Annotated in this window: 36 protein-coding genes and 3 pseudogenes; 16 read left to right on the forward strand and 23 right to left on the reverse strand. The window is 65.2% G+C overall.

The window, feature by feature from the left end; genetic code table 11:
* Positions 1-123: 123 nt before the first annotated feature.
* Positions 124-1,092 carry a Fe2+-enterobactin ABC transporter substrate-binding protein gene (gene fepB, locus GSQ95_RS15080; RefSeq protein WP_158895878.1) on the forward strand — a complete coding sequence of 323 codons (969 nt, stop codon included), beginning with the start codon at positions 124-126 and terminating at the stop codon, positions 1,090-1,092.
* A gap of 172 nt (positions 1,093-1,264) precedes the next feature.
* Here the strand turns inward: fepB and entS are convergent, their stop codons facing one another.
* Positions 1,265-2,494: an enterobactin transporter EntS gene (entS, locus tag GSQ95_RS15085; RefSeq protein ID WP_158895876.1), complete on the reverse strand. Its 1,230-nt coding sequence runs from the start codon at positions 2,492-2,494 to the stop codon at positions 1,265-1,267.
* Between the two features lie 126 nt (positions 2,495-2,620).
* On the opposite strand from entS, the gene fepD reads away from it, so the two are divergent.
* The 3 genes from fepD to GSQ95_RS15100 are packed head-to-tail and all read left to right on the forward strand — an operon-like array spanning position 2,621 to position 5,405.
* Positions 2,621-3,616 (forward strand): Fe(3+)-siderophore ABC transporter permease, encoded by a 996-nt coding sequence (gene fepD / locus GSQ95_RS15090; RefSeq protein ID WP_158895874.1) that lies wholly within the window; start codon positions 2,621-2,623, stop codon positions 3,614-3,616.
* Positions 3,613-4,611: an iron-enterobactin ABC transporter permease gene (gene fepG / locus GSQ95_RS15095; protein WP_158895872.1), complete on the forward strand. Its 999-nt coding sequence runs from the start codon at positions 3,613-3,615 to the stop codon at positions 4,609-4,611. The genes fepD and fepG overlap by 4 nt, the downstream gene beginning before the upstream one ends.
* Positions 4,608-5,405, forward strand: coding sequence for an ATP-binding cassette domain-containing protein (locus tag GSQ95_RS15100; RefSeq protein ID WP_042133240.1), 798 nt, complete (start codon positions 4,608-4,610; stop codon positions 5,403-5,405). The genes fepG and GSQ95_RS15100 overlap by 4 nt, the downstream gene beginning before the upstream one ends.
* Here the strand turns inward: GSQ95_RS15100 and GSQ95_RS15105 are convergent.
* From GSQ95_RS15105 to GSQ95_RS15165, 13 genes are all read right to left on the reverse strand, one after another.
* Positions 5,402-6,532: a M20 family metallopeptidase gene (locus GSQ95_RS15105; RefSeq protein WP_158895870.1), complete on the reverse strand. Its 1,131-nt coding sequence runs from the start codon at positions 6,530-6,532 to the stop codon at positions 5,402-5,404. The genes GSQ95_RS15100 and GSQ95_RS15105 overlap by 4 nt on opposite strands.
* Before the next feature lie 28 nt (positions 6,533-6,560).
* A complete protein-coding gene (locus tag GSQ95_RS15110) occupies positions 6,561-7,316 on the reverse strand; it encodes a glutamine amidotransferase (RefSeq protein ID WP_158895868.1) in 756 nt (251 codons plus the stop codon).
* 21 nt (positions 7,317-7,337) lie between these two features.
* The gene (locus tag GSQ95_RS15115; RefSeq protein WP_158895866.1) at positions 7,338-8,423 is read right to left on the reverse strand and encodes a phosphotriesterase; all 1,086 of its coding nucleotides are present in this window, start codon (positions 8,421-8,423) and stop codon (positions 7,338-7,340) included.
* Complete coding sequence (locus GSQ95_RS15120) at positions 8,420-9,439, reverse strand: ABC transporter permease (protein ID WP_158895864.1); 1,020 nt, start codon at positions 9,437-9,439, stop codon at positions 8,420-8,422. Before GSQ95_RS15120 ends, GSQ95_RS15115 begins: the two co-directional genes overlap by 4 nt.
* 13 nt (positions 9,440-9,452) lie before the next feature.
* A complete protein-coding gene (locus GSQ95_RS15125) occupies positions 9,453-10,229 on the reverse strand; it encodes an ATP-binding cassette domain-containing protein (protein WP_158895862.1) in 777 nt (258 codons plus the stop codon).
* Between the two features lie 12 nt (positions 10,230-10,241).
* Positions 10,242-11,183: a substrate-binding domain-containing protein gene (locus tag GSQ95_RS15130; protein WP_158895861.1), complete on the reverse strand. Its 942-nt coding sequence runs from the start codon at positions 11,181-11,183 to the stop codon at positions 10,242-10,244.
* 243 nt (positions 11,184-11,426) lie between these two features.
* Entirely contained in the window at positions 11,427-12,443 is a 1,017-nt protein-coding gene (locus GSQ95_RS15135) for a LacI family DNA-binding transcriptional regulator (protein ID WP_158895859.1), read from the reverse strand.
* Between the two features lie 113 nt (positions 12,444-12,556).
* On the reverse strand, positions 12,557-16,495 hold the full coding sequence (locus tag GSQ95_RS15140; RefSeq protein ID WP_158895857.1) for an enterobactin synthase subunit F: 3,939 nt from the start codon (positions 16,493-16,495) through the stop codon (positions 12,557-12,559).
* An 11-nt stretch (positions 16,496-16,506) separates the two neighbouring features.
* Positions 16,507-16,713, reverse strand: a complete 207-nt coding sequence (locus tag GSQ95_RS15145; protein ID WP_158895855.1) for an MbtH family NRPS accessory protein — start codon at positions 16,711-16,713, stop codon at positions 16,507-16,509.
* Between the two features lie 22 nt (positions 16,714-16,735).
* The gene (fes, locus tag GSQ95_RS15150) at positions 16,736-17,986 is read right to left on the reverse strand and encodes an enterochelin esterase (RefSeq protein ID WP_158895853.1); all 1,251 of its coding nucleotides are present in this window, start codon (positions 17,984-17,986) and stop codon (positions 16,736-16,738) included.
* An 83-nt stretch (positions 17,987-18,069) separates the two neighbouring features.
* Complete coding sequence (locus tag GSQ95_RS15155; protein WP_158895851.1) at positions 18,070-20,259, reverse strand: TonB-dependent siderophore receptor; 2,190 nt, start codon at positions 20,257-20,259, stop codon at positions 18,070-18,072.
* Between the two features lie 288 nt (positions 20,260-20,547).
* The gene (locus GSQ95_RS15160) at positions 20,548-20,811 is read right to left on the reverse strand and encodes a hypothetical protein (RefSeq protein ID WP_158895849.1); all 264 of its coding nucleotides are present in this window, start codon (positions 20,809-20,811) and stop codon (positions 20,548-20,550) included.
* Between the two features lie 313 nt (positions 20,812-21,124).
* Entirely contained in the window at positions 21,125-21,406 is a 282-nt protein-coding gene (locus tag GSQ95_RS15165) for a hypothetical protein (protein ID WP_158895847.1), read from the reverse strand.
* 315 nt (positions 21,407-21,721) lie between these two features.
* On the opposite strand from GSQ95_RS15165, the gene GSQ95_RS15170 reads away from it, so the two are divergent.
* A complete protein-coding gene (locus GSQ95_RS15170; RefSeq protein WP_256664595.1) occupies positions 21,722-22,018 on the forward strand; it encodes a hypothetical protein in 297 nt (98 codons plus the stop codon).
* A gap of 88 nt (positions 22,019-22,106) precedes the next feature.
* Here GSQ95_RS15170 and GSQ95_RS15175 read toward each other — a convergent pair whose 3' ends face one another.
* The 3 genes from GSQ95_RS15175 to GSQ95_RS15185 all read right to left on the reverse strand — a co-directional run bounded on the left by GSQ95_RS15175 (position 22,107) and on the right by GSQ95_RS15185 (position 26,191).
* Positions 22,107-25,181, reverse strand: a complete 3,075-nt coding sequence (locus GSQ95_RS15175; RefSeq protein ID WP_256664596.1) for an autotransporter domain-containing protein — start codon at positions 25,179-25,181, stop codon at positions 22,107-22,109.
* A 185-nt stretch (positions 25,182-25,366) separates the two neighbouring features.
* Positions 25,367-25,897, reverse strand: coding sequence for a GNAT family N-acetyltransferase (locus GSQ95_RS15180; protein WP_178118478.1), 531 nt, complete (start codon positions 25,895-25,897; stop codon positions 25,367-25,369).
* A gap of 51 nt (positions 25,898-25,948) precedes the next feature.
* Positions 25,949-26,191: a DUF1654 domain-containing protein gene (locus tag GSQ95_RS15185; RefSeq protein ID WP_252977162.1), complete on the reverse strand. Its 243-nt coding sequence runs from the start codon at positions 26,189-26,191 to the stop codon at positions 25,949-25,951.
* Positions 26,192-26,615: 424 nt separating this feature from the next.
* On the opposite strand from GSQ95_RS15185, the gene GSQ95_RS15190 reads away from it, so the two are divergent.
* Both GSQ95_RS15190 and GSQ95_RS15195 read left to right on the forward strand, forming a co-directional pair.
* Positions 26,616-28,532: a methyl-accepting chemotaxis protein gene (locus tag GSQ95_RS15190; protein WP_158896557.1), complete on the forward strand. Its 1,917-nt coding sequence runs from the start codon at positions 26,616-26,618 to the stop codon at positions 28,530-28,532.
* Positions 28,533-28,717: 185 nt separating this feature from the next.
* Positions 28,718-30,709 carry a bifunctional diguanylate cyclase/phosphodiesterase gene (locus tag GSQ95_RS15195; protein ID WP_158896556.1) on the forward strand — a complete coding sequence of 664 codons (1,992 nt, stop codon included), beginning with the start codon at positions 28,718-28,720 and terminating at the stop codon, positions 30,707-30,709.
* 63 nt (positions 30,710-30,772) lie between these two features.
* On the opposite strand, the gene GSQ95_RS15200 is transcribed toward GSQ95_RS15195, so the two are convergent.
* The 3 genes from GSQ95_RS15200 to GSQ95_RS15210 all read right to left on the reverse strand — a co-directional run bounded on the left by GSQ95_RS15200 (position 30,773) and on the right by GSQ95_RS15210 (position 32,318).
* Positions 30,773-31,222, reverse strand: a complete 450-nt coding sequence (locus GSQ95_RS15200) for a hypothetical protein (RefSeq protein ID WP_178118477.1) — start codon at positions 31,220-31,222, stop codon at positions 30,773-30,775.
* Positions 31,223-31,259: 37 nt separating this feature from the next.
* Positions 31,260-31,742 carry a hypothetical protein gene (locus GSQ95_RS15205; RefSeq protein ID WP_158896555.1) on the reverse strand — a complete coding sequence of 161 codons (483 nt, stop codon included), beginning with the start codon at positions 31,740-31,742 and terminating at the stop codon, positions 31,260-31,262.
* A gap of 183 nt (positions 31,743-31,925) precedes the next feature.
* Positions 31,926-32,318, reverse strand: coding sequence for a RidA family protein (locus tag GSQ95_RS15210; RefSeq protein WP_158896554.1), 393 nt, complete (start codon positions 32,316-32,318; stop codon positions 31,926-31,928).
* A 354-nt stretch (positions 32,319-32,672) separates the two neighbouring features.
* Here GSQ95_RS15210 and GSQ95_RS15215 point away from each other — a divergent pair, with 354 nt between their 5' ends.
* The gene (locus tag GSQ95_RS15215) at positions 32,673-34,298 is read left to right on the forward strand and encodes a methyl-accepting chemotaxis protein (RefSeq protein WP_158896553.1); all 1,626 of its coding nucleotides are present in this window, start codon (positions 32,673-32,675) and stop codon (positions 34,296-34,298) included.
* Positions 34,299-34,858: 560 nt separating this feature from the next.
* Here the strand turns inward: GSQ95_RS15215 and GSQ95_RS15220 are convergent.
* Positions 34,859-35,068 (reverse strand): hypothetical protein, encoded by a 210-nt coding sequence (locus GSQ95_RS15220; RefSeq protein WP_158896552.1) that lies wholly within the window; start codon positions 35,066-35,068, stop codon positions 34,859-34,861.
* 206 nt (positions 35,069-35,274) lie between these two features.
* The gene (locus GSQ95_RS15225) at positions 35,275-36,198 is read right to left on the reverse strand and encodes a LysR family transcriptional regulator (RefSeq protein ID WP_158896551.1); all 924 of its coding nucleotides are present in this window, start codon (positions 36,196-36,198) and stop codon (positions 35,275-35,277) included.
* Positions 36,199-36,620: 422 nt separating this feature from the next.
* On the opposite strand from GSQ95_RS15225, the gene GSQ95_RS15230 reads away from it, so the two are divergent.
* The 6 genes and pseudogenes from GSQ95_RS15230 (at position 36,621) to GSQ95_RS15255 (ending at position 43,612) form a co-directional block, all read left to right on the forward strand.
* On the forward strand, positions 36,621-37,982 hold the full coding sequence (locus GSQ95_RS15230) for a dicarboxylate/amino acid:cation symporter (protein ID WP_158896550.1): 1,362 nt from the start codon (positions 36,621-36,623) through the stop codon (positions 37,980-37,982).
* A gap of 171 nt (positions 37,983-38,153) precedes the next feature.
* Positions 38,154-39,560: pseudogene (gene leuC / locus GSQ95_RS15235) on the forward strand (3-isopropylmalate dehydratase large subunit); the annotation flags it as partial.
* A gap of 16 nt (positions 39,561-39,576) precedes the next feature.
* The gene (leuD, locus tag GSQ95_RS15240) at positions 39,577-40,245 is read left to right on the forward strand and encodes a 3-isopropylmalate dehydratase small subunit (protein ID WP_158896549.1); all 669 of its coding nucleotides are present in this window, start codon (positions 39,577-39,579) and stop codon (positions 40,243-40,245) included.
* Between the two features lie 821 nt (positions 40,246-41,066).
* On the forward strand, positions 41,067-41,450 hold the full coding sequence (locus GSQ95_RS15245) for a hypothetical protein (protein WP_158896548.1): 384 nt from the start codon (positions 41,067-41,069) through the stop codon (positions 41,448-41,450).
* 73 nt (positions 41,451-41,523) lie between these two features.
* Entirely contained in the window at positions 41,524-43,137 is a 1,614-nt protein-coding gene (locus tag GSQ95_RS15250) for a methyl-accepting chemotaxis protein (RefSeq protein ID WP_158896547.1), read from the forward strand.
* Positions 43,138-43,333: 196 nt separating this feature from the next.
* Complete coding sequence (locus GSQ95_RS15255) at positions 43,334-43,612, forward strand: hypothetical protein (RefSeq protein WP_158896546.1); 279 nt, start codon at positions 43,334-43,336, stop codon at positions 43,610-43,612.
* 156 nt (positions 43,613-43,768) lie between these two features.
* On the opposite strand, the gene GSQ95_RS15260 is transcribed toward GSQ95_RS15255, so the two are convergent.
* Positions 43,769-45,076: a DUF4214 domain-containing protein gene (locus GSQ95_RS15260; RefSeq protein ID WP_256664597.1), complete on the reverse strand. Its 1,308-nt coding sequence runs from the start codon at positions 45,074-45,076 to the stop codon at positions 43,769-43,771.
* A gap of 1,302 nt (positions 45,077-46,378) precedes the next feature.
* On the opposite strand from GSQ95_RS15260, the pseudogene GSQ95_RS15265 reads away from it, so the two are divergent.
* Positions 46,379-46,507: pseudogene (locus tag GSQ95_RS15265) on the forward strand (DEAD/DEAH box helicase); the annotation flags it as partial.
* Positions 46,498-46,832, forward strand: a pseudogene (locus GSQ95_RS15270) (DNA topoisomerase); the annotation flags it as partial. The pseudogenes GSQ95_RS15265 and GSQ95_RS15270, both read left to right, overlap by 10 nt.

The raw sequence follows: 46,832 nt of genomic DNA on the forward strand, positions 1-46,832 counted from the left end.
GCCGCCTGGAGGGTATCTCCTGCCCTTCCCCGCCGATGTATTGGTGGTTTGAGCGGAACGACTTGCTGCCAGGTAGCGCTTCTTTGAAAATGAGAGTGATTATCTTACAACCGGAAGGCGTTCATGTTCAGCTTGTCGTCAGTGTTTCGCATTCTCACCACCCTGGTCCTCGCGACCCTGGCGCTGGGCGGTACCGCCCGGGCGGCGGACTGGCCCCGGCAGATCAGCGCCGACGGCAGCCAGGTCACCCTGCCCGCCAAGCCGCAACGCATCGTCTCCACCAGCGTCACCCTAACCGGCTCCCTGCTCGCCATCGGCGCGCCGGTGGTGGCCAGCGGCGCCACCTCGCCCAACAACAGATTCGCCGATGACCAGGGCTTCCTGCGGCAGTGGGGCGCGGTCGCCAAGCAGCGCGACGTGAAACGGCTATACATCGGCGAAGCCAATGCCGAAGCCGTGGCCGCCGAGGCACCGGACCTGATCCTGGTCAGCGCCGCCGGCAACGACTCGGCGCTGCGCCTGGTCGAGCAACTCAAGGCCATCGCCCCGGTGCTGGTGGTGGGTTACGACAATCGCAGCTGGCAACAGGTGGTGGAGCTGCTCGGTCAGGCCACCGGCCGCGAAGACGCCGCCAGCCAGGTGGTCGCCGACTTCGACCGGCGCGTCGCCGAGCTGAAGTCGCGCCTGCAGCTGCCGCCGCAACCGGTGTCGGCCTTCGTCTACAACCCGGCGACGCGCCAGGCCAATCTCTGGACCGCCGCCTCCTCCCAGGGCCAGTTGCTGGAAAGCCTGGGCTTCGAACTGGCGGCGCTGCCGGCGGGGCTGGAAACCGGCCATAGCCAGGGGCAGCGCCATGACATCCTCCAGCTCGCCGGGGAGAACGTCGCCACCGGTCTCACGGGCCAGACCTTCCTGCTGTTCGCCGCGGATGCCAAGGAAGCCGAGGCGGTACGTGGCAATCCGCTGCTGGCGCACCTGCCGGCGGTCAAGGACAACCGCGTGGAAGCCCTGGGCGCCGAGACCTTCCGTCTCGACCCCTATAGCGCCAACCTGCTGCTGGATCGCCTGGAGCAGCGCTACGCCAAGCCTTGAATAGGGCAGGCGTGGACATGGCGGTCCGCCGATGCGGTCGCTCCTATAGTCGTGTCTGAACCTGTAGGAGCGGCCCATGTCCGCGACCTGTCTTCTCCACTGCTGATCACCATGAGCCCCAGCGGAAAACGCTGCGCGGTTTTCCACGCTACGCAGGGGAAGCTTGCGCGGCTCAGGCGCCCAGGCTTTCCGCCCTACGCAGACCTCGGGCCAGCGTCCAGCAGAGGGCGGCCACACCAGTGGCGACCAGACCGAAGACGAACGCCGCCTGCGCCGGCAGCATCAGGCTGGCCAGGCCGCCGAACAGCGCCGCGCCTATGGCCTCGCCGCCGATGTTCTGCGCCGTCCACAGCGCATTGATGCGCCCCAGCAGGCGATCCGGGGTCAGGCGCTGGATCAGCGCGTACTGCACCAGGGCATTGAGCGCGCCCAGGTAGCCGAACAGCACCAGGCACAGCGCGGACAGCCAGAAGCCGGGTAGCAGGGCGAACACCGCCACCGCCAGAAAGGTCGCCACCGCGGTCATCAGCAGGGTACGCCCCGGGCGTGGCGCCTGGTTCAGTCGACCACTGGTGAGGGCGCCGATGGCCGCCCCCAGGGGCGCGGCGGCATAGAGCCAGCCCAGGTGTCCGGTATCCAGCCCCCAACTCGCGCCCAGCGCCGGATAGAGCACCCGCACCGCATTGGCCATGGTCACCAGGGCGCCGACCAGGGCGACTGCGCCCAGCAGGCGGTTCTCGAACAGGAAGGCGATGCCGCCGCCCAGGGCCTCCCAGGGCGTCTCGCGCGGCTGCTCTGGCGGCGGCAACGGCGGCAGGCGCAACAGCACCAGCAGGGTGATCAGGGTGCCGCAGGCGGTCAGGCCATAGTTCCAGGCCACGCCGCTCTGGGCGATCAGCAGGGTGCCCAGCGGCGGCGCGACGATGGCCGCCACCCGCACGCTGAGCATGTTCAGGGCACCGGCCTGCACCATGGATTCACGACCGACGAGGATCGGCGTGACCGCCAGCAGCGCGGTGACGCCGAGGGCGCCAAAGAAGCCGTCCCACAGCGCCAGCAGGTAGATGGCGGTCAGCGACGGCTCGGGCAGGCTGGCGTTGACCGCCAGGCCGATGAAGCCCAGGCCGCAGATGGAGCGTGCCGCCAGGATCAGGCGGCGCCGCTCCAGGCGGTCGGCCAGTACCCCACCGGTGAGCACGCCGACGAACATGCCGATGCCGGCCATGCTCAGCGCCAGGCCCACCTTGAGCGGCGACTCGGTCAGGGCCTGGACCTGGATGGGAATCGCCACGGCCAGCAGGCCCAGGGACAGCACGGACACCAGGCGGGCGATGAACAGGGTGCGAAAGGCGGCGTGGGACCTGAGTAGGCCGAAGTCGAGCAGGAAGGACGTCTTGGACATGAATCACCGGAAAAACACAGGGGACGCTATCGAGCCGCCGGGGCAAGGCTGTTAGCATGTAATACAGACTATCATGTGTTAATACGCCTTGTTCTCATCCACTCCCCTTCCCGTCGGTCGCCGCGGATGACCGGGCGCCGCCTCTTCATCCTCGGCTGCGTCGCGTTCCTGCTGCTGCTGGTGATGGCTGCCAGCCTGGCGCTCGGCGCCACCGCCATCCCGCTGGCCGACGCCTGGCAGGCACTGGGCCAGGGCTGCAGCGAGCCGACCTGTCTGATCGTGCGCGAGGCGCGGCTGCCGCGGACCCTCGCCGGCCTGCTCGCCGGGGCGGCACTGGGCGTGGCCGGCACCCTGATGCAGGCGCTGACGCGCAATCCCCTGGCCGACCCGGGCATCCTCGGCGTTAACGCCGGTGCAAGTTTCGCCGTGGTGCTGGGCATCGCCCTGTTCGGTGCCAGCGGTCCCGAGCAGTACCTGGGCTTCGCCTTCGGCGGCGCCCTGCTGGCTAGCCTGGTGGTACTGCTGGCCGGTATCGCCGGTGGCGGCGGCTTCAATCCCATGCGCTTGGTGCTGGTCGGGGTGGCCCTGGGCGCCATGCTCGAAGGCGTCAGCTCGGGCATCGCCCTGCTCGATCCCCAGGTCTACGATCAGCTGAGATTCTGGCAATTCGGCTCCCTGGACGTGCGCCAGCTCGAGCTGCTGCGCAGCGCCAGCCTGCCGGTGCTGGGTGGCGTGGCTATCGCCCTGCTGCTGGCTCCGGCGCTCAATGCCCTGAGCCTGGGCAGCGATCTGGCCGTGGCCCTCGGCACCCGGGTCCGTCAGACCCAGTTGCTCGGCCTGCTGGCCATCACCCTGCTCTGCGGGGCCGCCGCAGCGGCGGTCGGTCCCATCGCCTTCGTCGGCCTGATGGTGCCGCACCTGGGTCGCTGGGCCATCGGCGAAGACCATCGCTGGCTGCTGCCTTTTGTCCTGCTGTTCACTCCCAGCCTGCTGCTGACGGCCGATATCGTCGGACGCCTGCTGGTCACCAACGAGCTGCGCGTCTCGGTGGTAACCGCCTTCCTCGGCGCGCCGCTGCTGATCTGGCTAGCGCGCCGTCAGCGCCAGGGGGGGCGGGCATGAATCGTCCCGGTCGCCTGCGCCTGCCCGGCGTGCTGTTCGCCCTGCTCGGCGGCGCGCTGTTGCTGGCGCTGTTCGCCCTGGGCGGCGGCAGCCTGGCCCTGAGTCCCGCCCAGGTGCTGGCCGCGCTGCTCGGCGAGGCACCGCGCGGCATCGAACTGGTGGTCACCCAGTGGCGCCTGCCGCGGGTGGCCCTGGCGCTGCTGATCGGCGCCGCCCTGGGCCTCAGCGGCGCGCTGTTCCAGTCGCTGCTGCGCAATCCCCTCGGCAGCCCGGACATCATGGGCTTCAACACCGGCGCCTACAGCGGGGTGCTGGTCGCTCTGGTGCTGTTCCAGGCCAGCATCCTCTGGAGCACCACCGCCGCCCTCATCGGCGGCCTGCTCAGCGCGGCGCTGGTCTATGCCCTCACCTGGCGTAGCAGCGGCGTGGATACCTTGAGACTTATCATCGTCGGCATCGGCGTGCGCGCCCTGCTGATGGCGCTCAACACCTGGCTGATCGTCCACGCCTCCCTGGAGGCCGCCTTCAGCGCCGGCCTATGGAGTGCCGGTTCGCTCAACGGTATCACCTGGGCCAAGGCCTGGCCGGCGGTGGTCTTCATCCTGTTGGCGGGTGCCGCCAGCCTGGCGCTGAGTCGCCGGCTGTTCCTGCTGGAGATGGGTGACGACACCGCCTGCGCCCTGGGCGTGCCGGTGGAACGCACGCGGCTGTCGCTGCTGGGCCTGGGCGTGGTGCTCACCGCCGCCGGCACCGCGGTGGCCGGACCGATCTCCTTCATCGCCCTGGCCGCGCCCCAGATCGCCCGCCGCCTGACCGGCACCCAGCGCCTGGCGCTGCCCGCCGCCGCCCTCACCGGCGCGGTGCTGCTGCTGGGCGCGGATCTGCTCGCCCAGCGCCTGTTCCTGCCCTATGTCCTGCCGGTCGGCCTGGTCACGGTGAGCCTGGGTGGGCTCTACCTGATCGGCCTGCTCATCTGGGAGTCCCGACGCTCATGAACGACGCCCCCGCTTCGCGCCTGCACGCCGAGCGCCTGACCCTGGGCTACGGCCGCAAGCTGATCGCCGAGGATCTGTCGCTGACCATCCCCGATGGCGAGCTGACGGTCATCATCGGTCCCAATGGCTGCGGCAAGTCGACCCTGCTGCGCACCCTCAGCCGGCTGCTGGCGCCCAGCCAGGGCCAGGTCTGGCTGGACGGCCAGGCGATCCAGAGCTATCGCACCAAGGAGGTGGCCCGTCGCCTGGGCCTGCTGCCGCAGAGCTCCCAGGCGCCGGGCGACATCTCGGTGCGCGACCTGGTGGCTCGCGGGCGCTATCCGCACCAGACGCTGTTCGGTGGCGTGCGCGCCGACGACGAGCGCGCGGTGACCCACGCCATGCAGGCCACCGGTGTCTTCGAGCTGGCCGATCGGGCGGTGGACACCCTCTCCGGCGGCCAGCGCCAGCGGGTATGGATCGCCATGGCCCTGGCCCAGGAAACCCCGCTGCTGCTGCTCGACGAGCCCACCACCTGGCTCGACATCACTCACCAGATCGACCTGCTGGAATTGCTGGAAGACCTCAATCGCCAGCAGGGCCACACCCTGGTGATGGTGCTGCACGACCTCAACCACGCCTGTCGCTACGCCACCCACCTGGTGGCCATGCGCGACGGCAAGGTACTGGCCACCGGCCGCCCGCGCGACGTGGTCACCCCCGCGCTGATCAAGGCGGTCTACGACCTGGACTGCCTGATCATCGACGATCCGGTGGCCGGTACCCCCATGGTGGTGCCCCTGGCGCGGCGCTAGCGTCCGGCGAGCATCCAGTCCCGGAGCAACTGCCCGTAGAGCTCGGTGCCCTCCTCCAGGCGTTGCACCTCGCAGTATTCGTCCACCTTGTGCGCCATGCTCGGCTCGCCCGGCCCCAGGATCAGGGTGGGCGGATCGTTCAGCGCGGGCAGCAGCACGGCGGCATCGGTGAAATAAGGCACCACGCTGGAGGGCAGCGTCTCGCCATGCAGGGCGGCGCAGCGCTCGAACACCTGCCGCACCCAGGCGTCGCTCCTGTCGGCGCAGACGCCGGGCAGATCCACCAAGACCTCCAGCTCCAGATCGCTGCCCAGATGCTCGGCCAGGCGCCGCTGGATGTCGGCATGCTCCAGGTTCGGGGCGGTCCGCAGATCGAGGGTGAAGGCGGCGCGATCCGGCACCGAGTTGATGTTCAGCCCACCACTGACGGTTCCCACATTGAGCGTGGGTTGGCGCATGAGCGGATGCGGCGGGCCGACGGCGAAGGTGCGCGCCTGGCCAATGGCCTCGGCCAGGCAGTAGATGGCGTTTTCCCCCTCCTCGGGCGTGGCACCGTGGGCCGTGCGGCCATGGGCGGTACAGCGGAGCCAGAAGGCGCCCTTGTGCCCCAGCACCGGCCGGTTGGCGGTGGGTTCGCCCACCAGCAGCGCGCCCAGCTCGCCAAGCAGGTGCGGCGCGTCCCGGCACAGCGCCCGGGCGCCGTCACAGCCGGTTTCCTCACCGCCGGTGAGCAGCAGCCGGACACCAGGCCCCTGGGCGATGGCGTCGCGATTGCGCTGGCAGGCGACGATGAAGGCGGCGATTCCCGCCTTCATGTCGCTGGCGCCGCGGCCATAGAGGCGTCCTTCGGCCACCTCGCCGGCGAAAGGCCCGTGGCGCCAGGTGCCATTGCCCAAGGGCACCACGTCCAGGTGCCCGGTAAAGCCCAGCGGCTTACCGGTCCCGCGCCCCGGTAGCCAGGCCACCAGATTGCAACGTCGTTCGCCGAAATACTGCAACTCGCAGTGGAAACCCGCCTCGCGGAGCATCGTGACCAGGAACTGCGCGCAGGCTTCTTCATCGCCCGGCGGATTGAGCGTTGGAAACCCCAGCAGCGCTCGGGTCAGGGCCAAAGGATCGTCGAGCATTGGTGATCTCCAGTCGGACTACGGGTGATCAGGCGCGCCGCGAGAGCCAGTCCAGGCAGTTGAGCCAGAAGCGCCGATAGGCATCGCCGGCCAGGAAGTCGTCGGGCATCCAGTGCATCGACATGTCGCTGGTCCAGACCAGGGTACGCCCCTGGCCGACTTCCCGGGTCACCAGCAGTGGATGACCGCTACCCGCGACGCTCGCCACGAGCTGGGCGTCCGGATGCAATTCCACCTCGTTGTAGCCCAGCAGATAGGACCAGTCCCGGGGCAGGCCACGCAGTAACTCATGCTCGCCGTGCACGTCTGGCGTGAAGCCCTCGGGCACCTCGATGCGGTCGTCATAGGGCAGGCAACGCACCGGCAGCACCTCTTCCACCGCCGTGCCGCGATAACGGGCCCCCCCGTTGATGCCCTGGAAGCTGTAGTAGCCACCGACCATCATGAGGGCGCCGCCCTGCAGCACGTACTCGCGCAGCGCCGTCAGGCGATTCGGCGTGCGGCGGCTGCGTAGCCAGGTATCCGGATGCAGCAACAAGCTGTTGGCACCGATATCCGACAGGATGATCACCTGGTAGTCGCGCAGGGCCTCCAGCGTCGCCGGAAACTCGGTTTGCGCCTGGTCGGCGCACATCTGGGTGACGGAATAGTCGCTGTCGGCCAGTGCGGTCAGCAGGCGCTGGGCGCCATTGTGGGCGGTGACGGAGGCGAACTGGTCGAAGCCTTTGATATGGGTCGCGGTGCTGACCCAGGATTCGCCAGCGAGCAGAACGGACTGTTTCATAGGTTCTCCAGTTGCGGGACTTTAGGCCGATCGAACGCGCTGGAAGACGCGGCGCGGGTTGTCGATCAGCAGGGTTTCCAGTTGCGCCCCCGTGACGCCGTGGCGGCGCAGACGCGGGACGAAGTGCTTGAGCAGGTAGCCATAGCCATGGCCGCCATAGCGGGTGAGCATGGTCTTGAGAAAGACGTCCTGGGACAGCAGCAGGCGTTCTCCGTAGCCGGCCTCCAGCAGAGCGACGAGGGCGCGGGCGTTGTCTTCGTCAGACGGCGACTGGGCGGCCTCGTCGGCGAAGTAGTAGCCCATGCCGATCATGTCGTATTCGAGGAAAGCGCCCCGCTCCGCGAGTCCGTGCTGGTAGTCGAGGTCGCGATGACTGGGATTCATGTGGCAGAGCACCACGTGGTGCAGGTCGGCGCCCTCGGCGGCGGCGATGTCCAGCACCCGGTGGCCCAAACGTTCCCAACCGGGCAGATGGACCGCCAGGGGCACCCCGGTGAGGCCGCTGGCCCGGGCGGCGGCGCGCAAAGATTTTTCCTCGCTGGCGGTAAAGGCGGCCGATACCCCGATCTCGCCGATCAGGCCGGCGATGACCTCCGGCTTTTCCGCCGCTCCGCCCACATCGTGGACGATCTGGGCGGTGAGTTCCTCCACCGAGCGCTTCCTGACATAGGCCGGGTGCGAGGGCTCCAGGTAGAAACCGGCGCCCATGATGATGTTGAGACCCGTGAGCCGCGCGATGCGCTGCAGCGCCTGGGGATCGCGACCGATGCCGAGGTTGGTGGGATCGACCACCGTCTCCCCGCCCAGGGCGCGATATTTCAGCAGCTCGGCGCAGGCCAGCTCCACGTCGAACAGCTGGCAGTTGTCGCGGCTGACCAGCGGATTCATATGCAGCTCGCCGAGCAGTTCGATGCTCACCGGCTGCTCGGCCAGGTGTCGCTCGCCGCAGCAACGGGGTGGCACCCACTTGCCGGAGGCGTCGAGCAGGATGTGCTCGTGCATCAGGGTCACGCCCAACCGGTCCACCGGCAGCGGGCCAAGCACCGTCATGGCATGGCCGCTGTCGACCCCGACCGGAAGCGGCTCAGGATGGCGAAACAGACTCATCCGCCTACCCTCCCCAGCGGGCGGCCGGTCTTGAGGATACGGGTGTTGAGCCAGATGGCCAGCAGCACGATGGCCCCTGTGGCGATCTGGGTATAGAAGGGCGACACATGGGCGAGGATCAGGCCGTTCTTGATCACCGCCATGGTCAGCACGCCCAGCAGGGTGCCGAGGATGGTGCCGAAGCCGCCGAACAGACTGGTGCTGCCCAGCACCACCGCCGCGATGACCTCCAGTTCGAAGCCTTCTCCCTGGTTGGAGGAGCCACTGCCCAGTCGTGCCGTCACGATCATACCGGCCAGCGCCGCCGCCATGCCGCTCAGGACGTAGACGCGCAGGAGCACGCCGCGGGTATTCACCCCTGCCCGGCGGACGCTTTCGGCATTGGCACCTATCCCCGTGAGATAGCGACCGAAACGCATCCTGCCCAGCAGCAGCATGCCGCCGAGCGCCGCGAAGAGCGCGAGCCATACCGCCAGCGGCAGTCCCAGCGCCCAGCCGCGACCGAGCGCGAGAAAGGCGCTGAGCTCACGGGGGACCGGAATGGAGTAGCCCTGGGTGATGAGCAGTGCCAGGCCGCGAATGATGGTCAGGGTCGCCAGGGTCACGATGAACGCCGGGATTCCCGCGTAGGCGATGAAGTACCCGTTCAGCGCGCCGATCAGCGCCCCCACCAGCAGACCGCCGGCCAGCACCACTGGCCAGGGCAGCTGCCAGGTGTTGAGGCCGAGGGCGGCCAGGGCGCCAACCAGGGCCAGGGTGGAACCGACCGACAGGTCGATGCCACCGGTGGTCACCACCAGGGTCATGGCCACGGCGACGATCAGCAGCGGCGCGTTCTGGCGAATGACGTTGAGCAGGTTGCCGCTGCTGAGGAAGTTGTCGGTCACCAGCGCGAACAGCAGGCAGCAGAGGGCGAAGAACAGCGCGATGCTGGCCACGCCGGGATAGTCGTGCAGCAGGCGGCGCAGCGGTGACTGCACCACCACGCGCTGTCGGGTCAGGTCGAGGGTATTCATGAAATCCTCCGATTCAGGCGCAGGCGGAACGGGCGGTGAACTTGTGGCCGACGATCAGCTCGACGATCTCGCCCAGACTGGTGTCGGCCACCCGGCGCTCGGCCAGGTTCTGGCCCTCGTACATCACCATGATGCGGTCGCAGACCAGGAAGAGATCCTGCAGCCGGTGGGTGATGAGGATGACGCTCACCCCCTGGCGGCTGATGGTGCGGATCAGCTCCAGCACGGCCTCGACCTCGGCCACCGCCAGGGCGGCGGTCGGCTCGTCCATGATCAGTACCCGTGGCTCGAAGGCCGCGGCACGGGCTATGGCCACGGCCTGGCGCTGGCCGCCGGAGAGGTGGCGCACCTGAGCGCGGGTATCGGGCAGACTGATGCCCAGCCCCTCGAGGATGCGGCGCGCATCGGCGTGCATCTTGCGCTCGTCCAGCAGCGGCAGCCCGAGCAGCCGGCGGCGGGGCTCCCGCCCCATGAAGAGGTTGCCGGCCACGTCCACGGTGTCGCACAGGGAGAGATCCTGATAGACCATCTGGATCCGACAGCGCTGGGCATCCGCCGGGCCCTGGAACACCTCTTCGCGGCCGTCGATGCGGATGCAGCCACTGGTGGGCAGCACCGCGCCGGAGAGAATCTTGGTCAGGGTCGATTTGCCGGCGCCGTTGTCGCCGACCAGCCCCAGGACCTCGCCGGGCTGCAGGGCGAGGTAGACGCCGCGCAGGGACTGGATGGAGCCATAGCTCTTGGTGATGCCGGTCATGCTGACCCGGGGAACCGTCGTCGCAGTATCCATGCAGGGTCTCCGCTACTTGAAATCGGCGCGATAGGCATTCAGGTTTTCCCGGGTGACCAGGGTCACCGGGATATCCTGCTGCTTGGTGACCTGCTGGCCGGCGAGCAGCGCCAGCGCCGCCTCCACCGCCGCCTTGCCCATGCCGCGGGTGTTCTGCTGCACCACCACTGCCACGGAGCCGTCATCCAGGCCCTGGACGGCCTGGGGCGACAGGTCCCAGCCAAAGATCCGGGTGCGCTCGCCGCTGCCCTGGGCGACGCTGGCCGCCACGGTGCCGATCAACGCCGGCTCGCCGGTGGCATAGACGATCTGCAGATCCGGATTGGCGGTGAGCAGATTTTCCGCGGCGCTCTGCGCGGTGTCCTGCACGTTGTTGCCATCCACGGTGCCGACGATCTTCGCCTTGGGCGCACGCTGGGCCAGCCCCTCGCGGAAGCCGTCCAGGCGCAGGTTCTGCACGTAGGAACCCAGGGCTCCCACCACCCCGACCTTGGCCTCGCCACCCAGCTCTCGGGTGATGTAGTTGCCGGTGTATTCCCCCAGCTGGCGAGCCGCGGCGCGGTTGTCGACGCCGACCTGCACCTGGTTGTCGCCATTGAGCACGGCGTCGATGGCCACCACCGGAATACCGGCCTGGACCGCCGCCGAGACCGCCGGATTGATGCCGTTGACATCGATGGCACAGACCAGGATGGCGTCCACCTTGTCCTGGATATAGGCCTCGATGGCGTCGTTCTGGGCGGAAGGGTTGTCGTTGGCGTTGAACACCACCAGCTCCGCGCCCGCCGCCTTGGCGGCGGTCTGGGCACCCAGGGTGATCTGAGTGAAATAGAGCGCCTGCTGATTCACCTGGACCAGTGCCAGCCGCTTGGCCGGTGCCGCCTGGGCACTACCGGCCAGGACCAATCCGAACACCATCAGCATGGAAGCGAACGTCTTGCCGAATCGAAGCATCTCCATCCTCCTCTACCCTGCCAGCGGATGTGGCAGTGGCTAGTAAACCGGTTTACTAAATTAGCCAAAAAATAGAACCCGGAAGGTTCTGCTGGGGAAGTAACAGCACAAGGCGTGCCAGCAGCGGCTGGAGGACTATCTTCCACTGCCAATTCAAACGGTTACTCAAACCCCCTGCGCAGAGCCTCTGGCCGGACAGCCACGGTAGTGCTCCACGACTGGGCAGAATGGAACCGTCAAGTGCTACCTTGGGGCAGGCGCTGGGGCAACCGAGCCGCGTTCCACCAGGGTCACGGCCACCCGCTGCTCCCCGACTACCGGCTGCCCGGCAAGCACCGCCAGCAGGGCTTCGATTCCCTGGCGACCCAGGTCCCGTGCCGACTGGCGTACGGTACTGAGCGGCGGCGTGAGCAATTCCGCGTAGGGCGCGTCGTCGAAGCCGACCAGGGACAGGGCAGCGGGAACCGCCAGGTCGCGTTCGCGCAGGGTATCGAGCACCCCCACCGCGATGAAGTCGCTGGCGGCGAAGATCGCCTGCGGCGGCTCCGGCAGATCCAGCAGGGTCGCGGCCGCCTGACGCCCGAAGTCGCGGCTGTACTCCCCCAGCAGCAGATAATCGGGACGCAAGGGTATTCCAGCCGCGGCCAGGGCCCGCTCATAGCCCTCGCGTCGCTCCCTCACGCTCATCACCGCTGCCGGTCCGGAGACATGGGCGATGCGCCGATGCCCCTGGCGGATCAGATGCTCGGTGGCCAGTCGGCCGCCGGCGACATTGTCGGCGAAGACCTTGGGCATCGAGGTACCCGGGACATCCTCGTCCAGCAACACGATCTCCCGGTAGGCGCCCAGTTGCGCCGCCAGCGTCCCGTCATCCGCGCGGTTGGTGATGAACAGCAGACCGTCGACGCGGCGCGATCCCTTCCAGTGGACGTACTGGATCTCCCGCGCCGGATCGTTGCGCGTCAGGCAGAGCACCAGGTTGTAGCCATGGGCGAAGGCCGTGGCCTCGGCGGCGTCGGCCAGCTCGGCGAAAAAGGGGTTGGCGATGTCCGGCAGGACCAGCCCGATGGTCTCGCTGCCGCCCTTGCTCAGGCGTTGGGCCAGGCTGTTGCGCCGAAAGCCCAGGGCCTCGATGGCCCCTTCGATACGCTGCGCCGTGGCGGGTGGCAGGCTCAGGCTGTGATTCAGGTAGCGCGAAACGGCAGACTTGGACAAGCCTGCCTGCCGGGCGACATCCTGAATGGTCACGCTTTTTGCCATGGGTCCACCTGCAACGAGAGAAGAAGCGGTCTGGCCGATCATCTCTCCTGCCCCGCCCAGGTTTCACACCTTGCCTGAGCGGGGAGTCGCCGTCGAGCTGAACCCTCGAGGCGTCACAACGCCTTCAACGCCCGATTCAGCACCGGGCCGATCTGCGCCAGCTGGGCCGGGGCGATGATGTCGACGTGGGCACAGTCCACCTCGTGGGCCTGCAGGCGGGTGATCCAGGGCGCCCAGGTGGCCTTGACGTCCATTCCCGCCGGCAGGGTGCGGCGGGCAACGAACATCAGCGCCTCGCCGTCGAAACGCGTGCTGCGCGCCGTGGCCAGCAGCCGTACCGAATCGGCGTAGTTACCCTCGATGGTGGCGAACAGCGCCGCCCCCTCCCCCAGCGCCGGATCGGCCAGACCCTGCTGGGCGGCGAGGAAGGCCTCGCGCTCGCGATTGACCTCGGCCAGCACCTCAGGATCCAGCTCGCGCTGGCCTTCGCGCTCCTGCCAGTTCTGGGTTTCCGGTGGATAGGTGTCGAGCAGGCCGAGGAAGGCGACCTCTTCCCCTGCCGCCTGCAACCGCGCCGCCAGGCCCTGGGCCAGGGTGCCGCCCAGGGAATAGCCGAGCAGATGATAGGGGCCGTGCGGCTGTACCTCGCGCAGGGTGCGCAGATGGCGCTGGAGGACGGCTTCCAGATCGGCGCCCTGGGCCAGGGGCCCGTCCGGGCGCGGCGACTGGATACCGAGCAGCGACCAGCGCGGATCCAGGTGGCGCGCCAGTACGCTGAATTGCCAGGCGAAGCCCGAGGCCGGATGGAAGCAGAACAGCGTCGGGCCGTCGCCCGGACGCAGCGGCAGCAGGGTCTCGAAGCCGGCTCGCGCCGCGCTGGCCGCGTCCTGCTCCAGCTGCCGCGCCAGGCGGGCGACACTGGAGGCCACCATGATCTGGCCGATGGATACCGGCCGCCCCAGGCGCCGGCGCAGGTTGGCCGCCAGGGTCATGGCCAGCAGCGAATGGCCACCCAGGGCAAAGAAGTCATCGTCCGCACCGACGATGGCGCAACCGAGCACCTCGGAAAAGGCCGCCGCCAGGTCGCTTTCCAGCCCCGGCGCCAGGGGACGGCTCGCGGTCCTGGCTGCGCCCTGGGGCGCCGGCAGGGCCTTGCGATCCAGCTTGCCGGTAGCGCCCAGGGGCAAGGCCTCCAGCTCGACCAGCGCCACCGGCGCCAGATGCGGCGGCAGGCTTTCGCCTAGCCGCGCGCGCAGGCGCTCCAGGTCCAGCACAGCACCCGGCTGGGCGATCAGATAACCCACCAGCTGGCGGGCATCGCCGCCGGTGGTAACGACCGCCTCGCCCAGCACCCGGGCGTGGGTGACCGCCTGGGCCACGCCGGGCAGCGCCAGCAGGGCATGATCGATTTCCGCCAGTTCGATGCGCTGACCCCGGATCTTCACCTGATCGTCGCTGCGGCCCAGGTATTCGACGACGCCCTCCGGCAGCCAGCGCGCCACGTCGCCGGTGCGATACAGCCGCTCGCCCTGCCCGTCCGACGCCGCGATGAAACGCGCCGCGGTCAGCTCGGGGCGACCCAGATAGCCGTCGGCCAGTTGCACCCCGCTCAGATAGAGTTCCCCCGCCACACCCGGCGGTACCGGCCGCAGGCGTTCGTCGAGGATGTGCAGCCCGGTGTTCCACACCGGCTTGCCGATGGGCACGCTGCTGCCGGTGACGGCCGCCAGGGCGGCGCCGTGAGCCGGATGAAAGGAAACGTCCACCGCGGCTTCGGTGGGGCCATAGAGATTGTGCAGGGGCGCGCCGACGCGGCGCTCCCAGGTGCGGGCCAGCTCGGTGGGCAGCGCCTCGCCGCTGCAGAACACCTGGCGCAGGCTGGCGCAGCGGGCCACCGCAGCCGGCTCGTCCAGGCTGGCGACGAAGGCCGCCAGCATCGAGGGCACGAAGTGCACCGTGGTCACCCGCTCACGGGCGAACAGCTCCTGCAGCGCCAGGGGATCGCGATGGGCCTCGGGCGGCGCCAGGTACAGCCGGGCGCCCACCAGCAGCGGCCAGAAGAATTCCCAGACCGACACATCGAAGCTGCTCGGCGTCTTCTGCAAGACGGTGTCGCCGGCGCCGATGGGATAGCTGTCCTGCATCCACAGCAGGCGATTGACGATGGCGGCATGGCCGACCACCACGCCCTTGGGGCGGCCGGTGGAGCCGGAGGTATAGAGCAGGTAGGCCGGATCGCCGGGACGCGGTCCGGCGAACACCGGCTCGTGGTCCAACTCCTCCAGCGGCGCATCGAGAATCAGCACCCGATCTTCGCCCAGCCCCGGGAAGCGCCCGCGCTGGCTGGCATCGGTCACTAGCACCCGGGGTCGCGCGTCGTCGAGCATCAGCTGCAGGCGCTCGTCGGGATAGCCGCTGTCCAGCGGCAGGTAGGCGGCGCCCAGCTCGAGCGTCGCCAGCAGCGCCAGGGACAGGAACACCGAACGCGGCAGGGCTACCGCGACGATATCGCCGCGACCGACCCCGGCCTGGCTCAGCCGCTGAGCCAGGGCCAGCACCTGCTGGCGGGTTTCCCGATAGCTGAAGGCGAGCTGCAGATCGGCCAGTGCCGGCGCAGCAGGGGTGCGCGCCGCCTGGTCGGCCAGCAGGGTTGCCAGGGTAGCCTCGGGCAGCGATTTTCTGGTGGCGTTGATCGCGGCCAGCCAATTCCGGTCCACTGGCGCCAGCAGGTCTGCAGCGCCCAGGGCCAGACCGGGCTGCTCGGCGAATTGCCCGGCCAGCAGGCCGAACCGCTCCACGTGCCCCTGCAACAGATCGGCGGCGTAGCGCTCTGCATTGCCCAGCAGCTTGATATCCAGGGCGCCGCTGGCCTCAAGGTAGAGGGCGATCTCCAGGTCGCGCACCGGCCCCGAGGCCAGTTCGTGGGTGATGCCCGGCACCCCGGCGAAATCCAGGGCGAAATCGAACAGCTTGAGGTTGATGACCGGTCCGGTCAGCGGCTCGGCATCGCCCGGACGGCCAAGATCGCGGGCGATCTGCTCGGCGTCGTAGCGCTGGTGACGGCGCACCTTCTTCAGCTCGGTGGCCAGTGCGGCGGCGAGTTGCGGCAGCGTCTGGGTCGCGTCGGTGCGCACGCCCAGCGGTAGGACGTTGAGCGTCGCGCCTCCGGACTTGAGCGCCACCGAACCCATGCGTCTCATGAAGATGAAGCCGGCGCTGAAGGCCGGCTGGCCACTGAGGCGCGCGAACCAGGTGGCGGCCAGGGCCACGGCCAGATCGGCCGGCGTCACCCCTTGAGCCCTGCCCTGCTCGGCGAGCCTGGTGAAGACCGCGGCGGGCACCTGGGCGCGGGCTTCCACCACCCGCGGCGTGGGCACCTGCCCCGCCAGACCACCCGGCGCCAGGGACGCCGCCGGCGGCAAGGCCGCGCCACGCTCGCGCCAGAAGGCTTCGTCGCGCTCGCGCACGGCCGACTGCTTATAGTCCTGATATTCGCGCACCACCTCGGCAAAGGACACGAAAGGCGAAGGCTCACTCGTCTCGCCGCGCATCGCGGCGCTGTACAGGGCCGCTACCCGCTTGGCCAGGGCGGCGAAGCCATAGCCATCGATCAGCAAATGGTGATAGCGCTGGTACCAGAACAGATGATCGTCGCCCAACTGGTAGATCCGGTTGAGCCACAGCGGACCGCCACTGGTGGCCCGCAGGTCACCGTCGAGATCGGTGCGGATGGCCGCGCGCGCTACGCCTTCCGGATCGGCTGCTCCACGCAGGTCCAGCCACTCGGGCATGGGCATGGCCATGTCGCTGTCAATCCACTGCACCAGCTCGCCCTCGCGCTCGGCGAACCTCAGCCGCAGGCTGTCCAGTTCGCCCAGGCCCTGAACGATGGCCGCCATCAGCGCCTGGGTGTCGATCGGCCCGCGCAGCTCGACCAGATGGGCCACGGCGAAGGCGTTGGCATGGGGCGACAGCTGATCGGCCAGCCAGATGCCGGGCTGGGCAGCGACCAGCGGCAGCTCGGGAAAGCGAGAACGGGGCGTGGAAGACACAGGAACTCCAGTCAGGAAGGCAGGGAGGCAACCGGGCGGATATCGCGCCAGTGGCTGGCGAGCCAGTCGTCGCAGGCGACGCGCGGCGCCGGGCCGAACACGGGTGCCCAACCAATGGGCACGTCCATGGCCTGCGGCCAGAGGCTGCACTGGCCCCGGGCATTGCGCAGGATCAGCAGCACCTGGGCGGGATCGTCGAAGGGATTGGGGGCGTCCATCGGAGCTCCTGAATAACGGGGATTAGCGAGGGGCGTCGGCGAGCAGGGGTTGCCAAAGGCGGACCAGACCGTCGAGCAGGCCACCGCGCCACCAGAGGGCATCATGGCCCCCGTGGATCTCGCGATAGTCGAGGTCGTGACCCTGCTCGCGCAGGCGTGGGACCAGGGCGCGGGAGGCTTCGAGGATGGCCGGCTCGCGCAACCCGGCCTCGATGAACAGCCGCAAGGGGAGCGTGCGCCCCTGACCGCTCGCCAGTGCCTCGAACAGCCGTCCCGGCGCGCCGCGCTGCGGCCACCAGAAGGATCCGGACTGGCTCAGGGCGCAACCGAAGCGCTCCGGCCAGTGCAGCGCGGCATAGAGCGCCGCCAGTCCGCCGAAGCTTTGCCCGGCGACGACCGTCGAGGACGGTGACTGCGCATGGGGCGCCCAGTCGCGCACCTGCGGCAGCAGCTCTTCCTGCAGCGCCAGCCAGAACTCCGGATTGCAGGGCAACTCGCTGCCACGCAGGGCGCGGTCGCTGTTGTCGATCAGCAGATAGACTGCCTCCGGCAGTTGCCCGGCAGCGGTTAGCTGCTGCAGCGGCGCGCCCACCGGCATCGCCTGCGCCCAGAACTGCCCATCCAGCAGGATGGCCAGCGGCCGTTCCAAAGGGGTGGTATTACCGGTGGCGAAGACCCATACCGGGCGACTGTTGTCGAGCCGCGCACTCGTCCACTGGTACTGCTGCAGACTCGGCCAGGCCGCTGGCGCCAGGCTGCGGTCGGCATCGAAGGCCGCCCAGGCCGGCTGGGCCGGCGCCTCCGGCAGGTGCACGCCCGACACCGCCAGCCCGCGCCCACCCTGCCAGGCACGCCGGGGATTGAGCCGATCGGCCTGGGCCAGGGGAAAGACGCTGCGCCACCAGAGGCGGATGCCCTGGAGATCGGGCTGGGCCTCGCCCTCGAAGGGCGCCGGCTCCGCGCTGGGGATCAGGCAGTAGCTGCCGCGCCAGCTGCCCTCCAGCTCGGTCTCCCAGGCCCAGACATCGCTGCCTGGCAGGCGCCGCAGGCTCTGCGGCAGGCCCGGTTGATGATGGTCGGTGACCCCGGTGATATTGAGCCAGACCCGCCGGGTACGGGAGCGCTCGGCCACCCCCTCGGGATCGCGCCAGACAAAGGTCAGTCGATAGCGCCCGGCCACAGTGGGTTCGATCAGCGGCGTGCCGCGACAGGCCACGGCCTGCCACCAGGGCTCGCTGCCGACATCGTCCCGCTGGAAGAGTGAATCTTTCATCGCATCTCGGTACATCGTGGAAGAGATCGTCACGGCATGTAGCGCCTTGGCCGACCTGAGCCTGACTCAGGTCGGCCTGAACCTCAGAAGTCGTAACGCGCCCCGACCATCACGCTGCGCGAGGGGCCCTGGAAGTTGAAGGTGGAAACCGAACCTACGCGCGACCAGTATTCCTTGTCGAGGAGGTTGTTCACGTCCAGGGTCGCGGTGAGCTGCTTGGTGACCGGATAGGAGAGCTTGGCATCCACCGTGGCATAGCCGGGAGCGGACACGGTGACCCCGGAGGTCTGGTTGGTCTGGGAGAAATCGCTCATGGCGGTCACCCCGCCACCGATGCTCAGGCCGGTCAACGGACCACCCGCCAGGGTGTACTTGGTCCACAGCGAGGCCATGTGCTTGGGCATGGCTTCGAACAGGGTGTTGCCATCGCCGCTGAGGTTCTGGGTATCCATGTAGGTGTAGCCGGCGAGCATCTCCCACTGCTCGGTGAGCTTGCCGCTGACCTCGATCTCGGCGCCCTTCACCCGAGTCTTGCCCGAGCTGTCGGAATAGTCCGTGATGGCCACGCCATTGGCATCGAAAGGCCGAGCCGCACGATTCTCGTCGGTCAGCTGGAAGATCGACAGCCGCGCATTCATGTCGCCATTGAAATAGCTGCCCTTGATACCGACCTCGTACTGGTCACCCTCGCGCGGATCCAGCGCCTTGCCCTGGGCATCCAGCTCGCTCTGCGGCTTGTAGACCTTGGAATAGCTCGCATAGAGGGAATGGTAGTCGTCCAGGTCGTAGACGGTACCCAGATAGGGGGTGACGAAGCCGCTGTGCTTCTGGCTCTCCCCCGCCTCGGCACCACTGGCCAGGGTGGTGGTATAGGCCTCGCCCCTATACCAGGAAACACGGGCGCCACCGATCAGCGCCAGGCGCTCGATGGGACGGAAGGTGACCTTGGAATAGAGGCCGAATTCGCGATCCTCGCCGCTGTAGTCGGTCTGGTAGGCGCGCGCCGGCTTGGCGAAGCGGGTCGGCGAATAGCTGTTCACATTGACCGTACCCAGGACGCTGTTGCCGTTCTGGTAGTCGGTGTCGTAGTACTTGTAGTCGGTCCCCACGACGAATTCGCTGACCTGACCCAGGGTCTCGAACGGCTGGCTATAGCTGGCGTCGAGGGAATAGGCGTCCTGCTCGAAGTCCCGGGTGCTGGCACGAATGCTGGTGTTGCCGTTGGCCTGCACCGCCCCGCTGGTGAAGGCATAGAGGTAATCCGCCTCCCGGTGCGACGCCCGCGCGGCGATGCGCCCGTAGCCGCCGTTATCGAATCTGTGGGTCAGCTCGAAGATACCGTCGGTGGTCTTGCCGTCGAAGTAGTTCCAGTCCGCTCCCAGGAAGCGCGACTGGCTGAAGTCCAGCAGATTGCCCTGGGCGTCGGTGGGATAGCCGTTGTGCGGGGTGAGGTTCTTGACCTGATGGATCAGGCCGAAGGAGATCTGGGTGGCGTCGGACAGGTCGATGTCCAGGTCGCCGTAGTAGCTCTGGTCGGTGTTGGCGTTGTAGTCCACCTCGCCATTGGTGTCGGCGCGGGAGGCGACGAAGCGACCACGGACATTCTTGCTTTCGGTGAGCGGACCGGCCAGGTCGATCTCCTGGTAGTTGGTGTCCCAGGAACCGTAGCGCCCAGTGATATGGCCCTGGAACTCGTCCGTGCCGCGCTTGCGCACCATGTTGACGATACCACCCAGTTCGCTGGTGCTGTTGAACAGCCCCGAGGGCCCACGCATGATCTCGACCCGGTCGAAGGGCGAGAGGATGGGTACGGTGCCGAAGATGCTGGTCATGGGCGCCGGCAGGCCGTCGATGTTGTATTCGTCGTACTCGTAACCACGCGAATAGATGGAGGAACGCCCGCTGTCGTTGGTCAGCACCCGCAGGCCGGCGGTGGACTTGGCCAGCTCGTCCAGGGTGTTGAAGTTGCGGTCCTTGATGTAGTCGCTGGTGTAGGAGGTGATCGACTGGGGAATGTCACGCAGGGCGGCCGGCGTCTTGGTGCCCACGGTCGCCGAATCCACGGTATAGCCGCCGGTCTGTTCCGAGGGCGCCATGTCATAGAGGCGGTTGCCTTCGATGGTCAGGGTGTCCAGTTCCGTGGCGTTCTGCTCGGCCACCGTGGCGGCCAGGGCCGTCAGCGGAAAGGGAATCAGCGCGCTGACCAGGAGCAGCTGACGGAGAGCCTCGCGGCGAAGGCGGACGGGCTGGCAGAGGGTTCCTTGGGTGTTCATGGTGATCCTTGTGACCGTGGCGTTGCAGCCGACGCCGTGCACTTGAAGGCTGCTCTTCGCGGTATCCCGCGAGGGCCAGCACTTTAAATGATAAACGCTCTCATTATCAAATGTTACGTTAAGCAATAGCTGTTCGCATCGCGAATGCCAGGCAGCCGTGATCCACGCCCAGAGGTCAGGACGGCATCAGGAAGGAATGCAGGAAAGAGGCATCACCGGGCCGAAAAGGTCCGGTCACAGGATCGGGCTGATCCTGAGCGGGCCGCGCAGTGAGAAGCCTGGCGGTGGTTAGAGGCCGGAGACCGCCAGGGTCTTGGCTGCCACCTGGCCGATCACCGGGCTGGGCAGCCGGCAGACGATTTCGCCGATGGCGTTCATTCGCGCCAGGCCCCCGTCACCCTTGCAGGCGTGATAGTCCGCGAGGTGTTCGGAAGGCGAATTGCGCAAGCCCTGATCGACAGCGATCACCAGCGCGATGACGCCCAGGCCCAGGGCGACGATTTCGAGCGTGCTGCGGGCACGATACCAGTGGATCGGTCGCGAAGGGCTCATGGCGGCTCCGGAGGCTGGACGAATGATGGCGAAGTGGCCCCTACTCTAATCGTCCTGGCCCGGATGTAAACAGCCGTTGCTCGCCTCGACGATGGCTGTCGTCGGCAAGCCGAGGCCCATTCATAGCGCCGCCGATCAGAGCCTTGCCCTGGCCCTCCTCCTCCCGCTCTCCGGATGTTCCGCCAGCGAGAGCGTCATGACCTGATTTCGCTGGACAGGAAAGAAGGCGCTAAGTCCTCTTGCGGCAGGCCTTGCCTCTCGCGTTGCCCCCTCGGCGGCCGGCCCTAAACCGAAAGCCGACCGGGGTGGAGACTCAGGGATTTTCCTTGCTGGGCGTCTTGATATAGCCGGGCACGGCGGAATCGGGGGGCGTGTTGCGCCCTTCGCTGGCCGCGGCTTCATTGGCCTGGGACCGGTCTTCCTGCGCCTTGGCCTGCTCCTTGGAGGCCCGCTCGACCTTGCCTTCGGCCGCCTTCTCCTGGGCCTTCTGGCTATGGGCCTGGGCCTCCTGGGCGTGGTCTTCGGAGGTCTTGTCGCACGCCGTCAGGGTTGCGGCGGTAGCCAGTACGAGGGAGCACAGCAGAGCTTTGGACATCGGGTATTCCTGAGAAAAGAGACCTTTCAGGGACCTGGCTGAGCCCGGATTGGTTTCTGGCCGAGCACTCCAGCATCGCAACCTGAGGTGTCCGTCGCACGGTGGCGCTATGCGAATCCCCGTCCCGTGCCTGGCCGTCAGGGGATGCGGCTGCCCGTCCAACACGCGAAATGGCACGCCAGGCTCTGGCACAAGCGCTGGCGGGTGTCGACGACATCTGATCGCCCGGCGCAGGCCGCACGTCCGCAGACCCTGCGGAAAGGTCAGCGAGATGATCGCGCCCCATGGCCTGCGCCAGGCCGCGGCCGAGGCCCGGTGCAATGTCGAGGAAGGCGCCCATACCCTGGACGCCGCCCTTACCTGGAAAACGCCAATAGCGACAACGCTCTGCAGCTGCGCCAGTACCGCGACCTGATCGCCGCCCATGTCGATGCGGTCATCGTCCATCTCATCGACGACAGCAATACCCAGGAGATGCTGTCCCTGACGACTATCAGCACGGGCCAGGGCGCAGTGGACATGGCCCTGCGACTGGCCAACGGCTCCACCAGCAGCAATCTCACCCGGGTCCCCTTCCAGCTGATCACGCCGGACAATCTGGCGTCCTTCTAGCCCTCACGGCAGGCAGGCTGTCCATTTCCGGCAGCCGCCCTGCCCAGACCAGGCCCCCTGCCCTTTCGGACAGCCAGGGCGCCTTTCCTCAGAAGCGCCAGCTGAGCCGGGCGTTGAGGTCCTGGTCCTTGGCCTGGCTGCTCAGCTGGCCCTCATAGCCCAATCCCAGCGACAGCGTCTCGCTCAGCGCCAGGTCCAGGGCGCCGCGCACCACTGCCGCGTCCCGCGCAATGGGTGCCCCCACCAGCTTGAAGTCCGGGCCACCGGCAAAGGCCGACTCATGCTCGGGGGTGGTGTCGCCAAAGGCATGGCGCCAGCCCAGGGTTGCGCTCGGCACCACCTTCAGCCCACCGAGTGGCTTGGCCGCCAGGCGCAGGCCCAGGGTGCTGAAGGTCGCATCGGTGGTCTGCCGCCGACTGTCCAGTTCCAGCGCACCGCTGCGCTCACGAAAGGCATCGGTCTGCAGATGCACCTGGGCCAGATTGGCGAAGGGCTCCAGACTCAGGCTGCCCTGCTCGATCCGATAGGCCAGTTCGCCGAAGGCCTGGCTGGTACCGGCATCGTAGTCCGGCGCCAGGCGCTGGTCGTTACCGAGGATCGCCAGGTTGCGCCGTGCCTCCACCGAGTGCCAACTGTGGGCCAGGCCCAGCTTGAGGCTGAAGGCGTCCCACTGCTGGCCGGCATAGAGACCCAGGTGGTAGTCGGTGCTGTCCGCCGAACCGGATTCGCCGCGCAGGTCGAGATCGGTGTGACCGAAGCCCACCAGCCCGCCGACGCGCCAACCGCTGTCCAGGGGCACGTCGCTGCCGATCAGCAGGCCACGGCTGTGGCTGTCCAAGCTGCTGGCGTCGTGACTGCCGTCGTTGCGACCCCAAGCGCCAAGGGCCTGGGTCCAGACCAGCCCGCGCTCGTGACTGCCGGCCAGTCCCTGGATGCCGGAACTGGACGGCAGCTCGTCCTGGGCGTCGCTCAGGCGATCGCTCATGGCATTGCGCACCAGCCGGCTGTTTTCCACCAGCACGGTCTTGGTCGAGGCGTGCAGCTCGTTGCCCAGACCCTGGAAGGTGCTCCGGGCGCCGGCGGCGTTGGTCGCGGCCACCTGATTCCACACGGCATTGCCGGCACCGGCGTTATCCAGGCCCGTTGCGGCGGCGCGGGCGTTGCGGCCCTCGGCCAGCTCGGCGAAGGCCACGCCATTGCGCGCCAGGCTCAGGGTCGCCTGGTTGGCGCCATAGCTCAGGGTCGGGGTGAGGAAGGCGAAGTCGGACTGGATCGGGCCGAAGCGGCCGCTCAGGCCATTGCCCGCGCTCAGCAGCTGATAGCTGCCCAGCGGCTGCCAGGAAGGGCTGGAAACCAGCGCCAGGGTGGCGCCGTCGACGGTGATGCTGCCACTGGCCACCAGGCGATCGGCGCGACCGCTGGCATCGGTCTCGACCTGATAGATCGAGCCCTGGTCGAGGGTGGCGTTGCCGTTGACGTTGAGTTGCCCCACCGAGTTGCCGGGCGCGAGGATGCCGCCCTCTGCCACACGCAGGCTGGCGAGACTGCCGGTGCCGCCAAGGATGGCGCCCGTGTTGACGGTGACCGCCGAATTACCGAGGTTGCCGTTGAGGGCCAGGCGACCCTGGTTGACGCGGGTGGTACCGGAAAAGTCGCTGTTGCCGGTCAGGCTCAGGGAGCCGCCCCCGGTCTTCACCAGGCTGCCGCTGCCGTGCAGGTTGTTGGCCAGGCTGCTGTCGACCGACTGATCCAGCACCAGGGTGGCATTGTCGGTGATGTCGCCGCTGCCGAAGGCCTGGGCATGGCCACGCAGGGTGCCGCCATTGATCACCGTCCCGCCGCTGTAGGTGTTGAAGCCGCTCAGGGTGAGTTCGCCGCTGCCGTTCTTGGTCAGGCTGCCGCTGCCGGCGATGTTGTTGCGCCAGGCGTCGTGGGCGTTGAAGCCACCCTGGCTGGCATCCATGTTGACGCTGACATTGCCGGTGAAGGCCGCGTAGCCGTCGGCCGCGGCCATCAGGTTGAGGCGACCGTAGCCGTTGGATTCGTCGATGACCACGTAGCCCGAAGACAACTCGGTGCTGGCCAGGATGTCGCGGCGCTGACTGGCGGTGAGATAGGGAAAGCGCGTCTCCAGCAGCACCTCGGCGTTGACCGGCACCACTGGCGCCAGGTTGGTCGGACCGACGGGAGCGAAGCCGTAGGTCATACGGGCGGTGTACAGCGCCTTGTCCTGGGCGTGCTGGGACTGCTGGTCGGTGGCCGGATCGATCCTGTCCACGCAGGTGTTGATGTCGCCGCCGCACTGCTGGGCGAAGTAGGCCTGAGCCTGGACGAAGGCATCGCTGCGCAGCTGGGCGTTGTTGACCAGGTTGTCGATGGCGAAGTAGGTGGCGGTGATGCGGCCACCGATCACGTCCAGCGGCGAGTGCATGCCGGCGACGATGCGGTTGTTGCCCAGCTCGGAGGCGCGGAAGAGTTCCTCGCCCAGGCGCTGGGGCACGGCGTAGCCGAAGCCCATGGCCGCCAGGTAGGCCGCGTTGGTATGGCCGCTGGGAAAGCCGCCGTCGCTCTGCGGCGTGGTGCTGAGCGCCGGGCGCAACGACAGCGGCACGATGTCCACGCTGGCTTGCCGCCAGGGCCGCGGATACTGGTAGGCATTCTTCGCCGGGGTGGTGGAGGCATCGTTGCGGATCGCCTGGACCAGTTGCACCACCTTGCCCAGTTGCGCCTTGGCGTCGCCGGCACCGTTGCCATTGTCGTTGTACTTGGTGGTCTGGGTGGAGGCGTCGAATACCGGGATGGTGGTGAAGGCGCCGGAGCCGGCCAGGTAGCCATTGGCCAGGGAGCCCAGGCCGCTGATCAGGCTGTAGCTCTGGTCGCGGCGGTCGTCGTAGTAGGCCGCTATCTCCTGGGCCTGGGTGCGGGTTTTCGCGAGGTCGACCACGTACTGGATATTGCGCTGCAGGATGGGCGCCCCGAAGGCGGTGGGCGTGCCGGTGTTCCAGGTGGCGCCGGGGGTCCAGAGCCTGTTGTAGCCTGACAGCAGATCGACGCCATTGATGGCGTTGTTGCCCGAACGGCTGGCCGCCTGCACCGAAAGCGCCAACAGCGACGCCGCGAACACCACCGTCAACACCGCGGGTTTGTTACCTGAACGTTTCACCAGCTCTTCTCCTTGGCCCTGTGGATACAACTTGTTACAAGCTGTCTTGGGGCGGCGAGCCTAGAACGGTGATGTGACGGTGTGGCGGCGATTTGGAGGCAGTTTCACGACATCCCATGACCCTCGGGACCGCGATCCTTCCCCGGCCGGGGAAGGATCGCGGTGTGGTGGATGGCAGGGACGCGCTAGCCGCGGCGCAACCTGTCCAGATCGCACCAGAGGTGCAGCTTGGTGAGTAAGCCATCCCCCACGGCGATCGCCTGCGGCTCGCTGCCGAAGAGGTTGAAGCCCGCCTGCCGGTACAGCGCCAGCGCGGCATCATTACCCTCGGTCACCGTGAGTTGAACGACCCTGAGCCCGGGCAGCCCCTGCGCATGGGTCAGGAGTTCGTCCAGCAGGCCCTTGGCGATTCCCAGACGCCGGTGGCGATCAGGGACGTACAGCCCGAACAGGGTCGCCTTGTGCCGAACCTTTTCCCGCGTCTCGCGGCCAAGGCCGACCACGCCCAGCAGCTCCGCGTCCCGGGTTGCGCCCCAGACCCGCTCTTGCGCCCGATCATCCGCTTGCAGCCGCCGCTCCCACCAGTCGAGCGGCAGCGCCGCCCGCTCCTCGGGGCTGGAGGTGAAGGCTTCCGGATGTCGGGCATAGGCGTCCAGCATGAGTTGGCGGTAGACGGGGGCCCAGGTAGGCCCCAGGCGCTGGATATTCATAGTCAACCTCCTTCCAGCGCCAAGCCGCTTGCGAAGCCAGCGCTCTGTCATGACCGCTCAGAAATCGTCGTAGCTGACCTTCCAGAACAGGTCGATGCTGCCGTCATCGCGATGGGCCACGATCAGGCCTTCGGTCTCGCCAAAGGCTTCAAGCAACAATTCCCAGTCCTCGCTGCTCGCTTCCAGGCGCTCCACATGGACATGCTTGTCGATGACCCCGCGCGCGTTGTTCACCAGCCGCGACACCCGCATCGTCAGGCGATCATAGGAGGTCAGCTGGGATGGCTGGCTCTGGGCCATGGGCGCGGGCTCCATAACTGTTCTTTTATACAGTAGTTCTCGACCGAGGTGATTGGCAAGTCACCTGGCAACTTGATCCGCCAGTGGCCCTGGAGATCGACGTTGGGGACCCTGTTCGCCCTGCGTCAACCCGAGAGGAAACCCAGGTTCTCCATGATGGCGACGCGCCGTCCATCCAGGAATAGCCACCAGCCATCCCTGGATAAGGTGTGACGCGGATCACTTTTTCTTAGCTAGGGTCAGACCCATCCACAACGCTCAGGGCGCGCTTGATGCGCGCCGCCACCCGCGAGCAGCGAATGACGGCAGCTCCATGGCGTCAGCTATTCGGGGCCTGTCCGCAGACCCAAAGCTATCGCGATAACAAATCACCGTGAATCCGGCTGAGGTGCTTCCACCCGGCCCTCCTCTCCAGGTAGTCCATATGCAACACAGTGGCTGGAATTTCCTCAGCAACATCAGCGTCCGGGCCAAGCTGGCACTAGGCTTCTCGCTGCTCATCGGCATGATCCTGCTGGTGGCCTACACCGGATGGCAAGCTACCGACGCCATGCGCGATCGGAGCGAAAGAATCGGCGACATCTCCGGATTCAACACCCTGGCGCGCGACATGCGCATCGAACGACTCGTCTACATCGTCAAGGCCGACGAGGCCCAAGCGGCCAAATGGCTGGCCGCGCTCGACAGGCTCGAAGGCCAGTTGCAGAGCATCATCCCCAACTTCAACTCGAAGACCAACGAGGCCTTGCTAAGCGAAGCCCAGGCCGCGCTCAAACGCTATCGGGACTTCTACACCCAGGTGGTGACCGCCACGCAAGAGCGTGCGGCCGTCCAGCAGGCGGCAACCGCCACGGCGGAAGCCGCCAACACCTATATGCTGGCCCTGGCCACGGCGGCCAATGCCCAGGACGGGCGAGTCGAAGACCGCCAGCAGGTAGCGGCCCTCTTCATCGACCTGCAGCGGATGCGCATTGCCTTGCGCAGCTATGCCACCACGCCCACCCAGGACAACGAGGCCGCTGCCCATGGCGCCCTGGACAGTATCCAGGCAAAGGTCAAACAACTCGCTACGACCAGCACCCTGCCGACCGAGGCGTTGCAGAAGCTTGGCAGCGAACTCGACGGCTACCAGCAACGCCTGCAGCAGCTGATCACCACCCAGGCCCGGGTGGACCAGGGTCAGGCCGGTATCACCACCACCATCACCACGCTGCTGTCGGTCGCCGACAAGCTCACCGCGATCCAGAAGGAATTCCAGCTGACGGATGTAAGCGGTGCACGTCAGCTGTTGCTGGTGTGGCTGGCCATCGCGATCGCCCTGGGCCTCCTGGGCGCCTGGCTGATCACCCGTTCCATCGTTCGCCCGCTGAAGGACACCGTTCTTCTGGCGCAGACGGTCGCCAACGGCGACTTCACCCGTCAGCTGGAGGTGACCCGCAAGGATGAACTGGGTGCCCTGCAGATCAGCATGCAGCAGATGACCACCAACCTCCGCGGGCTCATCGGCGAGGTGAAGGATGGTGTCGTCCAGGTCGCCAGTGCCGCCGAGCAGCTGTCGGCGGTGACCGAGCAGACCAGTGCCGGGGTGCAATCCCAGAAGATCGAGACCGATCAGATCGCCACCGCGATGCAGGAACTGACGGCGACCACCCACGAAGTGGCGCGCAACGCCGGAGCCGCCGCACGCTCGGCGCTGGAGGCCAGTCAGCAGGCCCAGCAGGGAGACCAGGCCGTCAACAAGGCCGTCGCCCAAATCGAATTGCTGGCCGGCGAAATGGCGTCGACCAAGATCGCCATGGCCACCCTGCGCGATCATGCCGACAGCATCGGTGGCGTGCTCGATGTGATCAAGGCGGTTTCCGAGCAGACCAATCTGCTGGCGCTCAATGCCGCCATCGAAGCCGCCCGCGCCGGCGAGGCGGGACGCGGCTTCGCCGTGGTCGCCGACGAGGTCCGCGGCCTGGCGCAGCGGACCCGCTCTTCGACGGACGAGATCGCCCACCTCATCACCGGTCTGCACCAGAGCACCGACCGCATGGCGGCCGTGCTCGACCATAACGTGCAGTTGACCGACAGCAGCGTCGGCCTGTCGCGCGAGGCGGGCGAGTTGCTCAAGCGCATCACCCGCTCGGTCAGGGACATCGAGTCGATGAACGAGCAGATCGCCTGCGCTGCGGAACAGCAGGGCGCGGCGGGTGAAGAAATCAGCCGCAGCGTGACCAGTGTCCGCGACATCTCCGAGCAGACCGCCGCTGCCAGCGAGGAGACCGCCTCTTCGAGCACGGAGCTGGCGCGCATCGGTGAGCGCCTGCAGGAGATGACCCGTCGCTTCCAGGTCTGAGATCAGCCCGAGCCCCTGCCGCAGCGGCCTGTGACAGGGGCTCGCACCGCCAGGTTCTCCAACTCAACCGCCGGTCATTTCGGCTGAATCCCTGCGCCAGCGACCGGTCACTAGGTGCCATCATATTGATATTATCAATGTCACTTATCGCACCTTGATATCTCTTCTGTCAGTCCAGGTCACACATGAAAACCTCACCAGAGCTGGGTCGGCTTGTCGATCAGACGCTTGCTGTGCCGGTCGGGCCCTTTGCCTTCGTCTCGGTGCTGGAGCGCCTGTTTCAGCTGGATATCCACAAGCAGCGCACGCGGCACCTCACTCGCTGCCTGCTGATCGGCACCCTGAGCTACGACAGCTTTCTGATCTGGTGGTGGCTGCTGCTGCAAGACGCCCTGCCCTGGGCGGCCGCCCAGATGCTGGGGATCGCCACCCCCTTCGCGCTGCTGGTCGTGGTGCTGCTGCAGGTGGTGCCGACACGTTGGCGCGAAACCCTGGCCTCGCTGCCGTTCTATGTCGGCCTGGTGGTGGTCTACAACATGGTGATCAACGGCCCACCGGGCAAGGAGATGAATCAGACACTGTTCATCTTCACCTGGCCGCTGATGCTGGCCTTCGTCAACACCTGCATGAAGAGTCCGCTGCTGCCGGCCCTGCTGTTCAACGGCTTCGCCCTGTCGGTGATCGCCCTTGCCGTCCATAAAGCGCCGGTGTCACCGATCGTCGGCGGGCTGATGATGACCAACGCCATCGTGATGGCGTTCTTTTCGCTATTGGCCAGTTACTGGCTCAACGTCGAAGGGCGCCGCTCCTACCTCTACAAGCTGCGCGAAGAAGTCCGCCTGGCGTCTCTCAATTCGGCCAATCAGGATCTGCAGATCCTTTCGGAAACCGACTCCCTCACCGGGCTGGCCAATCGTCGTCAGCTCCGCCCGCTCCTCGAAGACTTCTGGCAACGCCGCCTGGCCGGAGAGCAAGGCGCCGTGCTACTGATCGACGTGGATCACTTCAAGCGCTACAACGACTACTACGGCCACCTCGCCGGAGATGACTGCCTGCGCTCCGTGGCCAAGGCCCTGGCGGTCGGGCTGGGCCCGGGTGACAGGATCGGTCGCTACGGTGGCGAAGAGTTCGTCGTCCTCCTGGACCGGGTCGGCCCGGCCGAGGCGCTGGACGTGGCGGAGGCCATCCTGGAACGCGTTCGCGACCTGCAGATCCCGCACCAGGGGCGTCAGGACGACAAGACCCATGTCACCGTCAGCATCGGCATCGCCCGCAGTGGCCTGGCCGGTCTGAGCAGCGCCGACGACCTGCTGGACTGTGCCGACCGCGCCCTCTATCGCGCCAAGCGCGATGGTCGTGACCGGGTCTTCGAAGGAGGCGTCGATGCCATCCTGGGCGCACCACTCGACCATGCCGCGCTGCTCACCCCGGAGGATGTCCGCAAGGGACTCGCGAGCAACGAATTTCTGCTGCACTACCAACCCATCTATCGCGTCGAGCCCAGGCAGGTGACGGGTTACGAAGCGCTGCTGCGCTGGCAGCATCCGACCCTGGGCATGGTCTCGCCGGAGGTTTTCATCCCGCTCGCGGAACAGGGCAATTTCATCATCGCCCTGGGCGAGTGGGTGGTGAAGGAGGCCTGTCTCGCGGCCAGTCAGTGGCCTCCGCACCTGAGCATCTCCATCAATCTGTCACCGCTGCAATTCGCCGATCCCATCCTGCATGAGCGGGTATCCGCGGCCCTCAGGCTCTCGCGCCTGGCGCCCAACCGCCTGGTCCTGGAGGTCACCGAAGGGGTGGAACTGGTCATAGATACCAAGACCCGCCAGTCCTTCGCCCTGCTCCAGCTACTGGGTATCCGCATGGCCCTGGACGACTTCGGCAGCGGCTTCGCCGGCCTGGGCCCTATCCTCGAACTCCCCTTCCAGCTGATCAAGCTCGATCGCCGGATCCTGGCGATCGAGGACGAGGAACAGCGTGGCCAGGTCCTGACCTCCCTGTTGCTGCTGGGCAAGGCGATGAAACTCGAGGTGCTCTGCGAAGGCGTGGAAACCCCGGAACAACTGGCGCAGCTGCAGCAGCTGGGCGTCCGGCTCGCCCAGGGGTATCTGCTGGGCAGACCCGCGGCCGCTCCGAGCGGTCAGGAATTCCAGCTGATGGCGTCCTTGGAAGCCTGAAGCACGGCCGCTCGCCGCCTGCTCGCCTCATAACGGCAGCCTGCAGAGCGGCTACCGGCCCGTCTAGAAGATCGCCAGGCTATCCAGCACCGCCGTGCAGAGCGAGCTTCCATAGGTGACCACACCCAGCGGTACCCCTACCGCAGCGCCCAGGATCAGGGCGCAGACCAGCAGCGCCACCAGCGGTATCCCGAACACGGGCTGCCCCAGGAAATGGCCGCCGCCGCTCTCCCCCGCGACTTCTGCCTTGGACGTCTCCGCCGGGTGGCCGGCTTCGGACCGGGCGTGGGTGGGCTGCCCGGGCGGCTGACGCCCGGGCCTGGCCTTGCCTTCCATCTCGATCAGGTCGGCGATATCGGCGAGGGTCCCGCTGTTGCGGGTGATCTGCTCATGAGCAGCGCGGAGGGAATCGGGCTTGGCCGTGCGGCCGGCACCGCGAGGAGGTCTTCGTGAGGCGGTTATAGTGCAGGAAACGGCGTAGAAGGTGCTTAGGATGACACAGTCTGAGGTCAAGGCTATTAACCTTAGCCCTAAACATAGCTATTTGCCACTATTTCACTGGCATCTGTCTGAGCAGCGGAACGCTGACCTCCTCCTCCGCTTCGAGCGCCGCCAACGCCAGGCGGGTGGCTTCGCGCCGCTCTTCCGGGGAGTAGTCCTCCGCGTCCTCGTCCGGCAGCTCCAGTTGTTGTTCAAGGGGACTGAAGGAATGCCATTCGGCATCCTCGGCGCTACCCTCCTCAACAGGGCAGGCCAGGCTGTCCAGCGAGGGGATAGACGCCGGTTCACCCGCTCCAGCCGCCTCAGCGGACTCACCAGGGCCCGAGCTGGGCAGCACGTCGTGCGCAGCGCCCTGCTGGATATACAGCGGGACCGCCGCTTCGGCGGCCTGCCCCGTAGCGGTCAGCGCAGCCGAGGTACGCGCGAGTTCGAGCCTGGGCACTACCCCGGCCTGGTACAGCGCCAACAGGCGGGCATCGACGTAGCCCAGCAAGAGGTAGCCCGCCGCGGTTTCGCTGCCATCTTTATTCATCACAGTGCTTCCTGAATGGGTGGGAACGATCGCCTCCAGGATTCGCGGAGGCGAATGAAGGACCGCTCATCTGGCTATCCGATCCTGAGGACCGCAGCCCTTCAGCTGTTTCCGCAACCCGGACGCTGAGCGAGCGTTATGCGCAGGCAGCGCCATCAGGCCGAACAGCCGGGGCGGCAGGGCCTATCGCTGCACGGCAATGCACTTGATTTCCGCGAGGAGTCCGGCACGGGCCAGTTCGGCGACGCCAATGCAGGTCCAGGCGCACGTCCCTCTGGGAAAGACGGCATCCTTCACGCGCCTGAAGACCGGCATGTGCCTGTACAGGTCGACGTGGAAGGTCGTCAACTCCACCACGTCCTCGAACGTACAGCCACCTGCTGCCAAGACAGTACGAAGATTGTCCCAGGCCGCCCGGAATTGCTGCTCGGGATCCTGGATGACCTCCAGCTCCGGCGTACGGCCCACCTGCCCTGCGCAATAGAGCGTCTTGCCGACCTTCACTGCCGGTACATAACCCGCACGTTCGACAAGCAGTCTCATGCTGTCGGGGATGATCAACTGGCGGTCTGTCATGTCTTCGCGTCCACGGTCGTAGAAAAGGCAAGCTAACAGCAGCAGTGCTCCGAGGCCTAGCTGCGCTTTTCCGGGACTGCCCCGGACGCCTGACCTCGCGGGCCCTGCCCCGATCGTCCGGGGTAGCTAGGGCGCACCCTGATCCGGCCTCGGCCAGGACGATATCGCTCGGGCTCTCGCTCAGCAGACGGCCGCCAGTTCCGGCGGAGGTCCGTACCGGCTGCATGAGGGTGGGCGGCAACTCCAGTCGTCACAACCCAAAAAAACCCGAAACCCCCGTCCTTGACGGCATTCACTCAAGTTATCGGGGCCATTGCCGTTATGCTTATCACACTCCCCAACCGGTACATGGATATGACCCTTCGCGCGTTCAACATCGCCACCCGCAGCCAGTTGTGTTTCGGTCTACTCGCCGCGTTGGTAGCCGGCCTTGGTATTTTCGGCATCACCCAGATGGCGCAGATCAGGGGCCAGAGCCTGGTGATCGAAAACAACAGCGTTCCGAGCATCGTGGAGGCCGACAACCTCGCCCTGCAACTGGCCCGTACCCGCATCGAGGTGCTGCGCCTGCTGGCCATTCCTGACGCCTCGACCGTCGCCAATACGCGCAAGAAGATCGACAGCATCAGCGGCGAGGTCGCGGAGGCCTTCGGCCGCTATGCCAAGCTGGTCAGCTCCGATCGTGAACGCCAGGCCTTCGAGAGCCTGCGCCAGGTCCACCGGGACTACCTCAATAACGTCAACCAGCTGGCCGACCTGGTCGTCGCCGGCAAGGTGGAAGAAGGCCGGGCGCTGGTGCAGTCGGGCATGGCCCAGCTGGGTGCCAGGATGAACGAGAGCACCGAGGCCCTGCGCAAGGTGAACCAGGAGGGCGTCAAGGCTGCCGCCGAGAACGCGGGTGTCACCTACAGCAATTCCAAGACGATCACCTGGCTGTCCATCGGCCTCGCGCTGGGACTGACCCTTCTGCTCGCCTGGCGCATGACGGTCAGCCTGACCTATCCCATAGCCAACGCGGTAGCGGCGGCCAGGGTCATTGCCGCTGGCGACCTGACCCAGACCCTGGATGCCCGTGGTCACGACGAGGCCGCCCAACTGCTGCAGGCCATGCAGCAGATGCAGACCCATCTGCGTGACACCCTGGGCCATCTGGGCCAGTCCGCCGCCCAGCTGGCTTCCGCCGCCGAGGAAATGACCACGGTCATGCAGGAGAGCGCGACCGGCCTGCAGCAACAGAACAGCGAAATCGAGATGGCGGCCACCGCCGTGACCGAGATGAGCCAGGCGGTCGAGGAAGTGGCCAGCAATGCCACCTCCACCTCTACCGATTCGCGCCAGGCCGCGGCCAGCGCGCGTGACGGCCAGCAGCAGCTGGGCAACACCCTGGTTGCGATCGAGACCCTGACCGACAATGTGCTGAGTGCCAGCGATCGCGCCCGTGAGCTGGCCGAACAGACCCGCAACATCAGCCAGGTCCTCGACGTCATCCGCTCGGTAGCCGAGCAGACCAACCTGCTGGCGCTCAATGCGGCCATCGAGGCCGCTCGGGCCGGCGATGCCGGTCGCGGCTTCGCGGTGGTGGCGGACGAGGTAAGGGGGCTGGCCCAGCGGACCGGCGACAGCACGCGCGAAATCGAGAAGATGATCGGCAGCATCCAGCACGGCACCGGCCAGACCGTGAATGCCTTGCTGACCAGTGCCGACCAGGCACGCCAGACCCGCGAACAGGCGCAGGCCGCCAGCGGCGCCCTGGAAACCATCGCCCTGTCGGTGTCGGGCATTGACGAGCGCAATCTGGTGATCGCCAGTGCTGCGGAGGAACAGGCTCAGGTGGCCCGCGAGGTCGACCGTAACCTGGTGCGGATCCGCGACCTGTCGGTGCAGACGGCCACCGGCGCGCAACAGACCCGCGTCGCCAGCCAGCAGCTGTCTGAGCTGGCGGTGCAGCTGAATGGGCAGATTCGCCGATTCCACGTGTAGACGTCCCTGACCCTCCAGGTGCTTGCCCTCCCCCGGGTCTGTCGGCAACCGGCCAGCAGGCTGACCGCTGAGCTACGACAGGTCGCGTATCACCCGATCCGGGTGATACGCGATGGGCTTCTGGCTTCACCGAACTGCCCCTTCCTGCGGGCGCGGGTCAGCCACTGCCGTACTCGAAACACCCCGGCCAGGCTCGCTGCCCTCTTCGCTGGGAAGCTGACCGCGCGCCGGTCTTGGCGGATCGTTCCAGTAACAGGGAGCACGGGTATTGCTCTGCGGCCGGGCCGACTGCTCGCAAGTCATCGCAGTTGATGACCGGAAAGACCGCACTCGCTCAGCGCAAGGTGGGGAGTGGTCCGCAAGCAGGGTCTGATGCGTTGAGCCAGGCAGGTGCCCTGGTCGAATGGCGCTGGCCACGCAGTTGTTCCGCGGATGAATTTGAACTGCCCGTGCGGCGGGGTTCTCTTCACCTGCCGCCTGCCACTTGGTGGCCTTATGAGCTGGCGTCCCTTGGAAAGTAGCCCTGGGTGGACTTCCGATCACCCATGGCTACCGGTTTGTCAGTTGGTGGCCTCGACCTGGGAGGCCTTGTCGGCCCGCTGCCCTTGCTGGGCCAGCGCTTCATGCAGCTGCCGATGCTGCTGGAGCGCCGCCTGGCTATCGCGAAAATCCTCATTGTGTGAGATCGAGCGCTCGCTGCCGTCTGCGGCGTAGCCGAGGTTCGCAACGGCGAGGGTGGCGGCAAACAAGGCAGTCTTGAGGAACGTCATGGTGTTTCTCCTTCTAGAGTGCAGCGTGGGTAGGAGCGCCACTCTAGGGGTGCGCGGGCAACGCCAGGATGAGCCGCGCATTACACTTCTGTCAGCCTTCCAGGGACAGTTCGCGAAAGCGCGAAAACATACAGATCCCGAAAGAACGGCTCTCTCCCCTCAAAACGCGTCAACCTCCCCTCCCGTGGGCAGCGATCGCCCAGCGCTCAGGCGTCGGAATCGCCGGTGTCCTCACCCATGGCGTTGATATTGGAAAAGCGCTCGACCAGAAAGTCGATCAGGCTGCGTACCCTGGCCGAAAGGTGCAGCTGTTGGGGATAAACCGCATAGATATCCGCCTGCTCGGTCTGGTCTTCCAACACCACCCTCAGGCGACCGCTGCGTACATAGCGGGCGATATCCCATTCGGAACGCTGCAGAATCCCATAGCCGTCCAGGGCCCAGTTCAAGGCCACTTCCCCGTCGTTACAGCTCAGGGCACCGTGGATCTTGATATTTTGGGTGCGCCCGCCGTGATTGAAATTCCAGACGCCGTAGGTCGCTTCGTTCTGCCGCAGGAAAATGCAGCTGTGGTCTTGCAGGTCCGTGAGCCGGGAGGGGCTGCCATGCTTTTCCAGATACAAGGGGGAGGCGCATAGCAGTCGGCGATTGGAAGCGATCTTGCGGGCATGGAAAGCCGCGTCGGGGAGATTGCCGATCCGGATGGCCAGATCGAAACCATGGGCGGCAAGATCCAGCGGATGATCGCTGATTTCCAGCTGCACCTTGACCTCGGGATAGCGCGTATGAAAGGCCGCGAGGGCCGGGCCGATATAGCGGCGACCAAAACCCAGGGTCGCATTGACGCGTATCAGGCCCTTGGGGGTCGCGCGGCAGCTGCTGACCAACTGCTCCACCTCATTGATCTGCGTAAGGATGCGCTCGGCGTGGTTGAAGTACATCTCTTCCTCGGCCGTCAGGCTCATGGACCGGGTGGTCCGGGTGACCAAGCGAATGCCCAGGCGGGCTTCAAGCGCACTCAGCCGCTTGCTCACCGCCGGGGGGGTCACCCCCAGTTCCCGGGCGGTCGCTGCCAGGCTGCCTTTCTCGGCCAGCAGATGAAAAAAAGCGAGATCGAGGGTCTGGCTCATTGGTAACTCAAAGTTAATTAAGTAGTGATTTTGAAGCACTCACAGGGTAGCGATCACTACATATACTCCTCTCACACTCTGCTGAACAGCCTGCGATCAACCCTCCCGCACCAGTCGGCTTAGTTGAGGCAGTTAAAAGCGCCATCAAAACTCCCGCAGTTTCACCGGAGTGTATTGGACTGAGCCAGACAATGGGATTCAAGACCAGTAACGACTGCCGAAGACGTTAGACGTTGAACTTCACCCTATTGAAAGCGGCTCGCACCGGGGCCTTTAACTTCGATAGAGGAGATATGCGCGCGGGTACTGATTGATCGCTGACCGCTTTCAATCGCGCGAGGCAATACCTCAGACATCTCACGATCGGTCGAAAGCCGAATACCCGATGTCTCCTGACAAAAATAACAATTCAGGAGTTAACAATGAAAAAAGCGCTCGGAAAACTCTACGTACAGGTGTTGATCGCAGTCATAGCCGGTGCTCTTGTCGGCGTGCTGTTTCCTGAAACAGGAGCAGCACTGAAACCCTTGGGCGATGCCTTCATCAAGCTCATCAAGATGCTGTTGGCGCCGGTCATCTTCCTGACGGTAGTGACCGGCATCGCCGGCATGGAAAACATGAAAGAACTTGGACGGGTCGGCTTCCGCGCCCTGATCTATTTCGAAGTGGTTTCCACCCTCGCGCTTGTCGTCGGCCTGGTGGTCGCCAATGTATTGAGGCCCGGCAGTGGAATGAATGTCGACGTCACAACCCTGGACACCTCAAGTCTCAGCAGCTACGCCACGGCCGCCAAGCACACGTCGACCATGGACTTTCTGATGGGCATCATTCCCAACACCATCGTCGATGCCTTCGCCAAGGGCAACGTGCTGCAGATACTCCTGTTTTCAGTCTTGCTGGGGGTGGCCCTGGCCAATGCCGGGCCGCGGGCGAAACTCTTCGTGGACACGCTCGACAGCCTGACGCAAGGCATGTTTCGGATCATCAGCATGATAATGCGCCTGGCGCCAATCGGAGCCTTCGGCGCGATCGCCTTCACCATCGGCAAATACGGCTTCGGCTCGCTGTTTTCGCTGGGCAAGCTGGTGGCTTGCGTCTATCTGACCTGCGCGGTGTTCGTGATCTTCGTGCTGGGGCCGATCTGCCGCTACAGCGGCTTCAGCCTCTGGAAGTTCCTGAAGTACATCAAGGAAGAACTGTTCACCGTGCTGGGGACCTGCTCCTCCGAATCGGTGTTGCCGCAGATGATCTCGAAAATGGAGAAGGCCGGTGTATCCAAGCCGGTGTCAGGACTCGTCATTCCCTCAGGGCTGACCTTCAATCCTGATGGGCAAGCCATTTACTACACCATTGCCGCCATCTTCATTGCCCAGGCGACCAATACCCCACTGACCCTGACCGATCAGCTGATCGTGCTGACGGTTCTGATGTTTACCTCCAAGGCGTCCGCGGGCGTGGCCGGGGCGGGCTTCATCATCCTCACGGCGACCCTGGCTTCGCTCGACACCATCCCGGTGGCCGGCATGGTGCTGCTGTTGGGTGTGGATCGCTTCATGTCCGAGGCGCGGGGCATCACCAATACGATTGGCAATGGGGTCGGCACGATGGCCATCGCCAAATGGGTAGGCGCCTTGGACACGGCCAAGATGAATAGAGCGCTGGATGGCGAAGACGTGGAAGAAACTCGTGGTGCTGCGCGATCCGAAACCGCCAGATCGGCAACGTCACCGAGCGAGACGCTTGTACAACTACCCGATGTTACAAGCCGGGTGCTCAAACATTGATGAAGATCTGACTGCGCTTTATTAAGCAGCCTCATGTCGGCGTCTGCTCCGCACAAAGATTGTGTTCATTACTTGCCGATGAAAAACACGTTCTTGTTGTTCGATTCGATCTAAGAGCCAGTTTTCTGGCATACAAAAAAACTCAAAGCAGGATAATGCGATGGTTAGCCGACGCTTTACGACAAACTCTGGGATTCGCATCTGGTGAAACAGCGCGACGACGGCTCGGCGCTGCTCTACATCGACCGTCACATCATTCACGAAGTGACCTCGCCCCAGGCCTTCGAAGGCCTGCGACTGAGCGGCCGCGAGCCCTGGCGTGTCGATGCCAACATCGCGACCCCGGATCACAACGTGCCGACGACCGCTGAGCGCAAGGATGGCATCGCCGCCATTGCCGATCCGGTTTCGCGTCTGCAAGTCCAGACCCTCGACAACAACTGCGACCAGTACGGCATCACCGAATTCAAGATGAACAACGTTCGCCACGGGATCGTCCATGTCATCGCTCCGGAACAGGGCGCCACCCTGCCGGGCATGACCGTGATCTGCGGCGATTCCTACACCGCCACCCACGGCGCCTTCGGGGCGCTGGCCCACGGTATCGGCACCTCCGAAGTCGAGCATGTGCTGGCGACCCAGTGCCTGATCGCGAAGAAGATGAAAAACATGCTGGTTTCCGTCGATGGCCAACTGCCGTTCGGGGTGACCGCCAAGGACATCATCCTCGCAATAATCGGCAAGATCGGTACCGCCGGGGGTAATGGCCACGCCATCGAGTTCGCGGGCAGCGCCATTCGGGCCTTGTCCATCGAAGGCCGCATGACCATCTGCAACATGGCGATCGAGGCCGGTGCCCGCGTAGGTCTGGTAGCGACGGACGAAATAACCATCGCCTATATCAAGGGCCGCCCGTTCGCCCCGAAAGGCGCGGAGTGGGATATAGCCGTCGAAGCCTGGAAAGATCTGGTCTCTGATGCCGGCGCTCGCTTCGACAAGGTGGTCGAACTCGACGCCGCGCAGATCAAGCCGCAAGTCAGCTGGGGCACTTCGCCGGAAATGGTCCTGGCCGTTGACCAGAACGTTCCCGATCCGGCCCAGGAGACGGACCCGATCAAGCGCGACTCCATCGTCCGCGCCCTGAAGTACATGGGTCTGACCGCCAATCAGGCGATCACCAACATCCCGCTCGACCGCGTGTTCATCGGCTCATGCACCAATTCGCGGATCGAAGACCTGCGGGCTGCGGCCGTGATCACCAAGGGCCGCAAAGTGGCTTCGACCATCAAGCAGGCCCTCGTCGTGCCGGGATCGGGTCTGGTGAAGGCCCAGGCCGAAGCGGAAGGCCTGGACAAGATTTTCCTCGACGCCGGTTTCGAATGGCGCGAGCCAGGCTGCTCGATGTGCCTGGCAATGAATCCGGACCGCCTGGAGTCCGGCGAGCACTGCGCCTCTACGTCCAACCGCAATTTCGCCGGGCGCCAGGGCGCCGGCGGTCGTACCCACCTGGTCAGCCCAGCCATGGCCGCTGCCGCGGCGGTGAACGGTCGTTTCGTCGACGTCCGTGATCTGATCTGACCTGAAGGAGCCAGGCATGAAAGCCTTTACCCAGCACACAGGCCTTGTCGCCCCTCTGGATCGCGCCAACGTCGACACCGACCAGATCATTCCCAAGCAATTCCTGAAGTCGATCTACCGGACGGGTTTCGGCCCCAATCTGTTTGATGAATGGCGCTATCTGGATGAGGGACAGCCGTACCAGGACAATTCCAGGCGGCCGCTGAACCAGGATTTCGTCCTCAACGCCGCGCGTTATCAGGGCAGCAGCGTCTTGCTGGCCCGGGAGAACTTCGGTTGCGGCTCCAGTCGCGAGCATGCGCCCTGGGCGTTGGAGGAATACGGTTTCCGCAGCATCATCGCGCCGAGCTTCGCCGATATCTTCTTCAACAACAGTTTCAAGAACGGCCTGCTGCCGGTCGTCTTGAGCGATAGCGAGGTGGACGAGCTGTTCAGCCAGGTTGAAGCCGAGCCAGGCTACCAGCTGCACATCGACCTGGAGGCCCAGACCGTGACCCGTCCGGATGGCAAAATCCTGAACTTCGAGATCGACGCCTTCCGCAAGCACTGCCTGCTCCAGGGCCTGGACGATATCGGCCTGACCTTGTTGGAAGGCGATGCGATCAAGGCGTTCGAAGTCAAGCACCGTGCACGTCAGCCCTGGCTGTTCAGAAACCCTGAAGAAGTGACGCGAGCGCTTGGATAACGGCTATGAACCCACGATCACCCTTGTTTCAGTGACATCAGCTGTCCCTTGAGATAAGCCGATATCCCCTCTCGCTCTGGTGGTAAAGACAATCTGGCAGACGACCACTCATCGCTCCGTCCAGGTTGGCTTGCAGAGAGAGAGGGACCCATCATCTACCCGATATTCCAGCGCGAAAGTGGATATCACCTGGCGCGCGATCCCACCTGTATCTTTCTTGAAAGTACCGATTTCGCTTGCTCGTGTATTGAAAGAATCCCGAGTCTTTGGCTTTGCGTGCAACGAATTCCGGAAATCGGGAATCCCGAAGGCCACAAAACCCGAAGGCCGCGGCAGACCAGAATATCGTCAAGACCCTCACTCGAGCACCGCCCTGCCCTCACGGCAACCGGCAAGTCTCACCCTCCAGAAATCCTGCTCAGCACTCGGAAGGATCGGCAAGAGGGCTCGACCGCTCACAACGGCCGTCAGACCGGGGTCGCTGGACAGGAAGATCCAACGGCTAATCGGACCCAGACTGGACAGCCTCAGCCGGCTGTACCGGAAAGGAATGCGCGTGATGAGCGACGGCGGGGTGGTCCTGGAAGGATGGCAACGGCGACGAACAAGCTGCGGTCAAGGTTCAGGCCAACCGGATAGGCGTTCCTGCCTCAAGGCATTGAGTCCATCACTATGGGCCAGGGTACGGGGCAGAGTCAGGTGCGACCGGTCACGAATGGTTCGGCACCTGCTGGCGCTCCGTCCCCAACCAGTGACGACTTCGACGACGAGATTCTCTTCCACCCGCTCAACCTCAGGGTCGTCGGAAGCCGCGGCACCCGGTGCACCTGCTGTTTGCAAAAGCCTTGGGCGATGCCCTGCTGGTGCTGATGCTGATGCTGATGCTGATGCTGATGCTGATGCTGATGCTGATGCTGCCAAGCATTGCGGCACCAGCGCGCAAGTCCGGACGCTCTGGCGAAACGGCCGCGGACTACACCACCCTGAGCAGAACGCGTCTTCGCCGACAATACCCAGCAGCGCTACAGCTCCAGATCTACAGGACCGACTGCACCGTAACGAGCCGCAGCAACACCTCGCGCTTGGCTGTGACTAAAGAGACCTCTCTACGAACGCCAAGCAGAAACACGTTGTTACCACCCATCCTCCTTTGCCGACCCTTTACCCGAAAGCTCAGCGCTAAGGCAGTCAGCTGTAGCGAATAGTCAGACGTAGTACTACCGTGCCGTGACCCACGCTCATGTACGTGTCACCTCTCCACTACCGCAGGATGTCTTCATGTTCGCAAAGCTCAGCATATTCCAGAAGATTTATTCTGGTTTCGCGCTCATGGTCGCGATCATCATTGGCGTCAGCTATCGCGGCTTCTGCGCCATGCGCGAGGCTTCGAACTGGAACGTCCACACCTACGAGGTGCTGAATCAGATCGATGACATCCTCAGCAGCCTCATCAATATCGAGACTGGCATGCGCGGTTTCGTCATCACCGGTAAGGCTACCTTTCTTGCTCCCCTTGAAAGTGGCCAGGAGACGCTGGCCAAGCGCACCCAGACCCTGGCGGAAATGACCGCCGACAATCCCCGCCAGCAAGGGCGCATCGCCGATCTGCGTCGGCTCGAAGGCACTTGGCTGCAGGAAGACATCCAGCCGCTGTTGGCCCAACGCCGTGCTCTGAACGAAGCCGTCTTGCCGGACGAGGCTTTGGCCGTACGCGTCGGCGCAGGTCGGGACAAGGCCAAGATGGACGACATGCGTGCGCTGCTGGCTAGCATGCGGGAAGAGGAAAGCCGCCTACTTGAGCAGCGCAACCAGACTATGGCCGAAAGCAACCGCAACCTGATGCTGACCCTGCTCGGTGGTGGCCTGGTGGCCTCCATACTGGCTCTGGTCATCGCCACGGGCTTGGCACGTGGCACCCGCAGCCGCTTGCAACTGGCCATCGATGCCGCCAACGCCATTGCCGCCGGGCGCCTGGACAACCCGATCGACACCAGTAGCAACGACGAATTACCCCGTGCCTTCGATCGTATGCAGAGTGGGCTGCGGGAGATGGTCCAGGAGATCGCGGGCGCCGCCCGCCAGCTGGTGCAGTCGGTGGCATTGATCACCGGCTCTTCGCAGCAGCTTTCTGGCGCCGTCACTGAGCAATCCAATGCGGCCTCCTCAATGGCCGCGACCATTGAAGAGCTATCGGTGAGCATCAGCCATGTATCCGAAAGTGCTCAGGAAGCCCATCGTCTGGCAAGCCAATCAGGCCAGCAGTCTGCCGATGGCGGCGACGTCATCCAGGCAACCCTCACTGCCATGAACGGTATCGCCGAGACGGTGCAGAAGTCGTCCGACCAGATCGGCGAGCTGGGCCAGCATTCCGAGCAAATCACCTCGATCGTAAAGGTGATCCAGGATATCGCCGACCAGACCAACCTGCTGGCTCTCAATGCAGCCATCGAGGCAGCCCGAGCCGGCGAGCAAGGCCGCGGCTTCGCCGTGGTCGCAGACGAGGTACGCGGCCTGGCCCAGCGTACTGGCAAGTCGACTCAGGAAATCGCCTCTATGATCGACAAGATCCAAGCCGGGATCCGCGATACGGTGGGCAACATGAAGATTGGAGTGGAGCGGGTCAACCATGGCGTTGGCCAGGCGGACCAAGCCGGGCAGGCTATCGTCGCCATCCGCCTGGGCTCAACTCAGGTGGTGCAGGTGGTCGACCAGATATCCTTCGCCCTGCGCGAGCAGAACGCTGCTAGCCACGACGTGGCACGCAGTGTAGAAACCACCGCACAGATGGCTGCGCGCAACCGCACCGACATCCAGGACATCCTGCTGGCCAACGAGAGCCTCGCTACTCTGGCCACCCAGCTGGAACGCCAGGTCGCCCGCTTCAGCCTCTAGTTTGGCGCCTCCGACGCTGGTCTCCGGCGTCACGCCGCAACGTGACGCCTCAATCCGCTCTCAAGCCGTTCAGCGTAGAGCGCCCGGCGCGCCGCGCAATTCGCAAGGCCGCCGAAGATGCCCGAGCCAGACTCGTTGCGCACGCGGTCCTACTGGGTTCCTATCCTCCACGCTTCCCGGGCGCCTGGGTATGCTCATGCCTAGCATCAAGGCTTTAAGTTGGGGCCAACCCCCAAATGTCGATCAATCCGTGTTCGCGCGGCTGGGTCGGCTTCGCCAGCTCCTGGAGCGCGTGAAGGTGCCAATGGTGATGGAGCTGCTGGGCGAGTTGGACCCCGAGGACAAGGTGATCAACTTCCGCGGGTACAGGAAGACAGTATCCGCGCTGCTGCAGCCGTGCGAGACCGCCGGCCTGGGATGCATCACCCTGGCGGGGACAGGCAGCCTGACGAAGCGGCAGAAGGCATCCCGCTAGTGTAGAACAGCATCGATCTGCAGCTGTGCCAGATGAATCAGGACAAGCGGCGAATCGCTCAGTACATCATCGAGCCGGAAGCTGTGCTACGCACGCGGACTGCAAGGGCTAGCAGCACTTGATGGGGACGCAGCAGAAGTCCCCACGTCCTAAACGCTAGGCTGCTACGAAGGTGTTCACTGCGCCCAGCAAAACAATTTCCGGACTGTCATTACCCGCCCGGTCTGAGAGAAAATTCTCAGGCAGATAGAGGCTGTACTGATGCCCTGCCACTAGGTCTTTTTCGACAGTCAGGTTGAAGACATTTTGGTAGCGGCCTACGGTATTCATAGTCAGCACCTGCAGATCTTCCCCTGAAGTGACGTCGCGCAGGAAAGCCGCATCGAAGCTGTCAGCACTTCTATTCCAGAAGAAATTATTACCACGAACACCACCATAGCTGATATTGACCTGATCAGCGGCAATTGGCTTGCCGAAGCTGGCCTGACCTACAGACTGCAATAAAGGAGGAGCTTCGACGTTGTAAATCCGATAATTTTCACTCACAGTTGAGTTACCCGCCTCGTCTCGCTGCTCGACTTGCAAAGTCCCCTCGTAATAGTTGCCGTAGTCCACCGCAAACCCACCTGACTTGTCGCCAGCTTGCCAATTTAGGCCTCCATCAATGGAGTAGGACCATAAGTCATTGCCAACTAAAGACGGTGAGCTCACGTAGCCGTCGTTCGTAAGGTAATCGTTATCGACATCACCGGTATCCCTGAACTGGAGATCGAGCCGGTCGGGCGCCTGCGTATCCATTACCCAAGGAGATTGGTTTTCAAGCGTCTGCTGGACACCTGCCGTTTCGAATCGCACCAAGACCGATCCTGACTCATATCGGCCATCAGCCAACGCGAGAGTGCTGCCGCTGGATTGCGCCCACGAACGCCCGCCGTCGAGGCTGTAATCCCAACCAGAAACGTCCTTCGGCAGGCTCACATCGATCTGATTGTCGTTCGTTATGCCATCGCTGACAGAGACGCCGGTATCGTGGTGCAGGGTCAAACTTGGAATGATGGGTGCCGACTGATCGATCCGAGACTGGAAAAACTGTTGATCCGTACTTTGCCCTTGCGGCTGCACAAGATAGTCGACCATCTCGGTAATTACAGCAGCTCTGGCATTATTGTTGGACAGGGACAACTGCTCCAAGCGCCCCAGCCAATACTCTTTTCCTCCTTCATCTGCTGGACGTCCCAGCAAATCTACATAGCAGCCGTCAATGAAGTCACCTGCACCATCCACTCCGGGATGGGATTGCTGTCTTTCAGCGCTCTTTAGGAACAGACTGACAACTGACTCCCCTGAGAGCCCCTCAGACATCTTGTCGGTCCAGAACTGAAAGCCTTCTGCGTCTGGCGCACGACCCAAGACCGCCCAATAATAGGCACTGACATATGTTTCCCTGCTCACAGCCATGTCCATTCTCCTTTTGAAGCCGCCTTATGCAGCTCAGAAAGAGTTTATGAGGCTATTCAACGTTGAGAAGATGTATCAAGAGCGACGTGCAGCAATCGACATTCTTTCACATACCGCAATAAGTGCCTGATCGGACCGGCCTCTTTCGCTCTAGCTACGATTACCCCCTGCTTCTCGCTGGCTGTGCTGGCACCGCAAGCCCCATCACGAATTAGGGCCGCGCCGCACATGACCCGGAAGCTCTCCACCCTCATTCCGGTGGCACTCGCCGCCGCTCCGGCTGGCTGCGTTGCGCACGAATTCGCCCTGCAGGCTACCGGTGCGGACAGCTCGCGAAATGCCCAGCTACCACAGCCTGATCGTTATTCGAAAGGCGCTGCCGGTGCGTTACGGCCGCTGCACGCTGGTGAACACAGCGACTTAGGCGGAGCAACGGGAGCTGATGGCACCGATCATCGACGTGAACATCCCGGCCAACATGAAGCCGACCGTTCGCGACGCCATGCAGTACGAGGTCAACCGCTCCGGCCACAGCCGGCGGCCCACTACAAGCTCGGCCCGACGAGCCTGCGTAACACGCTGCAGGTGCTGGCCGGCCCCGCCTGCCAGGTGAAGGTCGATGAGATCATGCGGTCGGTGTGCTTCGAACTGCGCCCGGGCTACCAGCTGCCGGAAGGGCAGCGCTACGCTGCGGCGCCGGCGGCTACCCCGACCACGGCAACCAATATACCTGCACCGGTCTCCAGCACAGGGATGACTATTGCCACAGTGCCCGCCGCCAAGCCCTTGGAAAGACACCCCGTATCCGCTAAGCCGATACCGAACGTCGCTTCCGGTCAGGCAGTCAAACCTACGCCCGCCAGCGCGGCGCTGACATCCGCGCCGGTCAATGCGCCTGGGGAGGTCTTGCATGTCCGGCAATCTCCAAACGCCTCCCTGGCGAAGGGCACCTCTACTTCACCCGCCGCTGTAATGACTTAGGCTGCTGCCAAGCCCACTTCTCCCGCAGCACCTTTGCCGAAGCCGTCGCACAGGTCTTCCCCCTCTAAAAGGGCGCTCGCCGCCCATTCATTGTCAATGGCCACTCCAGTCAGCGCATCGCTCATGCTTCTGCGAGCAAGAAGTCATGCCCCCCTTCGCCTGGGCGCCGTCGCTGCGGCACTCCTGCTTGCCAGCTGCTCGGTGCAACGGGTAGAGGAATCGGCCCAGCGCGCCGAGGACGATGCCGCCATGGCCAGCCAATACGCTGCCCTGCTGCGCAACCAGCAACACAGCCCAAGCGTGAGACCGTCGAGTTCAGCGACTAGCCAGGTCGACCGCGACGGCGGCGTGCTGATCACCAACCCGGAGTTGATGAAGAGCGGGTTGGACCTGTCGGACTTCCCGACCATCGTCTTGCTGCAGACGGGCTATATCTACCCCCTTCAGCAGGCAGCGCCGATCGCGAGGGCGAGATGATCGCCCGCGAGTTGCTGGAGCACTGCGGCTATCGTGGGCCCATCCAGCGGCTATGGCTGTCCGCACTCAACGACGCTTCCATCCGCCAGGCCCTGGCGAGCCTCAAGCCCGGGGCCGAAACCTTTTCCATGTACCACTCGGCGCTGGCTCGCTCTCGGGCAGACTGGCTGATTGGCATGAACTTCACCCGGCTGTTCACCCTCCTCGGACGCCAGGCCGGCTACAGCGGAGTGCTGTCAGTAGGACGGGTGCAGACGCCTACGCTGCGCCTGGTGGTCGATCGCGATCGGGAGATCGCCCACTT

This window comes from Pseudomonas sp. BAV 4579 (assembly GCF_009765395.1).
Lineage (GTDB): Bacteria > Pseudomonadota > Gammaproteobacteria > Pseudomonadales > Pseudomonadaceae > Chryseomonas > Chryseomonas aestiva.

What these genes read in the sequence shown, in the direction of transcription:
- fepB (WP_158895878.1), top strand. Translation starts at nt 124, where the DNA reads ATGTTCAGCTTGTCGTCAGTGTTTCGCATTCTCACCACCCTGGTCCTC.
- entS (WP_158895876.1), bottom strand. Translation starts at nt 2,494, where the DNA reads ATGTCCAAGACGTCCTTCCTGCTCGACTTCGGCCTACTCAGGTCCCAC.
- fepD (WP_158895874.1), top strand. Translation starts at nt 2,621, where the DNA reads ATGACCGGGCGCCGCCTCTTCATCCTCGGCTGCGTCGCGTTCCTGCTG.
- fepG (WP_158895872.1), top strand. Translation starts at nt 3,613, where the DNA reads ATGAATCGTCCCGGTCGCCTGCGCCTGCCCGGCGTGCTGTTCGCCCTG.
- GSQ95_RS15100 (WP_042133240.1), top strand. Translation starts at nt 4,608, where the DNA reads ATGAACGACGCCCCCGCTTCGCGCCTGCACGCCGAGCGCCTGACCCTG.
- GSQ95_RS15105 (WP_158895870.1), bottom strand. Translation starts at nt 6,532, where the DNA reads ATGCTCGACGATCCTTTGGCCCTGACCCGAGCGCTGCTGGGGTTTCCA.
- GSQ95_RS15110 (WP_158895868.1), bottom strand. Translation starts at nt 7,316, where the DNA reads ATGAAACAGTCCGTTCTGCTCGCTGGCGAATCCTGGGTCAGCACCGCG.
- GSQ95_RS15115 (WP_158895866.1), bottom strand. Translation starts at nt 8,423, where the DNA reads ATGAGTCTGTTTCGCCATCCTGAGCCGCTTCCGGTCGGGGTCGACAGC.
- GSQ95_RS15120 (WP_158895864.1), bottom strand. Translation starts at nt 9,439, where the DNA reads ATGAATACCCTCGACCTGACCCGACAGCGCGTGGTGGTGCAGTCACCG.
- GSQ95_RS15125 (WP_158895862.1), bottom strand. Translation starts at nt 10,229, where the DNA reads ATGGATACTGCGACGACGGTTCCCCGGGTCAGCATGACCGGCATCACC.
- GSQ95_RS15130 (WP_158895861.1), bottom strand. Translation starts at nt 11,183, where the DNA reads ATGCTTCGATTCGGCAAGACGTTCGCTTCCATGCTGATGGTGTTCGGA.
- GSQ95_RS15135 (WP_158895859.1), bottom strand. Translation starts at nt 12,443, where the DNA reads ATGGCAAAAAGCGTGACCATTCAGGATGTCGCCCGGCAGGCAGGCTTG.
- GSQ95_RS15145 (WP_158895855.1), bottom strand. Translation starts at nt 16,713, where the DNA reads ATGGACGCCCCCAATCCCTTCGACGATCCCGCCCAGGTGCTGCTGATC.
- fes (WP_158895853.1), bottom strand. Translation starts at nt 17,986, where the DNA reads ATGAAAGATTCACTCTTCCAGCGGGACGATGTCGGCAGCGAGCCCTGG.
- GSQ95_RS15155 (WP_158895851.1), bottom strand. Translation starts at nt 20,259, where the DNA reads ATGAACACCCAAGGAACCCTCTGCCAGCCCGTCCGCCTTCGCCGCGAG.
- GSQ95_RS15160 (WP_158895849.1), bottom strand. Translation starts at nt 20,811, where the DNA reads ATGAGCCCTTCGCGACCGATCCACTGGTATCGTGCCCGCAGCACGCTC.
- GSQ95_RS15165 (WP_158895847.1), bottom strand. Translation starts at nt 21,406, where the DNA reads ATGTCCAAAGCTCTGCTGTGCTCCCTCGTACTGGCTACCGCCGCAACC.
- GSQ95_RS15185 (WP_252977162.1), bottom strand. Translation starts at nt 26,191, where the DNA reads ATGGCCCAGAGCCAGCCATCCCAGCTGACCTCCTATGATCGCCTGACG.
- GSQ95_RS15190 (WP_158896557.1), top strand. Translation starts at nt 26,616, where the DNA reads ATGCAACACAGTGGCTGGAATTTCCTCAGCAACATCAGCGTCCGGGCC.
- GSQ95_RS15195 (WP_158896556.1), top strand. Translation starts at nt 28,718, where the DNA reads ATGAAAACCTCACCAGAGCTGGGTCGGCTTGTCGATCAGACGCTTGCT.
- GSQ95_RS15205 (WP_158896555.1), bottom strand. Translation starts at nt 31,742, where the DNA reads ATGAATAAAGATGGCAGCGAAACCGCGGCGGGCTACCTCTTGCTGGGC.
- GSQ95_RS15210 (WP_158896554.1), bottom strand. Translation starts at nt 32,318, where the DNA reads ATGACAGACCGCCAGTTGATCATCCCCGACAGCATGAGACTGCTTGTC.
- GSQ95_RS15215 (WP_158896553.1), top strand. Translation starts at nt 32,673, where the DNA reads ATGACCCTTCGCGCGTTCAACATCGCCACCCGCAGCCAGTTGTGTTTC.
- GSQ95_RS15220 (WP_158896552.1), bottom strand. Translation starts at nt 35,068, where the DNA reads ATGACGTTCCTCAAGACTGCCTTGTTTGCCGCCACCCTCGCCGTTGCG.
- GSQ95_RS15225 (WP_158896551.1), bottom strand. Translation starts at nt 36,198, where the DNA reads ATGAGCCAGACCCTCGATCTCGCTTTTTTTCATCTGCTGGCCGAGAAA.
- GSQ95_RS15230 (WP_158896550.1), top strand. Translation starts at nt 36,621, where the DNA reads ATGAAAAAAGCGCTCGGAAAACTCTACGTACAGGTGTTGATCGCAGTC.
- leuD (WP_158896549.1), top strand. Translation starts at nt 39,577, where the DNA reads ATGAAAGCCTTTACCCAGCACACAGGCCTTGTCGCCCCTCTGGATCGC.
- GSQ95_RS15250 (WP_158896547.1), top strand. Translation starts at nt 41,524, where the DNA reads ATGTTCGCAAAGCTCAGCATATTCCAGAAGATTTATTCTGGTTTCGCG.
- GSQ95_RS15255 (WP_158896546.1), top strand. Translation starts at nt 43,334, where the DNA reads ATGCCTAGCATCAAGGCTTTAAGTTGGGGCCAACCCCCAAATGTCGAT.
- GSQ95_RS15260 (WP_256664597.1), bottom strand. Translation starts at nt 45,076, where the DNA reads ATGGACATGGCTGTGAGCAGGGAAACATATGTCAGTGCCTATTATTGG.